Below are 57,405 nucleotides of genomic sequence, written 5' to 3' on the forward strand. Positions count from 1 at the left end.
CCACCGGTCCCGCCGGTGCCGCCCTGCCCGCCGACGCCGCCCTGGCCCCCGTCACCGCCGCCCACGCCGCCGATACCCGCACCGCCGACGCCACCGGTGCCGCCGGCGCCCCCTTTCCCGCCCTGGTCGCCCGTGGTGGGGGCCAGCGAGCTGGTGCCTGATGCGCCTTGCCCGCCTTGTCCGCCCTGCCCGCCGACACCGCCCTGCCCGCCGATGCCGTTGCTGGCCCCCGCGCCGCCGGCGAGACCGGCCTGTCCCCCGGCGCCGCCCTGTCCGCCTTTGCCTCCGTCGCCGCTGCCGAGGAGGCCTGCGGCGTCAGCGCCACCTCCACCGGCACCACCAGCACCACCGGCACCACCGTTGCCGCCGCTACCGCCGAACCCGCCGCCGCTGCCGCCGGTACCACCGGCACCACCCTGATAGCCATTAACGCCCGCGAGCCCGGTGCCTGGCGCGGCATTGGGAGCGGCCGAGGCCGCGCCACCCTGTCCACCGGTTCCGCCGTTTCCGGCAAGGCCGGCGTTGCCCGCGTGACCACCGAAACCGCCCGCAATACCGGCGAGACCGGGCGCACCGCCGGTACCACCGGTACCACCGGCACCGCCGTTTCCGCCGCCGACCACGCCGGAACCGCCGTTCCCACCGGTCCCTCCGGTGCCGCCGTTACCGCCGTTACCGCCACTTCCGCCGAATCCACCGGGCAGAGCGGCCCCGCCGGCACCGCCCTGGCCGCCCTGGCCCCCGGTGACACCGATGCCTCCGGCTCCGCCCGTTCCGGCACCGGCGGAGGTGCCCTGGGTGCCGTTGCCTCCGTTACCACCGAGGCCGCCAGTGCCGCCGGTCCCCTCGCCTCCGGCCTGGCCGCCGGAGGTGAAGAACCCTCCAGCGCCCCCGGCACCGCCGTGGCCCGCCGCCCCACCGGTGCCGCCGGTACCGCCGGAGCCCGGGGTCGCACCGTCGCCGCCGACGCCACCGGTGCCGCCGACGCCACCGACCCCTCCGTGGCCGCCGGCCCCGCCGTGGCCGAGCAGCAATCCGGCGTGGCCGCCCGAACCGCCGGCGCCGCCGGCGCCACCGCTGAAGCCGATACCACCTTGCGTGTTGGCGGCGCCGTTCACGCCGACCCCGCCCTGGCCTCCCATGCCGCCGGCTCCACCGGCACCGCCGCTGGTGAACCATCCGCCGACGCCGCCGGCGCCGCCGGTCCCGCCGGCAAAACCGACGCCGGCCGGGTTATTGGCGCCCAGACCGCCACTACCACCGGTCCCACCGCGACCCCATAACAAACCGGCCGCACCACCGGCGCCGCCAGGTGCACCAGCCAGGCCGACACCGGGTCCACCGGCGCCACCGTTTCCGCCGATCCCTATCAGGCCCGCGTTCCCACCTGCTCCGCCAGCCTGACCCGCCGCACCAGCGGCGCCGTTACCGCCGTTGCCGATCAACAACCCGCCGGCCCCGCCGGCGCCGCCCGGTATGGTCGCGTTGGCGCCATCGCCGATCAGCGGGCGGCCCAGCAACGCCAAGGTGGGCGCGTTGACCACCGCAAGCACGCCTTCTTCCAATGCCTGTAGCGGTGCCACACTCGCCGCTTCCGCACCGAAATATGCGCCCCCCGCGCCGCTCAAGGTCCGCACAAAGTGGTCGCGGACCGACTCAGCCTGCGCGGCCAGTACCTGATACTCGTTCGCGTGCTGGCCGAACAACGCTGCCATAGCGATCGACACTTCGTCCTGGGCCGCCGCCATCACGCCCGTCATTGCAGGTGCCGCCGCGGCGGTGCCCGCGCTCAACGCCGCTCCGATACCGTCGAGGTCAGCCGCCGCCGCCGACAGCGTGTCCGGTGTGACAACTAGAAACGACATAGTTTCCCTCTCGCAGAGTGCGTGCCGTACGGATCGCTCAACGTGTCATTTGGAGCTCAAGGGCTGTGGGGTCTGCGGATGGTATCAGGCCGCATTTGTCACGTGTGCAATCTGTCGTCAGCAAGATTCTCAACGGCCGCAGCCGGATTCAGGTGAGACAAGACGCCTTGCCACAGGTGAGACGACGGCGGCACACCGACCGATTCGACCGCGAGCCGCCCCCGCGCCCGGACGAAAATGCTCGAATGCTTCAATTCGTCTCGAAATCTGCCGGGGTGCCATAGCGTCTGGCACCTCGCCAGCGATGTCCTTTCCCGGCGGAAGCGGCACAGGCCCGCGATGAACACCCAGGAGCTTGCGCGATGAACATCCAGATACTGGCGCCTGAGATCACCTCGATGCAGATGTTCAGCGGCATGGGGTCGGCACCGTTGTTGTCGGCCGCGGCGGGTTGGAACGACCTGGCCGGCGAATTGGGTTCGGCGGCATCATCATTCGAATCGGTGACCACCGAGCTGGTGGCCGGAGCCTGGCAGGGTGCGGCCGCTTCGGCGATGACGGCCGCGGCCGCGCCGTACCTCACGTGGCTGAGCGCGGCCCAGACACAAGCCGAGAGCGCGGCGACCCTGGCCCGGGCGGCGGCTACCGCCTTCGAGACAGCGCAGGCGGCGATCGTTCACCCACTGGCGATCGCCGCCAACCGCAACCAAGTGGTCGCACTCGTGATGTCGAACCTGTTCGGGTTCAACGCCCCCGCCATCGCCGCCGCCGAGTCCGAATACGAGTCGATGTGGGCTCAGGATATCGCCGCGATGGTGGGCTACCACGGTGAGGCTTCGGCAATCGCATCGGCGTTGGCGCCGTTCACCCAGCCGCTGGCCAACCTCGCCAGTGTGCCGGCTCAGGCGGCCGGTGCGTTGGCGGCCGCGGTGAGTCCCGCGCCGGTCGGGCCGCTACCGGCGTTCGCCGTCGCCCTGCCAGAGGTGACCATACCGCCGTTCACCATTCCCCGATTCCTGCTGCCGACGTTCGACATTCTCGGTTTGACGGTCGGAAACTTCACGTTGCCCGCGATCAACATCCCGCAGATTTCCACCGGCAACTTCACCATGCCACCGATATCCATTTCCGCTACCGCCAGTTCGTTGACGATTCCGTCGTTCACCTTTCCTGGGATCTCGATACCGGGGGTAACCCTGGGCGGATTCACCACCCCACAGCTGGCCACCGCGCCACTGGTGCTGCCTTCGCTGCAAATTCCCGCCAGCGGATTCTGGATTCCCTTCGGCGGCGCCAACATAGCCAGCAATCCGGCCCAGCTGACGAGCCATCTCCCGTCGCTGAACTACGCCAGCGTCGTGCTGTCCGGTGTGCCGAACCTGCTGGTCAATTCGGGAATTTTGGGCATCACAATCGATCTCGGAATTCCGTCCACCATCTACATCAACTGGGCGGTTCAGGTGTTGGGGCCCACCGCCACCCCCGGTCTCTACATCGGCGACTTCAATCTGAGCACCGGAAGTTTCACCTCGAGCACCGGATTCGTCCTACCGCCCATCGGTGTCTCCGGCTTCACCATCCCCGATATCTCGATCCCCGCGTGGCAGACTCCGGAGATCACCCTGACCAATCCGGGTCTGACCGTGGACATCGGGTCGATCGATGTGTCGGGATTCAGTGTCGGGCCGGTGACCATTCCCCCGATCGGCATCACCGACTTCCAGATACCCAGCATCGGTGTCGGCGGCATCGACGTCGGCGCGTTCACCACCCCCGGGCCGATCACCGGCACCGGTTCCCTGGACATCGGCCTACTCAACCTGATCCCCCGCATCGGGATCGACTGGACCAACCCGTTCGAGGGCCTGATCAACCCCGGCCCCGCCGGCCCCTACCTCGGCCCGCTGGAGACGCCGCAGCTCACCGTCTCCATCGACACGCCGGAGATCACCATCCCCCCGATCGGCGTCCCCCCGTTCAACCTCAACGCCTTATCCGTGCCACCGATCAGCGTGGCCCCGTTCAGCCTCGGTCAAATATCTGTACCCAACATCCAGATCAACGGTGTCAACATCGGAGCGGTCAGCATCCCGGAGGTCACCATCACTCCGCAACTGCCCAACATCTCGGTGGGCCAGTTCACCACTCCGACGATCACGACCGGCGCGTTCGCCCTACCCACCGTCAGCATCCCGACGATCACCACACCGGCGATATCGCTCTACAATCCGGCCAACCCGGTGAACACGTTCGGGCTGGACCTCAGCACCTGGGCATACATCGACCTGACCGGGTCGAAGATCACCATCGTTCCCAATCCCTTCAATACCCAGGTGCACATCGGAATACCCCCGCTTCAGATCCCGCCCATGACACTGGTCAATGGTGCCAACCCGCTGAACCCGCTCAGCTTCGTGTTCAACGGAAACCTGGGCGCATTGAGCTTGCCGCCCATCTCAATCGACGCTTTCAACCTCGCGCTGAACGGGCCGGCGGTGCAGCTGACCGATATCCTGACCAACCCCATCAATCTGGGCGCGATCACCCTGCCAGCACTGACCGTGCCACCCACCGCCGTGGGCGGGCTGGGTGGCTTCGACCTGCCGCAGCTGGACATCAGCGGCATCCAGATCGGCGGCTTCGGCACCCCGGGCCCCGTGGTCATCCCACCGATCACCCTCACGCAAACCATCCTGCCGAGTTTCACATTGGTCCCCGCCATTCCACTGTGAACTGTCGGCCACGACCTGTCAGAGCACAATCAGCCCTCAACAAGGGGCTGGGTCGACGGCGTCGGTCGATGGGACGAGCCCTTGTCGCTCAAGCAACCAGGAAGCGGGGCACCACATTTCACGGCGCCGTGACCGGCTCGCCCACCGCATGAGACGCGCCGCCGGATATCACCGCCGGTAGCAACGCGTCACGCACCGCCGCCAACTTCTCCGATTCCGACCGACGGCGCCCGCACTCCTCGCCCAGTGTCGCCATCGAGCGCGCGGACTCGGCGCTCAACCTGCGCACGTCTCGCACCGCAGCACCGAGCAACTCGTGCGGCCGGATCCGTTGGCGGCTGCCCGTCACTCCCTCGACCATCTGCTGCATCCTGGCCAGGACCCCCCGCTGTCGCAACGCTGCCCACAACACCGACGTGTGGACGCCGATCGGCCGCAGCACCACGAATTCGGTACTCGCTAAGGCGGTGTCGGCGGGAAGACACGCCACGTTCCAGATCCTCGGGATTCTCGGATTCAGCCGCGAGAACAATACGCACGGTTCGGTCAGCAGAAACTTGGCGCTCTTGATCATCAGGGCATCGACGAGTACGGGCCGCACACCGGCATCGAATGCAGGGAGGCTGTAATGGGCGACAGCCCCCCGGACGCCACGCGGATCAATAGATGTCGTCGACCGCTCGGCCAGATCCGACAGCGCTGTGTCGTGATCCACCTGCTCGACCAGCGCCGTCATCAGGGCTTCGGCGGCCGCGACGACGCGGGCGTTGGCGGCGATCTTGTCGTCGAATGCACCGAGCAGGTCGCCGATCGGTCGGCGCCGCGAGGCGGATGCGGCTTTGAACCGCACGCTTTGCAGGGTGCTCTGGCTGAGCGACGGTTGGCCGGATCCGGCGCGAAAACGATTGAGCCCGCAACTTTTCAGTGCGTAGAACCAATACCGGGTTTCGTCAGGGTTTTTGGCCCGCCCGATGAGTGCGTTGTCCGTTACCCATACGTCGCCGGCGCAGTAATGCACACTGCCGCAGTAAGAGCCGACCCGTCCGATCACAATGAGCGGCCCGCGGGCGTTGCGCTGCGTTGTGAAGCCGATAGGCCCGTTGGCGCCGTAAATGGGATGACATCCCTCCGTCGCTCGGATCGGCGGAGTGCTACCCGCGGCGAAGTCCACATGATCGCCCAGCTCCACCGTTTCAGTCACCAACCTGCCCGCCTGCCGATGCTGTGCAGTTCGTCGGCGAGGTCACCTCGCTTTGCGACGCTGACGCCACCCAACCCCAGCCATGACGCCATCTGCGACAGCTCGCCGGCCAGTGCCGCAGCAACCCTGGGTCGCGGCCGGTCGGGCTCTGCGAACGCGCCCACCACCTGCAGCGTGTCGGCAGCCCGATCGGCCTTCAGATCCACCCGGGCCACCAATTCGCCGTCCAGCAGAAACGGCCATACGTAGTAGCCGTACTGCCTTTTGGCGGCGGGAGTGTAGATCTCGATGCGGTAGTGGAAATCAAAGATCCGCTCCACCCGCGGCCGGAAGAAGATCAGCGGGTCGAAAGGGCAGAGCAGCGCCGTGCCGCGGTTCAGGCGCGGTACGGTCTGCCCGGCCCGCAGATAGGCCGGGGCCGACCAGCCGTCGACCTCGACGCGTTCGATCTCGCCGGCCGAAACCAGTTCGGCGATAGCCGGTTTCACCTGCTGCGCCGACAACCGGAAGTAGTCGCGGATGTCAGGCTCGGTGCCGACGCCCAGCGCGGTAGCGGCGCGTAGCGTCAACTCCCGGATCGCTTCGTCGTCACCGACTTCCCGCGCCAGCACCTCGGCGGGCAGCACCCTTTCCACCAGGTCATAGTGCCTCGCGAAGCCCACCCGGGTGGCGGTGGTGAGCACGCCGGAGGCGAACAGCGCCTCGCACACCCACTTGGTGTCGCTACGGTTCCACCAGGCGCCCTTGGCTCTTTGGGGTGCGGCCTCCAGGTGCGCCTCGATCTGCCCGGCGGTGCTTGCTCCGAGTTCGCCGACGGCGGCCACGATATCGTCGGCCAGTTGCGGGTTGGCCTTGACGATGTGGGTCCCCCAGCGGCCGTGCCGGTACTGGCGCATCCGCCAGCGCAGCAACGGCCAGTCGTCGATGGCGATCAGCGCGGCTTCGTGCACCCAGTACTCGGCCAGCAGGCGCGCTTTGGTCGGACCCCAAGCGGCTCGGTCCAGGATGTCGCGGTCGTAGGGCCCCAGCCGGCTGAACACCGGGGCGTAATGTGCGCGGACGGCAACCGATACGGAGTCCAGTTGCAGCACCTGGATGCGCGATATCAGCCGCCGCAGGTGCGCGCGGGTGACGCCGGTACCGGGTCGGGGGTCGCTAAATCCTTGCGCCGCAACGGCGATCCGCCGGGCCTGCGCGGCGGTCAACCTGGCGTTGCGGACGACCGGCACGGCGCCGAGAATACCGGCCCGTGCGGTCAGGCGCGGCATCGGCGCGGGTCAGCCGGCGCTGACTCTGCGGTCCGACGGCCCCGAACCGTTGGTTGCTGCGCCCGCCGCGTTCTTCAGCTCTTCGTATGCCGATTGCAGCGCCGCCGGCACCGGTTCGAGGTCACGGTAGACGGCCACCAGTTGTTCGAGCACGTTGATGCGTTGCTGGGTCGCCTCCTCGACCGCACGACGAGCCTGGTCGCGATAGTGGTCGGCTTCCTGCCGCGCATCGGCGAGGAGCTGGTCACGCTCCTGCTGCGCCTCTCGCCAGGCCTCGTCAATACGTGCCTGGCTGTCCGCGCGCATGTTGGACAGCTCGGACTCCTGCTTGGCCTTTGTTTCCTCGTACTCAGCCTGCAGGGCTTTCAGCTGTTCGGCCATCTCCGCGAGCTGCTCTTTGGACTTCTGCTGGTCCGCCTCGATATCGGCCTCGGCCGACGCGATCAGCGCCTCCGCCTCCGCGCGCGACTCGGCCTGCATTTGGGACACCTCGTCGACCGCACGTCTGAGCATCTTCGCCATCCGCTGCTGCATCGCGTGCGGCGACGGTGAGGTGTCGGTGAGTAGGGCCACCTCCTTGCGCAGCGCGGCCACTTCGTCGCCCGAGTTCTGCAGGCGTGCCCGCAGGCTCTCGACGTCGTCGCGCAGCAACCGCTGCTTGGTGGTCAACACCTCGATGTGCGCATCCACCGCGGCTTGGTCGTAGCCCAGGAACTTGCGCGAAAACGTCTTCACGGGTTCGGTTACCACTGTCAATTCCCCCTTCTGAACATGCTTGATACCCGGTGAGACCGCCCCCAAGCCGAGTATGTCGGGTCAAATGGAAAGCGGTTCGGCGACCGCTCAAGCGCGAACGTAGCTGTGAAACCGGTAACGCAGTCCCGCACGGCTGACCTGCCACTCCCCCGTTTCACCATGCCACGTCTCGTCGAGCACCGGCGCCAGCGCGTCCTCGTCGTCGCGCGGCAGGTCGATATCGACTTCGGTAACCTCGCACCTGCTGGCCTGCGGTAATGCCAGAGCATAGATCTGGCCGCCCCCGATGACCCAGGTCTGCGGCCGGTCCAGAGCTTTTTCCAGCGAGTCGAGCACCTCAGCGCCCTCAGCGGTGAATCCGCTCTGGCTCAGCACCACGTTTCGCCGGCCGGGCAACGGCCGGAAATTTTCCGGAAGCGACTCCCAGGTCCGGCGGCCCATCACCACGGTGTGCCCCATGGTGATCTTCTTGAAGTGGGCCAGATCCTCCGGCACCCGCCACGGTATGTCCCCGCCGCGCCCGATCACGCCAGAAGTCGACTGAGCCCATACCAGGCCCACGTCGTTTCTCCGTGTCATACGGCTACGGGAGCCTTGATCGCCGGATGCGGGTCGTAGTTTTCCACGACGACGTCTTCGTACCGATAGTCGAAGATCGAATCCCTTTGTGCTAGATGCAATTTGGGATACGGGCGCGGATCCCGGGTGAGTTGCAGTTCCACCTGGTCGACGTGGTTGTCATAGATGTGGCAGTCGCCGCCGGTCCAGACGAACTCGCCGACATCCAGCCCGGCCTGGGCGGCCATCATGTGGGTGAGCAACGCGTAACTGGCGATGTTGAACGGAACCCCGAGGAATAGGTCGGCGCTGCGCTGATACAGCTGGCAGCTCAGCCGGCCGCCGGCGACGTAGAACTGGAAGAAGGCGTGGCACGGGGGCAACGCCATCTGAGGGATCTCGCCGACGTTCCAGGCCGAGACGATGATGCGCCGCGAGTCCGGGTCGGTACGCAGCAAATGCAACGCAGCGCTGATCTGGTCGATGTGCTCACCGGTCGGGGTGGGCCAGGATCGCCACTGCACGCCGTATACCGGCCCGAGGTCCCCAGTGTCACTTGCCCATTCGTCCCAGATGGTGACGCCGTGCTCCTGCAGCCAGCTGACGTTGGAATCGCCGCGCAAGAACCACAGCAATTCGTAGACCACGGACTTCAGGTGCACTTTCTTGGTGGTGAGCAGCGGAAAACCGGCCGACAGGTCGTAGCGGATCTGCCGGCCGAACAGGCTGCGGGTGCCGGTGCCGGTGCGGTCGGATTTGGCTGTGCCCGTTTCGAGCACCTGACGCAGAAGGTCTTCGTACGGCGTCGCAATCGGCACGGGGGTAGCTTAGCGCGATCGCAAGCCCGGCGAAGCCGGGCGCAGCGGGTCGCGCCATCAGACCAGCGCGATCGCACGCCCGGCCGTGGCGATCGCAAGCGCGGCCGCGTCGATCGCAAGCGCGGCCGTGGCGATCGCAAGCGCGGCGCAGCCGGGCGCGGCGGGTCGCCACCATGGTGCAGCCGGGCGCAGCGGGTCGCCACCATGAGGCAGCCGGGCGCAGCGGGTCGCGCCATCAGACCAGCGCGATCGCAAGCCCGGCCGTGGCGATCGAAAGCGCGGCCGTGTCGATCGCGAGCGCGGCCGTGTCGATCGCAAGCGCGGCCGTGGCGATCGCAAGCGCGGCCGTGGCGATCGCAAGCGCGGCGCAGCCGGGCGCAGCGGGTCGCCACCATGAGGCAGCCGGGCGCGGCGGGTCGCCACCATGGTGCAGCCGAGCGAAGCGGGTCGCCACCATGAGGCAGCCGGGCGCGGCGGGTCGCGCCATCACACCCCGGGGTGAGTTGCCCCGACGCCGATGGACTCGCTGCGCAGGCTGCGGAGTAAAACAGGGAATATGCCGAAGATCACTGACGCCGTCACCACCCCCGACGGCACGTGCCCAGTCAGTTTGTTCACCCCCGACGGCACCGGCCCATGGCCGGGCGTGGTGATGTTTCCTGACGCCGGCGGCGTTCGGGACACCTTCGACCAGATGGCGGCCAAGCTAGCGGGGCTCGGTTACGCCGTGCTGCTTCCCGACGTGTACTACCGCGAGGGCGACTGGGCCCCGTTCGATATGGCCAGTGCGTTCAGCGACCCGAAGGAACGCGCCCGCATCATGTTCATGCTCGGCACCGTGACGCCGGACCGGATCACCCGCGACGCCACTGCGCTGTTCGACTATCTGGCCGGTCGCCCCGAGGTGCGCGGTGAGCGCTTCGGCGTATGCGGCTATTGCATGGGCGGACGGATCTCGGTGCTCCTGGCGGGCCGCCTTCCGGAGCGGGTCGCCGCGGCGGCGTCCTTCCATGGCGGTGGCCTGGTGGCCGACAACGAGCACAGCCCACACTTGTTAGCTGACAAGATGAAGGCCCTGGTGTATGTGGGTGGCGCCGAGAACGATCCGTCGTTCACCTCCGATCAAGCCGAGCAGCTCGAAAAGGCCCTGACCGCTGCGGGCGTCCGGCACACCATCGAGTGGTACCAGGCCGGACACGGGTTCGCCGTCCCGGACAACCCGCCGTACGATGCTGCCGCCGACGAGCGGCACTGGGCCGCCATGGCAGAGACCTTCGCCGAGGCGCTCGCGTAGGCCCGCCGAGCAGACGCAAAAGCACCCAAAATTGCCAATTTTGGGGCGCTTTTGCGTCTGCTCGCGCCGACAAAAGCACGCTACGACGTGAGATTCAGCAGTTCGCCGAGCCGGGAGCGGTGCCGATAGGCGGTGCCGAACGCCAGCTGGTCACTCTTGGCGCGCTTGAGGAACAGGTGCGCCGGATACTCCCACGTCATTCCGATGCCGCCGTGCAATTGGACGCACTCTTCGGCGGCATGCACCGCCGCGCCGCTGCAGTAGGCCTGCGCGAGCGACGCCGCGACCGCCGCATCGTCATCACCGCGGGCGCCGGTGTCCGCGGCATAGCGCGCCGCCGACGTCGCCGAGCTGACCTCGAACCACAGGTCGGACAGCCGATGTTTGATCGCCTGATAAGAGCCAATCGCCCGGCCGAACTGCTTGCGCTCCTTGACATACGCCAGGGTGGTGTCGAAACACCACTGCGCCACCCCCAGTTGTTCGGAGGCCAGTAACGCCGCGCCAGTGTGCAGCGCCGCGGCAACAGCCTCCGCTCCGGCACCGACCACCGTCGACGCGGCACCCGAAAACTGCACGTCCGCAAGAGGTCTCGTCATATCCAAGGCCAGCTTCGGCGACACTTGCACGCCGGCGGCGTCGCGCGAAACCGTATGCAACTCAAGCCCGCTGGAGCCCGCGACGGGCACCACCAGCACGTCGGCCTCGGCGGCGCCCGCCACGCTGGTCACCTGCCCGCTCAGGCCGTCGGCACCTACGGCCACCCCGGCGATGGCATCCCAGGGCGCGGTCGACAGCGGCACCACCAACGCCGCGGTGCTCGCGCCGGAGGCCAAGGCCGGCACCGTCTCGGTGTCACCGGCACGCAGCAGGGCGACGGTGGCGAGCACGGCACTGGACAGGAACGGCACCGGCGCAACGGCCCGCCCGATCTCCTCCAGCACGACAGCGGCCTCGCGGGCGCCCGCGCCCGCTCCACCGAGTGACTCCGGCACCAGCAGACCCGCGACGCCCAGTTCCGCGGCCAGAGTGCGCCAAAGCCCGGAAAAGCCTTGTGGCGCTGCGTCATAGCACTTCGTCACCGAATCCAGTGGACACCGGTCAGCGAACAGCGTCCGGACACTGTCGCGCAGCGCATCCTCAGTATCGGAGTACAGCAGGTCACTCACCGGGGCAGGTCCTTCCATGCGACGGCCTTGTCCACCCGATGCTCGCCGGGCAGGCCCAGCACCCGTTCGGAGACGGTGTTGCGCAAAATTTCCGAGGTGCCCCCCTCGATCGAGTTGCCCCTGGCACGTAGGTAGCGGTAACCGGGCTCGCGGCCGATCAGGTCGACGGTTTCCGGCCGGCGCATCGTCCAGTCGTCGTAGCCGAGTCCCTGCTCACCGTGCAGCTCGATCTCGAATCCCGAAATCGCTTGCGCTATCCGGGCGAACGCGATCTTCATGCCCGCGCCCTCCGGTCCGGGCTGACCGCTCGCGGCCTGCTGGCGCAGCCGTTCACCGGTGAGACGCAGAACCTCCGCGTCGACCCACAGGCGCATCAACTCGTCGTGCATGGCCGGGTTGCGCAGTGCCGGATCGCTACGCCAGGCCTTGGCCACCTTGCCGATATGGCCGCTCTCGCGCGGAGTGCCGGCGCGTGAACCGATCGCCACCCGCTCGTTGTTCAGTGTGGTGGTCGCCACCCGCCATCCGCCGCCCTCGGGGCCGAGCCGGTTGGCGTCGGGCACCCGGACGTCGGTCAGGAATACCTCGTTGAACTCCGCTTCACCGGTGATCTGGCGCAATGGCCGCACCTCGACGCCCGGTTGCGTCATGTCGCACAAGAAGTAGGTCAGGCCGCCATGTTTGGGCACGTCGGGATTGGTGCGTGCCACCAGGATCGCCATCTGCGCGTGCTGGGCCTGCGACGTCCACACCTTCTGCCCGTTGACGATCCAGTCGTCTCCGTGGCGAACGGCGCGGGTGGCGGCGGCGGCCAGGTCTGATCCGGCGCCCGGCTCGCTGAACAACTGGCAGTAGATCTGTTCGCCAGTGAACAACGGGCGCAGGAACTTTCGTTTCTGCTCATCGGTTCCGAACGAAATGATCGTCGGCGCCGCCATGCCCATGCCGATGTAGTTCTTCACCGTGCCGCCCATGGGCGCACCTGCGGCAGCCAACTGCGCATCCACCCGCTGCTGCGCCGTGCGCGGCAAACCCAACCCCCCGAAACCGACGGGCAGGTGCACCCACGCCAGCCCCGCGTCGTACTGTGCGCCCAGGAACTCCCGCGGCTCGATGGCGGCCGGATCGTGCTCGTCCAGCAGCGCCTGGACCCGCGCGTCCAACTCGGCTTCGGTGGTCACTACGCGCCGCCGGACTGGAAGCCCTGCGCCGCTCCCAGCAGCAGGCCGCCATCGATCACCATCGTCTCGCCGGTGATCCAGCTCGCAGCATCGGAAACCAGAAACGCCACCGCCCCGGCGACATCGTCGGGCTCACCGATCCTGCCCAGTGCGATCGATGCCGCCAGGGGATCCTCTTGGCCCTTCCACAGCGCCTCGGCGAGCCGGGTGCGCACCACGCCGGGGGCGATCGCGTTGACCCGGATGCGGGGTGAGAGTTCCAGCGCCAGTTGCTTGGTGACGTGGATCAGCGCCGCCTTGGTGGCGTTGTACAGGCCCATGGCCGGGGACTGGTGCAGGCCACCGATCGAGGCGGTGTTGACGATAGCACCGCCGTGCTCGCCCATCCCCGACTTGACCACCAGCGATGTCCACAGCAGCGGTGCCCACAAGTTGACGTCGAAGATCTTGTTGAAACGGGCGTGGTCCTGGTCGATCAGCGGGCCGTAAGCCGGATTGGTGCCGGCATTGTTGATCAGAATGTCCACCCGCCCGAACCGCTCGAGGGTGAGGTCGACGCAACGCCGCGCGGCGTCCTCGTCGACCGCATGCGCGCCCACGCCCACCGCGCGGTCGCCTACCTGGGCCGCGGCCGCATCCGCGGCCTCCTGCTTACGTGCGGTCAACACCACGTTCGCGCCGGCATCCGAAAGCTTCTGTGAGATCGCCAATCCGATGCCGCGCGAGGCCCCGGTGACGATGGCGGTGCGGCCGGTCAAATCCAAAGAGCTCATGTGTATCCGCCTTCTGTCGCGAGACCCGCGAATTATTTTTCGTACCGGTTTGAAGATGAGCGCACGTGGTATGCGAATGGAATGTTAGCGAAACTCAATTTCCTCAAACCACTGGTGGTGGCCGGGGCTGTCGCTACAGCGATTACCGCGGCGCCAACGGCCGCGGCTGATGTCGTCGCGACCGGGCCGGGCACTACCAGCACCGCGATCACCCACTTCATCCCGCTTGACCCGGGCGGCGGCGGCTGCGACGCCAACGGCAATTGCGGCTCCGGTGGCACCGACCAGGGTCCTAACGGCGGTCCCGGCGGTCAAGGCTGCATTCCGGGCGTCGGATGCGGCAATGGTGGCCAATTCTGGGGGCCGGGCGGTGTTCCCGGCGGTGAGGGCTGTCTGCCCGGCGTCGGCTGCGGCTCCGGCCACGCCTGAGACAGGCCACGCCTGATACGGCTCAGACGTCCCGGAGCCTGGTGATCCAGGCCCGGGAGTCGGCCGGGTCTATCACGTCGTCGAGTTCGAAAGTGGTGCCGGCGCGCAGCGCCTTGCCGTGCTCATAGGCGGCCGCGACGAGCTTGTCGAACAGCGCCTGGCGCTGCGTCTCGTCCGGGGCTGCGGCCAGCTCCTTGCTGAAGCCAAGGCGCACAGCACCTTCCAGGCCCATACCACCGATTTCTCCGGTGGGCCAGGCGACGGTGAACTGCGGCGCGCGGAACGAGCCGCCGGCCATGGCCATCGCCCCCAGGCCATATCCCTTGCGCAGGATGATCATTCCGAACGGCACCGTCAGTTGCGCTCCCACGATGAACATCCGACCGAATCGGCGTACCGCGGCGTCCTGCTCCGCATCAGGTCCCACCATGAATCCGGGCGTATCGCACAGGGATATCACGGGCAGCCGAAACGCTTCGCACATTGTCAGAAAGTCCCCGACTTTGTCGGCAGCCTCTGCGTCGATCGCGCCGCCGAGGTGGTGGCTACTGTTAGCGATCAAGCCGTACGCCACACCTTCTACCCGGACCAGCGCGGTGACAACGCCGACGCCATAGTCGGGACGCAGTTCCAGCACCGAACCGACATCCACGATGCTCTCGACCGCCCGGTGCACGTCGTAGGCACGTAACCGATTCTGCGGCACCACATGCCGGGCCAAACGTGGATCGGGAGCCTGCCAATCGGCCACGGCGCCTTGGAAATAGGCCAGATACCGTTTGGCCAACGACACCGCGTGCGCCTCGTCGCGGGCCACCAGGTTCACTACGCCGTTACGACGCTGCACCTCGATCGGCCCGATCGCCTCCGGCGGATAGACGCCCAGTCCCCCGCCCTCGATCATCGCGGGGCCACCCATACCGATATTGGCGTCCGGCGTCGCGATGATCACGTCGCAGACACCGGCCAGGGCGGCGTTTCCCGCGAAGCACCGGCCGGAGACGATCGAAATGAGCGGGACTTGCCCGGACAGACCGGCGAGCATGCGGAAGGTCGGCACATCCAGGCCCGCCATGCCCCCGACGTCGGTGTCCCCCGGCCGCCCGCCGCCGCCCTCTGCGAAAAGCACTATGGGCAGCCGCTTTCGGGCGGCCAGTTCGAAGACCCGGTCGGTCTTGGCGTGGTTGCGCATGCCTTGCGTCCCGGCCAGCACGGTGTAGTCGTAGGACACCACGACCGCGGCCGCGGCCTGGGATCCGAAACGATCCGCGCCGATCGTCGCCAAGCCGGCGACCAAGCCGTCGGCCGGGGTGTTGGCGATCAGGTCTTCTTCGGAGCGCCTGCTGCGCTGAGCGGCGATCGCCAGGGCACCGTATTCGACGAAACTGTCGGGGTCGACGAGATCGGCGATGTTCTCCCGTGCGGTGCGGCGATCCCGCTTGTGCCGCTTGGCAACTGCGTCAGGCCGGCCTTCATCGAGGGTCATCCGGTGCCGTTGCACCACCTCCTCGAGATCCTCGCGCGGACGGTCAAGGTCGAGCGCGGCCGAGATGGATTCGCCATGTGCCCCCAACCCGCTGCGGGCGAACACCACCAGCGGATCCCCGGTCCCGACCACCTGGCCGGGGGCGACCAGGATGCGGACGGTGCGCAGCGCATCCGGCGCGGCCAGGACGTGCTGCATCTTCATCGCCTCCAGCACCACCACCTGCCCGCCGGCCGCGACCTCCGCGCCGTCGGACGCCACCTCCACCACCGTCCCGGCCAGTTGCGCGCGCAGCACCTCCTCGCCCGGATAGAGCTCGACGGCCATGACGGCCGGGTGCAGGCGCTGGTGGGTCATCGCCGCGGCGGCCAGCTGCGGAAGTTTGTCGTCGAGGAAGGCCGTGGACACCGCGCCATCCTGAAACTCACTGTCGGACAACAGCTCCCGCAGCACAGAAATATTTGTCGCGATCCCCTCGACATCGAACTCGCCCAGCGCCGTGCGCGCTTTGCGGATCGCAGCGGCGTATGACGTGCTGCGAACGTGGGTGATCACCTTGGCCAGCAGTGAATCGTATCTCGGGCTCGGCGCCAGGCCAGGTCGTCCGTAGGTGTCGACGCGCACTCCCGGACCGGTCGGTGGGGTGAAGGCGGTCAGGGTGCCGGTGCTGGGCAGCACCGAGCCGTCGGGTCCGAACGTCTCCATGTTGACCCGCGTCTGGATCGCGATGCCAGCCCGGGCGGCGGGCTCCCCGCGGACTTCGGTGCCATCCGAGACAATTCCGTCGGGCACCGGCAGTTCGTCATACGACGCACCATCGGCGATGGCCAGTTGAATGGCAACCAGGTCGACGCCGGTGACTTCCTCGGTGACGGTGTGCTCCACCTGGATCCGCGGATTGATCTCGAGGAAGACGAACGTCTCACCGCTGACCAGAAATTCGACGGTAGCCAGTCCGTTCAGCCGCACCTTGGCGCACAGCCGCGCCGCCGCCTGGTGCAACGCGCGCCGCAGATCATCGGAAAGGTGCTGGGCGGGCGCAATTTCCACCATCTTCTGGTACCGCCGCTGGATGCTGCAATCCCGGTCACCCAGTGCAAGGGCACGGGTGCGGCGTCCCGCGGGTGCGGCGATGACCTGTACCTCGATGTGCCGCGCGTCGCAGAGCAAGGCTTCGGCGAACAACGTCGGATTGCCGAAGCCGAGTTCCGCTTCCGCGGCACATTGGCGGTACGCCTCATCGATCTGGTCGGCGCGCTCGACTTTGCGCATGCCACGCCCACCGCCCCCGGCCAACGCCTTGAGCATGATGGCGCCGTCTTGGCCGGCGAAAAACGCGCGTACTTCCTCGACACTGCTCGGCCCGTCGGTGGCGGCCAGCACCGGCACACCGGCGGCGACCGCCGCTGCGCGGGCCGAAGACTTATTGCCGACCAGCTCGAGGACTTCGGCGGGCGGGCCCACGAACACATAGCCGGCGCCGGTGCATGCCCGGGCGAATTCGGGGTTTTCGCTGAGGAACCCGTAGCCGGGGTGAATCATCGTCGCGCTTGCCGTCTTGGCGGCGGCCAGAATGGCCGCCTGGTCGAGATAGGCGGCGACGCCGTTGCCGGACAAGGCAATTGCTTCGTCGGCGGCATGCACGTGCGGGCTCTCGGCGTCGTCCTCGGCGTAGACGGCAACGGTCCGCGAGCCGAGATCGGTTGCGGTGCGGATGATGCGGAGAGCGATTTCGCCCCGATTGGCGATCAACACATCGCGCGGTGGTGGCCGCATAGGGCACAGCGTACGGGCCGGTTCAGAACACGCGTTGCCTGGGCATCACGACCGGCTTGACTCCGTAGCGAGGCCCTGGGACGGTACGACCGCTGAAGATGGCCGCGACGCTTCCCGGTGCCAGCGGCAGTTCTTCGGCTGCTTCTTCGTTCGCGGGCACCGCCCAGTATGTGCCGTCCACCGCCGGCGCCGCAGGCGTCGCGGGTACCGAGTCCGACCACGTCAGAGGCACGGACAACTCACCCACCAGGTGCGCATTGCCCAGCCCGGCGACGACCGGTGTTGGCCCGGCGACCCCCGACCTTGCCGAGTGCGCCGCGCCACCATGGTGGGCGGCCGCGTGGACGATCTCCTTGGGTGCGTCGTCATCGTCGCCGCCGCTGCCGATCTGGCCGACTGAGTAGTCCCAGTAGGTTGCCCTGTTGTGGTCGAACGTGCCGGCCCACCAGAGCTCGGACCGATCGAACGCGACGATCATGTCCAACAACGGCGAACCCGTGGCCGCCGACGCCTCGGCGGGGCCGGCGAGACTCAGCACCGCATCGGGGCCTTGACTGACGACGGTGCCCAGCGCCGCCTGCTGCGCCGAAGCGGAACCGGACGCGATGGCCTGAGCGACGGCGGCGGCCTGATTCGCGACGCCGGCCGGGTTGGTGATCTCCGAGGGGCCGATCAACGGATCCAGTTGTGCGGCTGCCGCCGAGGATGCCGCGTATCCGTACATGGCCGCAGCGTCTCGAGCCCACATTTCGCTGTACCGAGCCTCGGTCACCGCGATGGCCGGCGTGTTCTGTCCGAGGATGTTGGTTTCGGTCAGTAGGGCCAGCTGGGCCCTGTTAGCGGCCACGGCGGCCGGCGGGACCGTCATCGCGAACGCCGTCTCGTAGGCTGCCACCGATGACATGGCCTGCGCCGCGGCGCGCGCCGACGACTCGGCGGTGGCGGCCATCCAGGCCACGAAGGGCTGGGCCGCCGCGGCCATCGACAGTGACGCGGAACTGACCCACTCTTCAGTGCTCAGCCTCGCGATGACAGCTGCGAAAGAGAGAGCCGCGGTGCGCAATTCGCCGGCGACACCGTTCCAAGCAGCGGCGGCGGCCAGCATCGGGGCCGCGCCGGCGCCGGCGTACATGCACGCCGAGTTGACCTCGGGTGGTAACGCTCCAAAGTCCAACTGCGAATCCCGTTAGTTGTGGGGTTCATTGGGCAGGCGAGCACACTAGGGCGCCGACGACCCCCAACCACGTCGGCAACCGGTTCCAAGAATTTTAACCGCGGTGAATTTAAGGCCTCTCACCGACTCGGCATTCTCATAGAGACTTCCAATGATCAGACGACAACGTGCTTGGGCATGACGGTCGGCTTGAAGCCGTAGCGCGGCCCGGCAACACCGCCGCTCTTGCCCGCCAGCGCCATACCGGGCGCACCGGGAACACCCGCGAACCCAGCGGTTTCCTCGGGGACCACCCAGCCACTGCCGTCGGCGGCTGTCGCGCCGACGGTGATGGCCGGCACCGCGGAGGACCAACTTGCCGGAACGGAAAGCCCGCCGACCGAGGACGCCGCGCCCAGCATCGGGGCGGTCGCCGAAGCGATCGGCGTCACCGCGTTCGCGACCGCGGCGGCACCCGCCGAGCCGATCCCCGCAGCGGCCCCGGCGGCGGGGAGTGTGGACAGGGTGTGGTGCAAGAACACTGCGGTCGTGATACCGGCGGTGGTGAACCATCCCGCCGTGTTGACGGCACCGTTGATGGTGTTCTGCACGAATGGAACGGCCAGCAGATCGGTGATGTCCTGCACGACCGAGTCCAGGGCCGCCGCGTTCGCTGCCGCGGGAGACGCCAAGCCTCCGACGGCCTGGGGAATGTTGCCGATCAGGTTGTTCAGGCCCGATTGCTGAGCGGAGGCGACGGCCTGTCCGACCGCTGCGGCCTGGCTGGCGGTTCCGGTGGGGTTGGTGGCCTGCGCCGGCGGCGCCAACGGGTGCAGCTTCCCCGAGGACGCCGAAGAAGCCGCATATCCGTACATCGCAAGGGCGTCCTGAGCCCACATTTCGACGTACTGCGCCTCGGTCGCCGCAATGGCAGGGGTGTTCTGTCCCAGCACGTTGGTCGCAACCAGCATGGCCAGCAGGGTTCGGTTGGCGACGACCTCGCCCGGTGGCACGGTCATCGCATAGGCGGTCTCGAACGCGGCCGCGGAGGCGACCCCTTGGGAACCCGCCAGCGCGGCGGCTTCCGCGGTGTAGGTCAACCACGCCAGGAACGGCTGGGCCGCGGCGGCCATGGACAGCGAGGCGGGACCCAACCACTGCTCGGTGGTGAGCTCAGCGACCACCGACTCGAAGGAATCCGCTGTCGTACTGAGCTCGACCGCCAGTCCGTTCCACGCGGCCGCGGCCGCCATCATCGGTGCCGCGCCCGCACCGGTGTACATGCGCGCGGAGTTGATTTCCGGAGGCAATGCGCCGAAGTCCATCATTGTCAATCCTTTCCGACACTCAGCCGTGCGCCGGCCGGGCCATCACCATGGGCTTGACGCCGTAGCGCGGCGCGCCGAATCCAGTGCTATTTCGGCTCGTCGACACCATCCCCGGCATACCGGGCAACAGCGTCGTGCCCGGCGCAGCCGGTGGCGTAGCGGCCGCCCAGCTCAAAGATTTCGGCGTGGCGCTCGACACCAGGGTGGCCGGGCCGGCCCAGGGCGACGGGGCCGATAGCGCCCGGCCCGGGAACGCTCCGACCAACACTGCCGCGGCGGGCGCCTCCCCGGCGCCGACCGCCGCAGCCGCCTCCAGTCCCGCGGTATCAACTGTGCCCTCCACCGCACCCTCCTCGACCGGCAGCAATAGACCCCCGTTGGCCAGCCCGACCAGATTCGACGCCGCCGACGCCCAGTTACCCACCCCGATGTTGACGACGTTGGCGATATCGGCCACCGGAGAATCCGTCAACGCAGCGGGCAACGCTGCGGCGGCCGAATTGGCCGACTCGGTTGCGGAGTAGGTTTGGGCGCTGAGTCCCAAAGTGTTGACGAACGTGTCGTACATTGCTGCCGCTTCGGCGCTGACCTGCTGATAGAGGCTGCCGTAAGCGGCGAACAGGGAGGCTTGCAGCGCCGAAACCTCATCTGCGGCAGCGGGAATCACTCCCGAAGTGGTCGGAACCGCAGCGGCCGCGTTCTGCGCGGCCTGCTGGGCTCCGACGGTCTGCAGCTTCCCGGCTGCCGCGGCCAATTCTTCGGGCTGTGCGGTCAAGAAGGACATGTTGCTCCTCGTAGGTAGAGAGGGCTGGAATCGACGCGCGCCGATTCACGGCTCCGTAACATCGCCATATTCAGCGTGTCACCTAGATGTGGTAACGGGGCCGGAATTCACCCGCGCGGCGGGTGTTTCTTCCGGCACCTGCGGCGCGCGTCAGCGCAGCGCGGAACCCCACTGAACCTGTTCGCGGAGCTTGGCTTTGAGCAGCTTCCCACCGGCGTTGCGCGGCAGCGGCGTCGTCACCACCGAGATGTATTGCGGGACTTTGTAATCGGCGAGCTGCTCCCGGCAGGACTCGAGCACCGCCGGCACGTCGACCTGCTCCCCGACCAGCACCGCGCCTACCTTCTCCCCCATGACGTCGTCCGGCACCGCGAGCACGCAAGCATCGACGACATTCGGGGCGGCCAGTAACGCCGCCTCAACCTCGACGCTGGAGATGTTCTCGCCGCCCCGGTTGATGATGTCCTTGAGCCGATCGATGATGTGCACCCGTCCGGCGTCATCGACGCGGACCACGTCCCCGGTGTGCAGCCAGCCGTCCACGATGGTGTTCGCGGTGGCTTCGGGCCGATTCCAGTAGCCGGCCGTGATGTTGGCGCCTCTGCACACCAATTCGCCGACGAGCTGGCCGTGCCGGTCCGGGACGACGCCGAGATCCACCGAGGGCGCCGCGTATCCGACGGAGTCGGCGTGCTCGATGGCCTCGGCGTCGGGCAGCACGGTCATCAGCGACGCGGTCTCCGTCATCCCGTAGCCGTTGAACACCGTGGCTTGCGGGAACGCGTTCTTGACCGACCGCACCAGCGCCGGCGCGATGGGTGCGCCGCCGTAGCCGACCCAGCGGACCGCGGACACATCGGCAGAGGCAAAACCCTTGTGCCGCAGCAACAGCGCGTAAATCGCCGGCACGGTGACCATCACCGAGATGCGTTCTGCGCTCAGCGCGTCGACCAACCCGTCGAGGTTGAGGGCCGGCATGATCACCGCGGCCCCGCCCAGCCGGGTGGCCGCCAGAAGCTGCGAGTTGCACCCGGTCACGTGGAACAGCGGCACCGAGATGAGGGTGCGCAGGTCCGTGCCGATGTCGCGCGGCTGGTCGAGACACCGGATCCCGTTCTCGGTGTTGGTCACGAATGCTTCGTGAGTGGTCGGGACGCCCTTGGGATGCCCGGTGGTGCCAGATGTATAGAAAAGGGCGGCAACGTCTTTCGAACCGAGTTGTTCGGCGACGTAGGGCTTGCCGTCCGGGAGTGGTGTGTCCGCGTCCAAGTCGACGTGCGCCCCGGCGTCGGCCAGCACGAAGTCGACCTCCGGTTGCGCCGACCGCGTATTGACGGCGACCGCGATGCCTCCGGCCATCACCGTGCCCCAGAACGCGAGCACCCAGTTGATGCCCGCGGGATAACGGACCGCGACGCGGTCGCCGGGTCGCAGGCCGCCGGCCCGCAGGCCTCCGGCGACGCGCGACGCGCGGTCCCAGAGTTGACGGTAGGTCAGCCGGTCGCCGCCCAGTTCGACCACGGCTTCGCTGTCCGGGCCTGCGGTGACCTGCTCGGCGAGCATGTCGAGAAGGGTGGCCGGGATGCCGTCGTAATGTGGGACACCCCGGTTGTCCAGGTGAACGCCGGTACGCGGAAATGGGCTGTGACTGCGCGAAATCTCGACTACGTCAGGCATGTACGTCCCTTGCTACCGTCGGCTACTCACAACGGTAGGGGCTCCGGTCACGTCAGGCCAGGGCGAACTTGGCGTAGCTGTCGACGTCGAAGGCGTTGAATACCCGGCGCCGGGCAGCGGGCAGCAGCGACTCGACGGCGGACGCGTCGACGATGTTCGGGCGGACCACGTGGTAGGTCTGCCCCTTGCATTTGATGGTCGCAGAGCCGGCGGCACGCACATTGCGTAACCAGTCAACGTCCGAACCGTAGGGCAACGGTACGACGAAGCCGTCGGGAATCGGGACCGCGACAACCGGGGTGGTGTAATGCCTTCCGGATTTGCGGCCGACGTGTGCGATGGTCGACGCGTACCAATAGCGGCGACCGGCCACGACCATCATCGCGGGGTTGAGCAAGTGCTTGTTGAAGCTTCGGACCGCGTCTCGGACCCGCGGTTTCGTGTAGGTGGTCATACTCATCGAGCCTGCTCGGGTGGCGCGCCGTGGCACAGGGGCCTTGGTCCACTGCTGGTGAGGACTTCCGCCAGTGGGCGCCTGCGGCTGCCCTATCGTCGTAGCGGTGACCTTCGAGGAGCCCGCCGCGTTTTTCACTGCCGAGGGCGATTTTTACCTGCCGGGCCCGATGACCCAAGGACCGTGGGGCGCCACCATGGGCGGCCAGATCGTCGGCGGCCTGTTGGGTTGGGGCATCGAGCAATCCGGCTTCGACCCGGACTTTCAGCCCGCCCGCCTGACCGTGGACCTGTTGCGGCCGGCTCTGCTGGAGCCGCTACGGATAGAGACTGCGGTGCAGCGGGAAGGCCGGCGCATCAAGCTTGTCGACGGCGCACTGGTACAGAACGGGAAGACGGTCGCGCGGGCCAGCGCGCTGTTCCTACGGAGAGGCGAACATCCCGACGGCGAAGTGTGGTCGGGCTCCGTGCAGGCGCCGCCGCTTCCGTCGGATACGGCGGGCTTCCCCGCTGACATGCCTTTCCTCATCTGGGGTTACGGTGCGAGCGCCGCGGGCAGCCCCGGTATCGCGGCCGGCGAGTGGGAGCAGTCGCACTCGCAGAAGTTCGCCTGGACGCGGGTGTTCCGGCCGATGGTGTACGGCTACCCATTGACACCGTTCACCAGACTCGCCTTCGTGGGTGACGTGACGAGTTCGCTGACGCATTGGGGTACAAGCGGATTACGGTTCATCAACGCCGATTACACCGTCACCGCGAGCCGGATGCCGGACGGGGAATACGTGGGATTGGCGGCCGAGAGCCATTACGGCTCAGCGGGTGTCGCGACCGGCAGCGCAACGTTGTTCGATCGGCACGGCCCATTCGGCACCAGTTCGGCACTGGCATTGGGTCAGCCCGCCGGTTCGTTTCAGCCCCTGCGTACCTGACTGGCTGGGCACGGCCGGGCTACCCGGCTTTCGAAATCCGGGATTCATGGGAGTCGACGAGCCACCGCGCAACGTCGACCAATTTCGTATGGGACTCCTGCGACACCTTCAGCAGCATCCGGAACGCGTGCAGTCCGTCGACGCCGTTGCGCTGCATCAACAGACCTTTGGCCTGTCCGATGATGTCCCGGCTGTCCAACGCTTTCTGGAACCGGGCCTCGGAATTCAGCCGAGCGAGCGCGACTGACGCGTGCTGGGCCAACACCTCACCGATCAGGATCGACTCGTCGTCGAAAACGTTGGTTTCCCCACCGTAAAGATTGAGGGCTCCCAGGTTCCCGCGGCGGACGAACAATCGAAACGACAACAGGCTTCGGACACCGCGATCCACCGCCGCAGCGGCGAAATTCGGCCATCGGTCCTCGGTGGCCATGTCGTCGACCTTGACGGTGCGCTGTTCGCGCAGTGCGCTCAGGCAAGGACCTTCATCGAGCACGGACTGCATCTCGTCCAATTCCGCGACGACCGGATCGGTGGGAGCCCCGGACTGGACCCGGTCTTTCTCGAGGAGGGAAATTCCGGCCCAGCGGGCACCCGGTACAAGCCGCACGGAGCTTGCCACGATCTCATGGAGTACCGATTCGGGGTCGCTGTGACCCTCGAGTTCCACCGCCAAGCTGCCGAGCAGATGTACCAGGTCGTCCCCGGTGTGATGTGTGTCCATGCGCTGCCCCTTTTCCCGCCCTTTCTTGCGGCAACTCAGTCCATCAACGTCGCCGCGACCGTCGCGCCGAGGTTCCAGCAGGCCTCGAGGTCCGCCTTCGCGGGTTTGCCCGAGACCACCACGTGTTCTGCGGCCCTGACCCAGCCGAGCCCGGCGGTGATGCCCTCCACGGCGCGCTGCGCCCCTTCGCTGCCCTCGTTGCCGTGGATATAGACACCAAATGGCCTGCCGCGGCTGGTGTCAAGCAGCTGGTAATAGGACTCGTCGAAGGCGTGCTTGAGCGCACCGCTGAGGTATCCGAGGTTGGCCGGAGTTCCCAGCAGGTATCCGTCGGCCTCCAGCATCTCCACCGGTGAGACGGTGAGGGCCGGCCGGCGCACCACCTTGACGCCCTCGATCTCGGGGGCGGTCGCCCCGGCCAACACCGCCTCGAACATCTCCTGACAGTGCGGCGACGGGGTGTGATGAACGATCAGCAGCGTGTTCACCCTTGGGCCTCCAATTGAACCGCCGTCTTCATCGCCTCCCGGGCCCGACGGCGATCCCCCGCGTAGTCGTACGCACGCGCCAGCCGATACCAGCGGCGCCAGTTGTCGGGGTCGCCTTCCAATTCGCTACGCACGCTGTCAAACAACGCGTCGGCGGCGCCACGTTCGATGCGGCCCGAAGCGCGCCGCGGCAGCGCGCTGACGTCCAGTTCCAGTCCGTCCTGGGCGATCAGGCGGGCGAGCTTCTGGTGCGCAGATCCGGCCCTTAGCGTCGCGATCATCGCCCACAGTCCCAGGAACGGCATGATCAACAGCGCCAGGCCCAAGCCCACCGCGGCAGGCCGGCCGGATCCGATCATCACCAGCGCGATGCGGCCGAGCAGGACGAAATACACCAGCATGGCCGCGCACAGGAATGCGATCAGCAGCTGGATCCGCAGGGTTCTGGTCATTGCAGGTCGAGCAGCGGCTCTATCCCGATGGTCAGCCCCGGCCGCTCGGTGATGCGACGCACCGCCAGCAGCACGCCCGGCACAAAGGAGGTGCGGTCGAGGCTGTCGTGACGGATGGTCAGGGTTTCTCCCTCGGTGCCGAACAGCACTTCCTGGTGCGCGACCAGTCCGGCCAGCCGCACCGCGTGCACGGGAATGCCGTCGACGTCCGCGCCGCGTGCGCCGGGCAGGCTGGTGCTGGTGGCATCGGGGTTGGGCGGCAGGCCTTTTCGAGCCTCCGCGATCAGCTTGGCGGTCCGGGTGGCGGTGCCCGAAGGGGCGTCTGCCTTATTCGGGTGATGAAGTTCGATGACTTCGATCGAGTCGAAGAAGGGCGCGGCCTGCTTGGCGAAATGCATGGACAACACCGCGCCGATGGCGAAGTTGGGTGCGATCAGAACAGAGGTTCCGGGCTTGGCCGCGAGCCAGGACTCGACCTGCTCGATGCGTTCACCGGTGAAGCCCGTGGTGCCCACGACGGCGTGAATCCCGTTGTCGATCAAGAAGTTCAGGTTGTCCATCACCACGTCGGGGTGGGTGAAGTCGATGACCACCTCGGTGTCGCCGTCGGTCAGCAGGCTCAGCGCGTCGCCGGCGTCCACCTCCGCGGACAGGGTCATATCCTCGGCGGCTTCGACCGCGCGCACCATCGTCGCCCCGACTTTGCCTTTAGCTCCCAGCACGCCTACTCGCATGGGTTGCAGCCTACTTGGCTCATTCCGTCAGGCTGATGGCGTTGGGCCCGGGAGGGTACGCCCTGAGCAGCCATGTCCCGCGTGTTCAGACTCCCCAGGCTGACAACGGTAACGGGCGGCGGAGTTATCCACAATTGAACCTCTGTCCACAATCTGGGCTGCGGTGCGGCCGGGCCACCACTGTTGCGGCATAAAATTCGAACATGTGTGCGATAACAGCGCCGGCGGAAGTGGTCGCCGCTTTCGACGCACTCGACGCTGCTGTCGCCACGATCGCTGACCTGCGCGACCGGTTGTCGGACCCCGTGGTGCGTTGCCGCGCGCTGGAACGCCTGGAAACCTCGCGCCGCTGCCAAGCCGTGCTCAGCCACGACATCATCCACAGCCTCGCCGCCGAAGCCCCCGCCGACATCGGCGGCCCGGCCCACCAGGTCGTCGCCGACTGGTGCCGTATCAGCTACAGCGAAGCCCGCCGGCGCATCCGCGACGCCGCTCAACTCGCCCCTCGCACCACCCTCACCGGTCAGCAGTTGCCCCCCGAACTGCCCGCCACCGCCCAGCAATGGCGTCAGGGCATGTTGGATGCCCAGCACCTGCGAGTCATGCAAGGATTCATCCGCGACCTGCCCGCGGACACTCCCGCCGGCGTGCTCGAGCACGCCGAACACCTGCTGGCCCACCAAGCCACCCGACTTCGGCCCGACCAACTCGACAAAGCCGCCAAACGCGCCGCCGTCCTGATCAACCCCGACGGAAAGTTCTCCGACCACGACCGCGCCCGCCAGCGCAGCTTCACCTTCAAACCCCAACGTGCCGACGGCATGAGTGAAGCCACCCTGATCGCCACCCCCGAACTGCGCGCCCTGATCGAAGCCTGGCTGGCCCCCTTCGCCGCCCCGGGCATGTGCAACCCCAACGACCAAAACCCCCGCCTCACCGGCGAACCCCCGGAGGAGACCGCCGCCGCCGACACCCGCACCCCAGGCCAGCGTCAACACGACGCCCTCAACGCCCTGCTCCGTGCTCACCTCGGCGACCCCACCCTCGGGCAGCACAACGGCCTGCCCGTCACCGTCGTGGTCTCCACCACCCTGCAAGAACTCACCACGGCCACCGGCACCGCCGTCACGGCCAGCGGCAGTGTCATTCCGATGCGCGACCTCATCACCATGGCCTCCCGCGCCCACCACTACCTCGCTATATTCGACGGTCATTCCAACCGCCCCCTCTACCTCGGGCGCGCCCGCCGCATCGGCTCCTCCGACCAACGCCTGGCCCTGTTCGCCGCCGAGCGCGGCTGCACCTACCCCGGATGCGACGTACCCGCCGACAAGTGCGAAGTCCACCACGTCAACGAATGGGCCAGCGGCGGACCGACCGACATCACCAACCTCACGCTGGCCTGCCCGACCAATCACAAACTGGTCGGAAACGGCTGGACCACAACCAAACTCAGCAACCACCGCACCCCATGGATCCCACCAGCACGCTTCGACCGCGGCGGCCCCCGCACCAACAACTACCACCATCCCGAACGCCTCCTTGCCGACAACGACGACGAACGGGCCGGGCCCTAGGCATGCGGCAGCACGGGGCACACCGGCGCATCTCTAGGCTGAGATGGTCGAGACGTCGGTGCGAGAAAGCGGAGGTGCGCGCGTGAGATCCAGTGATATCCGGATCCGCGAGGCCAAGCCGAAGGATTACGCCAGGGTCGCGGCGATGCACTATCCGGTGTGGCGGCGATCCTGGAAAGGAATCGTGGCCACGCACGTGCTGGACATGATCGGCACGCCGAAGACCTGGGTCGACACGTTCTACCCGACGACGCTCAAGCGGGGCGGCTGGCAGATGTGGATGGCCGAAGCCCGCGGCAAGTTACTGGGAATGACGCTGTTCGGGCCGGACCTGTCCAACCCCAAGCACATTCAGATCGACGCGCTCTACATCCTCGACGACAACCAGCGGCACGGCATCGGCGGGATGTTGCTGACCAAGGTGCTGCGCACCTATCCGGACAACGACATCATCCTGTGGTGCGCGGACAAGAATCAGAAGGCCCGCAACTTCTACGAGAAACACGGCTTCGAACTCGATGACCGCACCTATGTGTGGAAGCCACTGCCCGGCGTGACGGTGCCGCATGTGGGCTACCGGCTGTACCGAACCGCCGCCGAAGAGACACCCGAACAGCAGCCAGCGGCCAGTGCCGCGCCGGGAAGCACCCCGCCCGTGGCGTCACTGATCAGGCCGGCCTCGCCGGTCCAGCCGTACCCCATCGACGTGCCCCAGGCCCAGCTCGACGACCTGCGCCACCGACTCAGCACGGCCCGGTGGCCCGCCGAAATAACCGGCGCGGACTGGGATTACGGCACCGAGCAGTCATTCCTGAAAGGCGTGATCGAGCACTGGCTGCACCGCTACGACTGGCGGGCCACCGAAGCCGAGGTCAACGCCGCCGGCTCATACGTCACCGAGGCCGCCGGGCAGCGGGTGCACTTCCTGCACGCCAGGTCTGAGCGCGCCGATGCCATTCCGCTGGTCATCACCCACGGGTGGCCCGGATCGGTGGTCGAGTTCCTGGACGTACTGCCGTTGCTGCGCAAGCGGTTTCACGTGGTCCTGGTGTCGATGCCGGGTTACGGCTTCTCCGGCCCGACCCGGGAGCGCGGGGTCGACGTGTCCAAAGTCGCCGCGGCCGTCGCCGACGTGATGGCCCAGCTCGGTTATCGCCGCTATCTCGCCCAAGGCGGCGACTGGGGCGCGCTGGTCACACGCCATCTCGGTGAGCACTACCCGCAGCACGCCGTCGCGATCCACACCAACATGCTCTTCGCCCCGCCGGACCAGACCAACGCCGAACTGCTGGCCGACGTCAGCGAAAACGAATGGGCGGCCATCGCGGCGGGCGTCGAACGGATCAAGGACGGCACCGCCTACATGGAAATCCAGTCCACCCGGCCACACTCACTGGGCTTCGGCTTGGACGACTCGCCGCTGGGACTGGCCGGCTGGATCCTCGAGAAGTTCCACGCCTGGTGCGACATCAGAGACGGCATGCCGATCAGCACCGACCGGCTGATCGACAACCTGATGTTCTACTGGCTCACCGGCACCGCCACCTCCGCGGCACGGCTGTACTGCGAATCCGCGCGGGCCGGTACCGGGCCGCTCAGCGACTGGACCGGCCGCGTCGATGTCCCGACCGGATACGCCGTCTACCCGGGCGAGATGCTGCAGACACCGCGCGCATGGGCGGCGGCGCGCTACAACCTGATTCATCACTCCGTTCAGGATCGCGGCGGCCATTTCGCCGCATTCGAGCAACCCGAGCTGTTCGCCGCCGACCTGACCACCTACGCCGAGGTGCTCATCGAGAAAGGAGTGTTCAGCGGTCGATGACCAACCGGCCGCCATCGGAGCGGGAGACGCAGACCAGCATCTCATCGTCCCCCTCGGCGGTGCGGCCACGCCGGTCCACCTGGCCGGCAAGCACTTTGACCTTGCAGGTGCCGCAGAAACCCTGCTGGCACGAGTAGGCCGTGGTCGGGTCGCGGTCAAGCATCACCTCGAGGGCCGACCGGTTCGCCGGGACGCTGAGCACCTGCCGCGACCGGGCCAACTCCAACTCGAACGGAGTTCCGTCGACGATCGGCGCCGGGCTGAACCGCTCGTAATGCAGCGGCGCGTCGGCATGCTGGTTGCGGGCCACCCGAACCGCTTCCAGCATGGCGGCCGGCCCGCAGACATACACCGCGGTCCTGGGCCCGGCGCCGGCCAGCAGGTCGGCCACCGACGCGAACCCGCCCCGTTCGTCATCAGCCCAGACGGTGACCCGGTCGGGCGCGACCGCCAGCACTTCGTCCAACAGCGGCATGTACTCCCGGCTGCGGCCGGCATAAACCGCACGCCAATTGACGCCACGCTGTGCCGCCACCCGGATCATCGGCAGGATGGGCGTCACCCCGATGCCGCCGATCACGAACAACACCTCGCGCTCGGAGGCTCCTAGATAGAACGCGTTGCGGGGACCCTCGAACAGCAATGTGTCGCCAACATCGAACGCGTCGTGCATCTCGATCGACCCGCCGCCCCCGTCGGCGATGCGGCGCACCGCGATGCGGTAGTCGGTCCGGCGCCCGGGCGGTCCGCACAGCGAGTACTGCCGCCGACGGCCCGAGGGCAGCTGCACGTCGATGTGTCCGCCCGGTGTCCAGGAGGGAAGCAATCCGCCGTCCGGGTCGGCCAAAGTCAGTGCGACCACATCGGGTGCGACAAGCTCCCGTTCGATGACCCTGGCGCGGTGCGTGCGCGGCACGGGCGTCACCCGAGAAGGATGCCACCGCGATGCCGCGGCGAGTCCACCCATCACGGTGCGAATGCCCCACAGCACGGTGAAGAAGCGGTCGTGGTCGCGGCGGCCGTAGAGGTCTGCGGGCCTGCTCGTCCAAATGTCGTCCGGCACAGTCATTCCCTACTGCTGGCGGATGTCCAGACGGGCCAGCAGTCGGATGGCGGTCGGGCTGATGCGCCGCATGGCATAACCGAGCCGGGACTCGGCAGCAACGGGCAGCACCGGGGGCCCGGTCCTGATGGACTTGACGATCGCTTTCGCGGTCGCCTCCGGGGTGTAGTTGCGCCGCCGGTAGGTCGCGTCCGCCTTCGCGCGGGCCCGCTCCTGCTGCTCCGCAGACATGCCGGCATACACAGTGCTCTTGGCGATATTGGTGTTGACGAAACCGGGACATACGGCCGTGACGGTGATGCCTTCGTCGGCGAGGTCGGCACGCAGGGCTTCGCTGAACCCGAGCACCGCCGCCTTCGTCGTGCTGTAGGCCACCATCGCTTTCGACGGGAGGAACGCCGCAGCCGACGACAGGTTGATGATGGTTCCACCCTCGCCGCGCTTCACCATCTGGGCGCCGAAGGCCCGGCTGCCGGTGATGACGGCACGCACGTTGACGGCCATGATGTCGTCCCAGTTCCGCGAGCTGGTTTCCAGGAACCGGCCGGCCATCCCGATGCCCGCGTTGTTGACCAGGATGTCCACCACGCCGTGTTCGTTGAACACTTGTGCCGCAAGGTCATTCATCATGTCCTCGTCGGTGACGTCGACCTGGTAGACGGCCGCTTGCGCACCGGCCGCCCGCACGGCAACCGCTGTCTCGTCGGCCGCGTCGAGGTCGCGGTCCACGACTACCACCTTGGCCGCGCCGTTGCGGGCCAACTCCACCGCGGTCGCCCGGCCGATGCCCGAACCCGCCCCGGTCACCAGCGCCAGCTTGCCGCTCACCTCACGCGGGCCGGGGCGCAACTCCGATTTCCTCGGCAAATCCCCGACCACCCGGTCGATCCACTCGCCGGTCAGCCGCGCGATGACGTCGGGACGTGACGTCACCACCCAGTGCCCACCCTGAATCGGGACGACCCTGCCGGTCGGAGGAATCGCACCGACATAACGCTGCAGCGCCGGAGTGATGAAAAGGTCCTTGCCGGGGATCAGCACCTGGACGGGAACGGTGGTCTGCGGGACCTCAGTGCCCGGCGAAACCAATGGTGCGGGCAGGTTTTCCCGGTACAGGTTCAGACCGTTGACGTAGTCAGCGATGGTGCGTGGCGACTCTACGCGCCGGCTCAGCGTGCTCGACCGGCCGTAGCGTTCGAGGCCCTCAACGACTTTCACCCCGAGCCTGGACCGGAAGAACAGCTCCGGCAGCCCGGGACTCAGGAAGAATCCGACGTACACCGACGAACTCGCCTGCCGGGCCACATAACCGACTTCACGCGGGCTGCGGGCCGAGCGCACGAACTGGCCGATATGCCGCACGTGCGGGCCCGAAATCGAGGTGAAGGAAGCGACTTTCGCCATCACCTTGTCGTCGGTGACCGCCGACCACGCCTGCACCGAGCCCCAGTCGTGCCCCACCAGATGTACCTGCTCGACGCCCAGGCTGTCGATTACGGTATCGATGTCAGCGACCAACTGGTCCAGGCGGTATCCGGATCTGCTCGCCGGCGTAGACGATTCACCGGCCCCGCGCACGTCGTAGGCGACGACGTTGTAGCGCCCGCAGAGCAGTTCGGCCACACCGTCCCAGACGTGGTGGTTGTCCGGATAGCCGTGGATGGCCAGCACTGTCGGGCGCGCCGGATCGATGTCGGTGTAGCGGTGAACAGCCAGCGTGACACCGTCGGAAGCGTTGATAACAGCCATGTTTCAGTGCGAAGCCCGGGCGGCGGGCGACAGGGCCAGATAGTCGACGGCCCGCTCCAGGCCGCCCAACTGCGACGGGTGGAAGCCCGGCCGGTAGTAGGACCCGACGACGCCGACCAGCCGCCGCGGCCCGGGGACCAGCCCGCGCCGCGCGGCCCGCAGGAAGTCGCGCCAGCGTGGCTTGGTTCCCGGCGGCAGGCACGGGTCGACCGAGTACATGAACCGCACCCCGCGGATCCACAACAAGGTCAGCACCGGCGTCACAGCCAGCTGGGCCCGCACCTGACGCCAGTACCCGGCCCGCAGGTGTCTCATGGTGTCGAATGCCACGGCCTTGTGCTCGACCTCTTCGGCCCCGTGCCAGCGCAGCATGTCGAGCATCACCGGATCGGTGCCGACTGCGTCCAGCGCCGGCGAATCCAGGATCCACTCGCCCAGCACGGCGGTGTAGTGCTCGATCGCCGAGATAAAGGCAACCTGCTCCAGCAGCCAGCTCTGCTGCCGGCGCGCGCTGAAATGCGGCCTCTCCCCGAGCAGTTTTCCGAACAGCCAGCGCATCTGGTCGGTGAACGGTGTCAGGTCGATACCCTGGGAATCGAAGTGGGCCAGCACTCCGGAGTGCGCCTGGGAGTGCATCGCCTCCTGACCGATAAATCCCTGCACGTCGAGGCGCAGTTGGTCGTCCTTGATCAGCGGCAGTGTCTTCTTGAAGACCTCGACGAAGAACTCCTCACCCGCGGGCAGCATCAGGTGCAGCACATTGAGGACGTGGGTGGCCATCGGCTCGCCGGGCACGTAGTGGAACGGCAGCTCGGCCCAGTCGAACGAGACGTTGCGCGCCTCGAGTACCAGCCGCTCATGGTCGGCGGCCACCGCCTGTCCGGAGTGCGGCCCCACCGCTCGGTCGTCAACTGTGCTCATCACGGCCCCCTTGCCTCAAGTGGCAAGTCTACTGAAGCCCGCCAGGTATGCGATACCCGCGGTACTACCTTTTCTCGGCCCGCTGCTTGAGGCGCTGCAACGTCAGCTCGATGTGCTTGGCGTTTGCCGCCGTCCGGTCGGCGACACCGGTGGCCCTACCGGCGACTTTGGCGAACCAGCCGGGCCGCCGGTCCCAGGTGCTCTCGGTGACCTGGCAGCCACCGTCGGTGGCGACGATGTCGTACTGCCAGCGTGCGATAGGGAAGATCGTGTGCCGCACGTCGAAGGCGAACACCCGGCCGGGCTCGGCGTCGGTGACGGTGCATTTCGTCGTCCAGCGTTTGCTGCCGTTCTCGTTGTGGCCGACGAACACCGCCCCCTGGGCCACGGCGTCGCCCTTGCGCAGCTCCATCGACACGGCCTCCTCGGCCAACGCGGCCAGCGTCGGGAGGTCGGTGATCAGGCCGTACACCGCCTCGGGACTCGCATCGATCTGAACGGTCGCTGTCGCGGATGGCTCACTCATGGGCTGATCATAGCCAGCGGGCCTCCGCTCGCTCGGTGCTGCTTGAGACGGCCGTCAAGAGTGCGGGCGTGCCGAAGTTTCTTCACACTAGAGGGCATGCGCATCGGCATTCCGACCGAAACCAAGAACAACGAGTTCCGGGTGGCCATCACCCCGGCCGGAGTCGCCGAATTCACCCGGCACGGTCACGACGTGCTGGTCCAGGCGGGCGCGGGCGAGGGGTCGGCGATCACCGATGCCGAGTTCAAGGCGGCCGGCGCGGTCCTGGCCGACACTGCCGCGCAGGTGTGGGGCGATGCCGAGTTGGTGCTGAAGGTCAAGGAACCGATGCCGACCGAATACGGCTATTTGCGTTCCGGGTTAACGCTATTCACCTACCTGCACCTGGCCGCGTCCCGATCGTGCACCGACGCGCTGCTCGCCTCGGGGACCACCTCGATCGCCTATGAGACGGTCCAGACCACCGACGGAGCGTTGCCGTTGCTGGCTCCGATGAGCGAGGTGGCCGGGCGGCTCTCCGCTCAGGTCGGGGCGTACCACCTGATGCGGACCCAGGGCGGCCGCGGCGCGCTGATGGGCGGGGTGCCCGGGGTGAAGCCCGCTGACGTCGTGGTGATCGGCGGCGGCACCGCCGGCTACAACGCCGCCCGAGTGGCCAGCGGCATGGGGGCATCGGTCATGGTGCTCGACGTCAACCTCAACAAGCTGCGGATGCTCGACGCGGAATTCGCCGGCCGCATCGGCACCCGTTACTCCTCGGCCTATGAACTCGAAGGCGCCGTCACACGTGCCGACCTCGTGGTCGGCGCGGTGCTCGTCCCGGGCGCCAAGGCGCCCTCGTTGATCTCCAATTCCCTTGTGGCGCAGATGAAACCCGGAGCGGTGCTGGTGGATATCTCCATCGACCAGGGTGGCTGCTTTGCGGATTCCCAGCCGACCACCCACGACGAACCGACCTTCGCGGTGCACGACACGCTGTTCTACTGCGTGGCCAACATGCCCGCCGCGGTGCCCAAGACGTCCACGTATGCGCTGACCATCGCCACCATGCCCTATGCGCTCAAGCTGGCCGACCAGGGCTGGCGCGCCGCCTGCCGCTCGGATCCGGCTCTTGCCAAAGGGCTTTCGACACATGCCGGAGCCCTGTTGGCCGACCATGTGGCCGAGGACCTGGGCCTGCCCTTCACCGATCCGGCCGCCGTGCTCGCCGGTTAGCGAATGTAGGGGGCAAGTGCTGTGACGATGTCGGCCGCCGGCCCACTGCGGGCTTCCCGGTAGGCCTCGCCCGCCCACAGATTCGTCCCGTGCGGGTCCTCCATCTCGATGGCGGCCGCCCGGATCGGCTTGGTCATCTGGTGGACCTCCGGATAACCAAGTGGCGCAACGTGATCCAGCAAACGGGTGAAGTTGTTGGCCAGGCCGCGCGCGTAGCGGCCGGAGAACGCCCGGGTGACCACGGTCGAGTCGAACTCGGGATTCTTCAGCGCGACCCGGTAGGCCGGGTGGGTGCCCGCCTCGTCGGCCAGCAGCAGCGCGGTCCCGACTTGGGCGGCCACTGCCCCCCTGCGCAGCACCGCCGCGATCTGCTCGACGGTGCCGAGCCCGCCGGCCGCGATCAGCGGCACGTCGTGCGCATGGCCGATCCGGTCCAACAACTGGTGCAGCGACTCCGCGCCCGGCTCCATGTCCGGCGCGAAGGTACCGCGGTGCCCCCCGGCGGCCGGCCCCTGGACCACCAGGTTGTCCGCGCCGGCCGCGATGGCCACCCCGGCCTCGTAGGCCGAAGTCACCGTGACCGACACCAGCAGCCCCTGCGCGCTCAACATCCGGACCACATCCGGTGGCGGCGCCCCGAAGGTGAACGACACCATCTCGGGGCGTACATCGGCGACCACCTCGACTTTGCGTTGCCAGTCGTCGTCGTCGCCGTGCATCGGGTGGCCCACTTCGACGCGGTAGTGGTCGGCAACTTCTTCGAGGTCTTCGGCGTAGTACTCCAGTTGCACCCAGTCAGCGACGCTGGGTTGCGGCACGAACAGGTTGACCCCGATCGGCCCGGTCGTGGCCTTGCGCGCGGCCGCGATGTCGTCGGCGAATTGTTCCGCGGTCAGGTAGCCACCCGCGACGACGCCGAGCCCGCCGGCGTTGGACACCGCCGCCGCCAGCGCGGGGGTGCCGGGGCCACCGGCCATCGGCGCACCCACGATGGGCGCGGCAATGTCCCAGAAACCCAAAACCATCGGGTTAACTTACCATCGCTCGAAGTTGTTGGGGCAGCGATCGTTTCGCCGTATATGGACCGAGGACGGCGGCCCCGTAGCGCTTGGTCAGCAGGCGCCGGGCCACCGCGTTGACCTCGTCCACGGTGACCTGCTCGATCTGTCGCAAGGTGTGTTCGATGCTGCGGTGGGCCCCGTAGTTCAGCTCGCTGCGACCGATCCGGCTCATCCGGGAGCCGGAATCCTCCAGGCCCAGCACCAGCCCGCCGCGCAGCGATCCTTTGGCGATCCGGCATTCGTCCTCGGTGATGCCGTCCCGGGCCACCGATTCCAGCACCTCGGTGGTGACCTTCATGACGTCGGCGAAGCGTTCGGGCAGGCAGGCGGCGTAAACCGACAGCGCGCCGCTGTCGGCGAAGATGTCCAGCGACGAATACACCGAGTACGCCAGCCCGCGCGCCTCCCGGATCTCCTGGAACAAGCGGGAACTCAGGCCACCGCCCAGCGCGGTGTGCAATACCGACAACGCCCAGCGGTGCTCCCAGCCTCGCCCGGGCGTGCGCACGCCCAGCGAGACATGCGTCTGCTCGGCGTCGCGTTTGCCCAGCACCAGACCGGGGTCACCGGTCACCCGGCCCGCTCCCTTGCGCGGCGCCACGGGTCGTCGGCCGCGGACCAGGCGGGCCGCGAAATGCCCGCGGGCCAGCGCGACGACCTCGTCATGGTCGACGTTGCCGGCGACCGCCACCACCATCCGCTCCGGGGTGTACCGGCGCTGATGAAACGAGTGCAGCTGGGAGCGCGACATCGCCGACACCGACCGCACGCTGCCGATCACTGGCCGGCCGACCGGGTGGTCCCCGAACAACGCCGTCATGAACATGTCGGCGAGCGCGTCCTCGGGGTCGTCGTCGCGCATCGCGATCTCCTCGAGGACCACGTCGCGCTCCAGTTCCACGTCCTCGACGGCGCACCGGCCGTTGAGTACCACGTCGGCGACCAGATCGACGGCCAGCGCCAGGTCGGTGTCCAGCACGTGCGCGTAGTAGCAGGTGTGTTCCTTGGCGGTGAAGGCGTTGAGCTCGCCGCCGACGGCGTCCATCGACTGGGCGATGTCTACCGCCGTGCGGGTCGGCGTCGACTTGAACAGCAGATGCTCAAGGAAGTGCGCGGCGCCGGCCACCGTGGTGCCCTCGTCGCGCGATCCCACCCCGACCCAGACACCGACCGATGCCGAGCGCACCGCGGGCAGGTACTCAGTGACGACCCGAAGACCGCCAGGCAGCGTGGTGCGACGCACGCCTACCTTTTCCGGGGGCAGGGCGCCCCCGCTGTCAGCTGCTGACCGTCGCGGCATCGGCTGCTGGCGCTGCTCCGGGGTCGGCGGGGGCGGCACCCGAGCTGTCGTCGTCCGTCAGGACCAGCGAGATCTTGCCCCGCTTGTCGATGTCGGCGATCTCCACGCGCAGCTTGTCGCCGACGTTGACCACGTCCTCGACCTTCGCGATGCGCTTGCCCTTGCCGAGCTTGGAGATGTGGACCAGGCCGTCCCGTCCGGGCAGCAGCGACACGAACGCGCCGAAATCGGTTGTCTTGACCACGGTTCCGAGGAACCGCTCGCCGACCGTCGGCAGCTGCGGGTTGGCGATGGCGTTGATCCGGTCGATCGCGGCCTGCGCGGACGGACCGTCGGTGGCGCCGACGAACACCGTGCCGTCGTCCTCGATGGAGATCTGCGCGCCGGTTTCCTCGGTGATCGCGTTGATGACCTTGCCCTTGGGCCCGATCACCTCGCCGATCTTGTCCACCGGCACCTTGATGGTGGTGACCCGGGGCGCGTACGGGCTCATCTCGTCGGGCCGGTCGATGGCCTCGGCCATGACCTCCAGGATGGTCAGCCGGGCGTCCTTGGCTTGCGCGAGTGCGCCCGCCAGCACCTGGGAGGGAATCCCGTCCAGCTTGGTGTCCAGCTGCAGGGCGGTGACGAAGTCCTTGGTGCCGGCGCACTTGAAGTCCATGTCGCCGAAGGCGTCCTCGGCACCGAGGATGTCGGTCAGGGTGACGTAGCGGGTCTCACCCTCGACATCGTCGGAGACGAGGCCCATCGCGATGCCGGCCACCGGCGCCTTGAGCGGCACCCCGGCGTTGAGCAGCGCCAGCGTGGACGCACACACCGAGCCCATCGATGTCGACCCGTTGGAACCCAGGGCTTCCGACACCTGACGGATGGCGTAGGGGAACTCCTCGACGGGGGGCAGCACCGGGATCAGGGCCCGCTCGGCCAGGGCGCCGTGCCCGATCTCACGCCGCTTGGGCGAGCCAACCCGGCCGGTCTCGCCGGTCGAGAACGGCGGGAAGTTGTAGTGGTGCATGTAGCGCTTGGACGTCTCGGGTCCCAGTGAGTCGATCTGCTGGGCCATCTTCACCATGTCCAGGGTGGTCACGCCCAGGATTTGGGTCTCGCCGCGCTCAAACAGGGCGCTGCCGTGCGCCCGGGGCACGACGGCCACCTCGGCCGACAACGCGCGGATGTCGGTGATCCCGCGGCCGTCAATGCGGAAGTGGTCGGTCAGGATGCGCTGGCGCACCAGCTTCTTCGTCAGCGAGCGGAACGCGGCGCCGATCTCCTTCTCCCGGCCCTCATAAGTGCCCGCCAGCCGCTCGACGACCTGAGTCTTGAGCTCGTCGGTGCGCTTGTCGCGCTCGGCCTTGCCGCCGATCGACAACGCCGCGGTCAGCTCGTCGGTGGCTACCGAGGCCACCGAGTAGTAGACGTCGTCCTCGTAGTCGGGGAACGTCGGGTAGTCGCGCGTATCTTTCGCGGCTGCATCGGCCAGCTCCTGCTGGGCGGTGCACAGCGCGGCGATGAACGGCTTGGCGGCTTCCAGCCCCTCGGCGACCACGGTTTCGGTTGGCGCCTGCGCGCCGCCCTCGACCAGTTCGATGACCTTTTCGGTGGCTTCGGCCTCGACCATCATGATCGCGACGTCATCGTCAACCTTCCTGCCGGCGACGACCATGTCGAACACCGCCCGCTCGAGCTGCTCGACGGTCGGGAAGGCGACCCAGGTGCCGTCGATCAGCGCCACCCGGACGCCGCCGACCGGTCCCGAGAACGGCAGGCCGGAAATCTGGGTGGACGCCGACGCGGCATTGATCGCCACCACGTCATAGAGGTCATTGGGGTCCAGGCTCAGGACCGTCACCACGACCTGGATCTCGTTGCGCAGGCCGTCGACGAAGGACGGGCGCAGCGGCCGGTCGATCAGCCGGCAGGTCAGGATCGCGTCTGTGGAGGGCCGGCCCTCACGGCGGAAGAACGAGCCCGGGATGCGCCCGGCGGCGTACATCCGCTCCTCGACATCGATGGTCAACGGGAAGAAGTCGAAATGTTCTTTGGGGTTCTTGCTGGCGGTGGTCGCCGACAGCAGCATGTTCTCGTCGTCGAGGTAAGCGACTACCGAGCCGGCGGCCTGCAAGGCCAGCCGTCCGGTCTCGAATCGGATGGTGCGGGTGCCGAAGCTCCCGTTGTCAATGGTGGCGGTGGACTCGAAGACGCCTTCTTCGATTTCAGTCGCAGACATAACGTCAGTGCGGCCTCTCTGGTTATTCAGCTGTTTCGCGGGTGCATGCGCGAGCAAACCAGGGAGCAGTGTCTGAATGCGGCTACGGCCATCGATCGAAGCTGCCGACCTGCCCCAGATCCTGGGAGCCCGGCAGCCACTACCGAAGACCGCCCGATACAGGGCTGCTTCCCGTGACTCGCATGGCGACTCGCTGGAACGGTGCGCGCGGATCTGCGCGAACCGCACCAAGGTGCTCGGACCGAACTGGCCCAGAACGCCCTCACTCTACACCGAGCTAACTCATGGGATGAGAAAGATGGGGGCGGAACCCGCCTTTGAGTGCGTCCGACCTCTAGTTCCGGGGTGCACTACTGATGTCCTCCACGCACACGGCGAACCGCCGCTGGGAGTACGTGTAACCCAGGCCGCTGGCGCACTGGTCCACCGAGACCGGTGGATCGAGATCTTTGAGGATCTGGGTGGCCCGCTGACGGTTGGGCACCGTGGCGTCATTGCAGTCGACGCGGAACGGGTCGGCGATGTGGTGCGGATCCACACTCATACAGCCCCCGATCACCCAGTCGATGTCCAGGCAGACGGTGTTGTTGGCGCCGCTGATCGAGTTGTGGGTCGAATACGACGAATCGACGTCAGCGGGGCACTGGCCCCGGTCCTGTACGACTGCGACAACCTTGAAGTTGGACGCCGGGCTTCCGCACGGTGCCTTGGCAGCCTGCGGCTGGGCGGCCGTGCCACCGAGTTCCAGGCAGTCCCCCACTGTGAATTCGCTGAGGTCGGAGCCGCTTTTCCCCGACGAACACCCGGTCACCGCACCGATGAAGCCCGCCGCGATGGCGGCTAATACGGCGCCTGACGCGCCACGGGTCAGCGGCGCAGACCCAGCCGCTCGATCAGCGAACGGTAACGCTCCACGTCGACCTGGGTCAGGTACTTGACCAGCCGCTTGCGGCGGCCGACGAGCAGCAGCAGGCCGCGGCGCGAGTGGTGGTCGTGCTTGTGCACCTTGAGGTGCTCGGTGAGGTCGGCGATGCGCTTGGTCAGCAGCGCGATCTGCGCCTCCGGCGATCCGGTGTCGGTCTCGTGCAGACCGTAGGACTTCAGAATTTCTTTTTTCTGCTCGGCAGTAAGCGCCACGAAAACATCTCCATCAATAGGTCCGCGATCAGGATTTAACGGCGCGGCCACCGCGAACCGCAGCACGCGCCGATGTCGTCGGGCAGTCTAGCAGGGCGTTGCGCTAAGTCAGCAGGCCGCGGGTCCGCTCGGTGTCCCTGCCGATCTCCTCGACCAGGTCGTCGATCGAGTCGTACTTCTGCTGGCCGCGGATGCGCGCGACGAAGTCCAGCGCCACGTGCTGGCCGTACAGGTCGGCGGCGGTGTCCAGGACGAAGGCCTCCACGGTGCGGGTGCGCCCGGAGAACGTCGGATTGGTGCCGACGGACACCGCGGCCTGATAGCGCTCGCCGGGAGTGACGGTGCCGGTGACCGGTCCGTGCCCGAGCACGGTGAACCAGGCCGCGTATACGCCGTCAGCGGGAATGGCCGAATACATCGGCGGCGCGACGTTCGCGGTGGGAAAGCCCAGCTCGGCTCCGCGGCCGTAGCCGCGCACCACGACACCCTCGACCCGGTGCGGCCGGCCCAGCGCCTCGGTGGCCGCCAGCACGTCGCCGGCGTCCACGCAGGACCTGATGTAGGTGGAGGAGAAGGTCACGGTCTCGTTGCTGTGGTGTTCGGAGAGCAGGGACATCGCCTCCACCGCGAACCCGAACCGGTCGCCGGCCTTACGCAGGGTGTCGACGTTGCCGGCCGCCTTCTTGCCGAAGGTGAAGTTCTCCCCCACCACCACCTCCACCACGTGCAGGTGCTCCACCAGCAGTTCGTGGATGTAGCGGTCGGGGGTGAGCTTCATGAAGTCGGTGGTGAACGGCATCACCAGGAACACGTCGATGCCCAGGTCCTCGACCAGTTCGGCGCGGCGGGTGAGTGTGGTCAGCTGCGCCGGGTGGCTGCCCGGGTACACGACCTCCATCGGGTGCGGGTCGAAGGTCATCAGCACCGACGGCACGCCACGGGCCCGGCCCGCCTTCACCGCATGCGCGATCAACTCGGCGTGCCCACGGTGCACGCCGTCGAAGACCCCTATGGTCAGCACACATCTGCCCCAGTCCGTGGGGATCTCGTCCTGACCGCGCCACCGCTGCACGACCGCAAGCCTAATCGTCGACGCAACCGGCCCGCCCAGCCGCCGCTTTAGGCGCGGGTTGCCTAAGATTTGTGGTTGTGAGGGCTGACGACGAGCCTGGTGGGCTCACCCAGGTTGCCCAGGACTACTTGAAAGTCATTTGGACGGCGCAGGAGTGGTCTCCGGACGGGGCTCCGCAGAAGGTGAGCACCAAGATGCTGGCCGAGAAGATCGGGGTGTCGGCCAGCACCGCATCGGAATCGATCCGCAAACTGGCCGAGCAGGGACTCGTCGACCACGAGAAGTACGGCGCGGTGACGTTGACCGAGTCCGGTCGGCGGGCGGCGCTGGGAATGGTGCGCCGTCACCGTCTGCTGGAGACGTTCCTGGTCAACGAACTCGGTTATGGCTGGGACGAGGTGCATGACGAGGCCGAGGTGCTCGAGCACGCGGTGTCGGACCGACTGGTCGCCCGTATCGACGCCAAGCTGGGTTTCCCGCGCCGCGACCCGCACGGCGACCCGATCCCGGCCACCGACGGCCAGGTTCCGACGCCCCCCGCCCGCCAGCTGTGGGCCTGCCGCGACGGCGACACCGGGAAAGTGGCCCGCATCTCCGACGCCGACCCGGAGATGCTGCGGTACTTCGACAGCGTCGGGATCAACCTGGACTCGCAATTGCGGGTGCTGACCCGGCGCGAGTTCGCCGGGATGATCTCGGTGGCGGTGTCGTCGGGGGACGGCGCGGCAACGACCGTGGAGTTGGGCAGCCCGGCCGCGCGGGCAATCTGGGTCGTCGGCTGAGGACGGGGGTCTTGGATTCGCCGACTCTGAAAATTGGCAGACAAAGTTCGAGTGGGGCCATCCGATTTTTCAGGGTCGGTGCGGCGTTACGGCGGTTCAGCTCGAGAGCAACCCCTTGGCGATGTGCGTCACCTGGACCTCGTTGCTACCGGCGTAGATCATCAGCGACTTCGCATCGCGCGCAAGCTGTTCCACCCGGTACTCCGCCATATAGCCGTTGCCACCGAACAGTTGCACGGCATCCATGGCGACATCGGTGGCCGCCTCCGAGGAGTACAACTTGATCGCCGACGCCTCGGCCAGGGTCAGCGGTTTGCCGGCCCGCTGGCGCTCGATGGTGTGAAAGACCATGTTCTGGACGTTCATTCGGGCGATCTCCATTCGGGCCAGCTTGAGCTGGATCAACTGGAACTGGCCGATGTTCTTGCCCCACAACGTGCGGCTCCTCGCATAGTCCACGCACAGTCGGTGGCATTCGTTGATGATGCCCAGCGCCATCATCGCGATGCCGATGCGTTCGGCGGCGAAGTTGGCGCGGGCGCTCTCCCGCCCGTCGCCGTCGCTGGGGTTTTCGCTCTCGCCCAGCAGCCGGTCCGGGCTCAGCCGTACGTTGTCGAAGAACAACTCACCCGTCGGCGAGGACATCATGCCCATCTTCTTGAACGGCTTGCCCTGGGTGAGGCCGGGCATGCCGGAGTCAAGCACGAAGACCAGCACCGGGCGGTTGCGTTTGTCCCGCGTTGAACCGTCGTCCAGCTTGGCGTAGACCACCAGCACGTCGGCGTACGGCCCGTTGGTGATGAACGTCTTCTGACCGTTGAGGATGTAGTCCTGCCCGTCGCGCTTGACGTAGGTCTTCATGCCGCCGAACGCATCCGAACCCGAGTCGGGTTCGGTGATGGCCCACGCCGCGATCTTGTTGAGCGTCATCAGGTCCGGCAGCCAGCGTTCCTTCTGCGCCAGTGTGCCGCGACTCATGATGGTCGCCGCACCCAGGCCCAGGCTGACCGACGCGGTGCTCAGCAGCCCGATGCTCACGCGGGCGATCTCGGACACCAGCACGGCCATCATCGAAGCTTGGGCGGCCATGCCGCCGGATTCGTCTGCGCCGTCCTGCTTTTCGTCTGTGCCCGCGCGTTCGCGATCGAGCATCTTCTTCACCGATTCCGCGGCCAGCGCGTCCAGGCCGAACTGGCTGAAAAGTTTGCGCGCGATCGGATACGGCGCCATCTCGCCGGTTTCCAGGGCATCCAGATTAGGGCGGATCTCCTTGTCGACGAACTGACGGACGGTGTCGCGCACCATCAGATCGGTGTCGGACCAGTCGATCACGTGTCAGCGCTCGGCGCGCTGGTAGGCCGTGACGACGGCGGCCCCGCCCAGGCCGATGTTGTGTTGCAGTGCGGCGCTGACGTTGTCCACCTGACGCTTGTCGGCGGTGCCCCGCAGTTGCCAGGTGAGCTCGGAGCACTGCGCCAAACCGGTCGCGCCGAGTGGGTGGCCCTTGGAGATCAGCCCGCCGGACGGGTTGACCACCCAGCGTCCGCCGTAGGTGGTCTGGTTGTCATCGATCAGCTTGGGCGCCTCCCCCTCGCCGCACAGGCCCAGCGCCTCATACAGCAGCAGCTCGTTGGCGGAGAAGCAGTCGTGCAGTTCGATCACCTGGAAGTCGTCGGGGCCGAGCCCGGACTGCTGGTACACCTGTTGGGCTGCTTGGACATTCATGTCGTAGCCGATGATGTTGCGGGCGCTGCCGTCGAAGGTGGAGGCGAAGTCGGTGGTCATGGATTGCCCCACTATCTCCACCGCCTGTCCGGCCAGGTCGTGCCTGGAGACGTAGTCCTCACTGGCCAGCACCACCGCCGCGGATCCGTCGGAGGTGGGCGAGCACTGCAGTTTGGTCAGCGGGTCGGAGATCATCTTCGCGGCCAGGATGTCGTCGAGGGTGTACTCGTCCTGGAACTGGGCGTACGGGTTGTTGACCGAGTGCTTGTGGTTCTTGAAGCCGATCTTGGCGAAGTGCTCCGCGGTCGTGCCGTATTTCTTCATGTGCTCGCGCCCAGCCGCGCCGAACATCCACGGCGCCACCGGGAAGGCGAACTCGTCGATCTCGGCCAGCGCCTTGACGTGCCTGCCCAGCGGAGACTCCCGGTCGTTGGCGCCACCTTGCAGCGCTCCCGGTTGCATCTTCTCGAAACCCAGCGCCAGCACGCAGTCGGCCAGGCCACCCCGGATGGCTTGCGCGCCCAGGTACAGCGCGGTGGAGCCGGTCGAGCAGTTGTTGTTGACGTTGACGATCGGGATCCCGGTCATGCCCAGTTCGTAAAGCGCCCGCTGCCCGCAGGTGGAGTCGCCGGCCACGTACCCGACGTAGCCGTGCTCGATCTCGGTGTAGTCGACCCCGGCGTCCTGCAGGGCCTTGGTGCCGGACTCCCTGGCCATCTGCGGGTAGTCCCAGCCCTCGCGGCGACCGGGCTTTTCGAACTTCGTCATGCCTACGCCGACGACGAAGACCTTGTTACGACTTTTAGCAGGCATCTTTGCCCCTTCCACGCGGCTCACCTCTCAGTGTGCAACTCGGCTTGGCGACGCCGCAGACCGGGGGCGTACCGGCGCCGAGGCTGAAGAATTGCAGACCCGCACTCGCGTTTTGGCTGCAGATTTTCAGCCTCGGCGAAGATAGGTCACTGCATCGTCGCCGGGCGGGAGCCCGATTGCCCGCCTCCTCCTCAGTCCATACCGGACTGCATCGTCGCCGGGCGGAGCCCGATTGCCCGCCTCCTCCTCAGTCCGTACCGGACTGCATCGTCGCCGGGCGGATCACCACCACCGATCTGGTGCGGCGGCCCTCGTCGCGCAACAAAGCGATCACCCGGCCCTCGGCGTCCGCGGCGGCATAGACACCGTCGACGCCCGCGGGCGGCAGGGCACGGCCGTTGCCGGCGGCGTCGGCCTCCTCGGCGGTCAGGTCGCGGCGCGCGAACATCAGCAGGCAGGCCTCGTCCAAGCTCAGCGACAGACGCGGGTGCTCCGTCAACTCGTCGAGCGACACCGCGTGGCTCAAGTCGAAGCGGCCGACCCGGGTCCGCCGCAACGCGGTCAAGTGGCCGCCAACCCCCAGCGCAGCACCGAGATCGCGGGCCAGCGCGCGGATGTAGGTGCCTGAGGAGCAGTCGACCTCCACGTCGAGATCGGTGACGCCCCCCGCGCGCCGCGTCGCCAGCACCTCGAACCGGTCGATGCGCACCGGCCGGGCGGCCAGCTCGACGGTCTGACCCTCGCGGGCCAGTTGGTAGGAGCGACGCCCGCCGATCTTGATCGCGCTTACCGTCGACGGCACCTGCTTGATGTCACCCCGCAGTCCGGCCAACGCCGCCCCGATCTCCTGATCGGTCACATGGTCGGCCGAAATGGACTGCAGCAGTTCGCCTTCGGCGTCGTCAGTGGAGGTGGACTGGCCCAGCCGGATGGTCGCCGCATAGGACTTCGACGTCGCGGTCAACAAGCCGAGGATCTTGGTGGCGCGCTCGATGCCGAGCACCAGCACCCCGGTCGCCATCGGGTCCAGCGTTCCGGCGTGACCCACCCGGCGGGTGGCGAAGATCCGCCGACAACGCCCGACCACGTCATGGCTGGTCATCCCGGCCGGTTTGTCGACGACGACGAGCCCGGCACCGGTCATAGCACGATCGCGGTGAGCACCAGACCGCGCTCCACCGACCAGCGCCCGGCCAGCGACGTCAACGGCGGACCCGACAGGGCGGCCGGATCGATCAGGATGCGGGAGACGAACCGACCGTCGGCCGTGAACGTGATGTGCGCGTCCTCGAACCCCAGCCAGCGCTTGGTCAGCGGAAACCACGCCTTGTACGTTGCTTCTTTGGCGCAGAACAGGATTCGGTCCCAGTGCAGCCTGGACGGCAGCGCCGCGGGGATCTCGGCGCGCTCGGCCGGCAGGCTGATCGCGTCCAGCACGCCGTTGGGCAGGACGTCGTGTGGTTCGGCGTCGATACCCACCGAGCGCACCGGTCCGTCGCGTCCCACCACGGCGCCGCGGTAGCCGGTGCAATGGGTGAGGCTGCCTACGACCCCGTCGGGCCAGCACGGTTCGCCCTTGTCTCCCTTGAGGATCGGCACCGGCGACACACCGATCTCGCCGAGCGCCACGCGGGCGCAGTGCCGCACGGTGACGAATTCGTTGCGGCGCTTGGCCACTGACCGGGCGATCAGCGGCTCCTCCTCGGGCAGCGGTTGCAGGTCCGGCGGGTCGGCGTACAGCTCGGCATGGCCCAACTCATCGACCAGGGTGCCGGGCAGCAGCGACGACACCAGCGTGCGCGGGGTCACCGGGACTGCCGCTGCCGCAAGCGTTCCTGAAACTGGGCGTGCTGCGCCCTCATCTCAGGGGTGATGGTGAAGTGGCCGCCGAAGTCGTTGAGGTAGCCGGGAGCGTACTGCGGGTCGGGCAGCACCTGGCGCAGCCAGCTGTACGGCTTGCGCCGGCGCCACTCGCGCGGGTAACCCACCGACACCTCTTCGAACCGCACGTCGTCGTACCACGTGGTCCGCGGAATGTGCAGATGGCCGTAGACCGAGCAGATCGCGTTGTAGCGGGTGTGCCAGTCGGCGGTCTTGGTGGTGCCGCACCACAGCGCGAACTCCGGGTAGAACAACGCGTCGCAAGGGTCGCGCACCAGCGGGAAGTGGTTGACCAGCACCGTCGGCTGCATCCAGTCGAGCTGTTCGAGTCGAGCTTTCGTCTTGGTGACCCGCTCCCGGCACCAGGCGTCGCGGGTGGCGTACGGCTCGCAGGAGAGCAGGAACTCGTCGGTGCAGACCACATTGCGTTCCTTGGCGATGGCCAGGCCTTCGGCCTTGGTGGCTGCGCCGTTGGGCAGGAACGAGTAGTCGTACAGCAGAAACATCGGGACGATGGTGGCCGGGCCGCCCCGTTCGGTCCATACCGGGAACGGGTGCTCGGGGGTGATGACGCCCATCTCGTCGCACATGTTGACCAGGTAGTCGTAGCGGGAGCGGCCGAAGACCTGCAGCGGGTCTTTGTTGGTGGTCCACAGTTCGTGGTTGCCCGGCACCCAGATCACCTTGGCAAACCGCCGCCGCAGCAGATCCAGCGCCCAGCGGATCTCGTCGGTACGTTCGGCGACGTCCCCGCAGACGATCAGCCAGTCGTCCGGCGACGACGGATGTAGCGACTCGGTGACGGGCTTGTTTCCCAGGTGACCGGTGTGCAGGTCGGAGACAGCCCACAGCGTCGGCTGTCCCCCGCCCGTCGGCTCATGTCCTGCCACGACTAACCACCCTAGCGATCCGCAGTCGATTGCCCCGTTTCGCTTCCGGGTGTGCTGGAGCGACTTGTACACTCCCGGCAAGAGGATCGCCAGGAGCAGGGGGTGTCGTGTTCGGCAAAGTGCGTCTGGCTGCAGCGCTGAGTGCGCTGGTCACAGCGGTGATTATCGGCTTCCAATACGCTCCTTCGGTTCCCTCGGCGCACGGGCCGGTCGAGTTGCGGTCGACCGCCCAGCCGATGGAAACCACCATGAAGAGCCCGATCGTGGCGACTTCCGACCCGAGCCCGTTCGACCCCTGCACACAGATTCCGTTCGACGCGGTGCAGCGGCTGGGTCTGGCTTTCTCGCCGCCCGAGCCGCAGGAGGGCCTGCGTTGCCAGTTCGACGCCGGCAACTACCAGCTGGCCGTGGAGCCCATCGTCTGGCGGACCTACGCGCAGACGCTGCCCGCCGACGCCGTCGAAACCACGATCCAGGGGCACCGCGCTGCCCAGTACTGGACCTTGAAGCCGACCTACCACAACAGCTTCTGGTACATCTCCTGCATGGTGACGTTCAAGACCAGCTACGGCGTGATCCAGCAGTCGCTGTTCTACTCGACCGTCTACTCCGAGCCCGACGTCGACTGCCCGTCTACCAACTTGCAGCGGGCCAACGACCTCGCCCCGTTCTACAAGTTCTGATCCTGCCTACTCTGGCTGTGTGAGCATCACATCCCTTCGGCGTGAGCGACTCAAGCAGCGGAAGCTGACCAGCGGACTCGGACGCAGGGCCGCGCTCGGCGCGATCGGCGCGGCGTTCGGTCTGCCGCGAGCCACCACGCGCTACACCGTCGACCACGTCAAGATCCCGATGCGCGACGGGGTCCAACTGGTGGCCGACCACTATGCGCCCCAGACGTCCAAGCCGGCCGGCACCGTGCTGGTTCGGGGTCCGTACGGGCGCAAGCTGCCCTTCTCCCTGGCCTTCGCCAAGCTGTATGCCGCGCGCGGTTATCACGTAGTGCTGCAGAGCGTTCGGGGCACCTTCGGATCGGCCGGTGAGTTCGAACCGATGGCCAACGAGGCCCAGGACGGCGCCGACACGGTGCAGTGGCTGCGTGAGCAGCCCTGGTTCACCGGTCGCTTCGCCACCATGGGCCTGTCTTATCTCGGATTCACTCAGTGGGCACTCCTCAACGATCCGCCACCGGAACTGGCCGCCGCGGTGATCGCGGCGGGGCCGCACGACTTCAGGGAATCGACCTGGGGCACCGGCACATTCGCGGTCAACGACTTCCTGGGCTGGAGCGACATGGTGAGCCGCCAGGAAGATCCACGCCGCATCCGGCACGGTATACGGCACGTGCGGGCGCCGCGGAAAGTGGCGCGGGCCGTCGGAGCCGTCCCGTTCGGGGCGGCCGCGCGCGACCTACTCGGCTCGGGCGCCCCCTGGTTCGAATCGTGGGCCACCGAACCCGCGCCCGACGACCCGTTCTGGGATCGGTTGCGCTTTCCCGACGCGCTGGACCGGGCGCAGGTTCCGGTGCTACTGCTCGGCGGCTGGCAGGACCTCTTCATCGGGCAGACGACGGCGCAGTACCGCCACCTCTCCCAGCGGGGCGTGAACGTGGCGATGACGGTCGGTCCGTGGACGCACGTCGAGATGATCACCAAGGCGCTGCCCCTCTCGACACGCGAGACGCTGGACTGGCTGGACGCCCACCTCGCGGGCGCACCGGCCCTGCGCCGGCCGAGCCCGGTGCACGTCTTCGTCACCGGCGAGGGATGGCGTCACCTGCCCGACTGGCCGCCCGCAACCAGCGAGCATGCGCTGTACCTGCAGCCCTACGGGCACCTGGGCGACAACCCGCCGGAGATCAACACCCGCCCGGCCAACTTCCACTACGACCCAGCGGACCCGACGCCGACGACCGGCGGTCCGCTGCTTTCGGCGAAGGGCGGCTACCTGGACGACACCGACCTGGCCCAGCGCGACGAGGTGCTCAGCTTCACCGGAGCCACCCTCACCCAGGATCTGTTCGTTTACGGCAACCCGGTCCTGGAATTGGCGCACAGTTCCGACAACCCACACGTCGACCTGTTCGTCCGGGTCAGCGAAGTCGACGTCAAGGGCCGGTCGCGAAATGTGAGCGATGGCTACCGGCGACTCGGGGACGGCTCGCGCAGTGTCAGGATCGAACTCGATCCGATCGCGCACCGGTTCGCCGCCGGAGCGCGCATCCGGGTGCTGATCTCGGGAAGCTGGTCGCCGCGTTATGCGCGCAACCTTGGCACCGGAGAACCGGTGCTGAGCGGACGTCAGCTCAAGCCGGCGACGCATTCGGTGCACTTCGGCGAATCCCGGCTGCTGCTGCCGGCCGCGAGCTCAGGCGACGGCGGCGCGGACCCGGGTGACGATCGCGGCTAACTGTTCGTCGTCGTGCACCGGCTCGGCGAGCCGCGGCGTGGTGGGCAGTTGCACCCAGCTGGTGCAGCCGGCGTAGTCGGGGGTGCGGGGCAACCGCACCGGCTCGGCGAGCGGTAGCGCCGAGACCACGAGCACCGCGAGCTGATGTCTGGGCCGGAAGTCCAGCCGGTCAGCCCGCACCGATTCGGCGGTCCAGATGTGCAGGTCTTCGATTTCAGGCAACCGCTCCGGTCGGTTAACCGCCAGCGCGGCAACCACTTTGGCCGCTGCCCGGACCGTCACGTGGTCTTCGGTGCTGTCATCGGCCGCGGCCGCGAGCAGGTCCCGATGCTCGGGGCGGACGCGCTGGGAGTGGCTGTGCGCCACCGTCGGGAACAATAGGAATTCGCGCGCGGCCACCTCGAAGCGCTTCTCCCCGATGCCGCCCTTGCGCAGCAGGACGGTCTGGCGCCCGTCGAGCAGCGCCCGCACCGCGGCACTCCACTCCTTGAGCGCCGTCGTCTGCGCGCCCGTCACTGCCGCCCCGCGAGCCGGGCCACCACCTCGGGCCGGCGCAGCGGCGGGACCGTCTTGGGCGGCTGGCGCCGGGCCGGCAGCGCGTCGAGCAGCCGGGCCGTCGAGGCGGTGACCTCGGCGACCGCGGTTTCGAACGCGTCGGCGTTGGCGGCGGACGGATGGGTGATCCCGCTGACCTTGCGCACGTACTGGCGCGCCGCGGCCGCGATCTCGTGGGCCGTTGCGGGCGGCTCGAGTCCGCGCAGTTCGGTGATATTGCGGCACATGGTCTCCACGATAGGCGCGGCACCGGCTTGGCTACCTGCGCTGAGCCTGCATCCGCGGCGGGTCCTCCCGGCGTGTCGCCACCCTCGGCGCAGAATCGCTGCGCTTCACGCAGCGTCATTACCGGCCGCGGGCTTGGCTACGGTAAAAGCCATGACCGACGAGATCCTGCTGATCGACACCGACGAGCGGGTGCGCACCCTGACCCTCAACCGCCCGCAGTCGCGCAACGCGCTGTCTTCCGCGCTGCGCGACCAGTTCTTCGGCGCCCTGGCCGACGCCGAGACCGACGACGGGGTCGACGTCGTCATCGTCACCGGCGCCGACCCGGTGTTCTGCGCCGGGCTGGACCTCAAGGAGCTGGGCGGGCAGACCGCCCTCCCCGACATATCACCGCGCTGGCCGGCGCTGACCAAGCCGGTGATCGGCGCCATCAACGGTGCCGCGGTCACTGGTGGGCTCGAACTGGCGCTGTACTGCGACATCCTGATCGCCTCCGAGCACGCCCGATTCGCCGACACTCACGCCCGGGTCGGGCTGCTGCCGACCTGGGGCCTGAGCGTGCGGCTCCCTCAGAAGGTGGGAGTAGGCCTGGCCCGACGGATGAGCATGACCGGCGACTACCTTTCGGCCGCCGACGCGCTGCGCGCCGGGCTGGTCACCGAGGTGGTGGCCCATGACCAACTGCTGCCCGCCGCCCGGGCAGTCGCGGCCTCGATCGTCGGCAACAACCAGGACGCGGTGCGGGCGCTGCTGGCCTCCTACCACCACATCGACGACGCGCAGATCGGCGGCGGTCTGTGGCTGGAAGCCGCCGCGGCACGACAGTTCCACACCAGCGGCGACGACATCGCCGCCAATCGGGAGGCCGTGCTGCAGCGCGGGCGTTCACAGGTGCGTTGACCGCCCGGTGACGCAGCAGCCGGTTGTTCCGCGCGCCGTATGGCGGCGGTCGAGCACGGACGTCGTGTTCACCGTCGTGCTGTTCGTGACGCAATTCGTGGCCAGTGCGCTGTCCTTCGTCGGCGCGCTGGGACCGGCGATGTGGCTGATGCTGCCCGGGTGCAGTGACAACTGCGACAGCGCGGCAGTCGATCACTTCTACGGTGACGTCACCACCGGCGTGGCCGTCGTGGCGGGCGGCATCGTGGCCGGACTCCTGGTAGCTGTCATCGGATCGGTGGTCGCCGGGATACGCCGATCGGTGATGTGGATCTGGCCGGGACTCGGCGTGGCCGTGGTTGTACTGACCTTTGTTGTGGCACTATCGCTTTGGTTGGATGCGGTACCGAGCGGAATGCCGGCGTGAACGGTCAGCCGTGGTGGAATCCGGAGAGCTTGCGTTTGATCTGCCGGTTGTAGATGACCTGCAGCTGTTGCTGGATGTTGCCGAACGTCGCGCCGACGTCGGCGCCCTTCAGTCCGATCGATTCCAGGCCGGCCGAGATGATCCGGTCACCACCGGGAAGGAAGACGCGGGCGTAGTCCTGGGGTCGGGTGTGCGGCAGCTGGTCGAACGCCACCCGGGCCCGCGGATTGTCGGCCAGATACCGCTGCTGAGTCGGATCGTCGACGGCCGACTTGCGCACCGCGAGATAGCCGGTGTGCTGGCTGAAGTAGGCCGTGTTGCGCGGACTGGTGATGTAGGCGATGAACTTGAGCGCGTTGAGCTTTCGCTCGTCGGACAGCTTCATGGGGATGGCCAGGCCGGCGCCGCCGGTCGGGCATGCCGGTGCTCCGCCCGCGGCGGTGGGCAACGCCGCCACCCCGAAATCGAACCGGGCCGCGGCCGTGATCCCGACCAGCGCGCCCGTCGACGCGACCGTGGATGCCAGGATGCCGGTGGCGAACTCGTTGGCGACGTTGTTGGCGATCGCCGCATACCGCTTGCCGTGGATCGAGTCGCGCAGAAAGGTTCCCGCCGCGATGGTCGCCGGGTCGGTGAACTTCAGCGCCCACTGGTCGGAATAGGCGCCGCCGAACGCCCAATTGGGTCCTTCAAAGGTCCATGAAATCGCTTCGGAATTCGCCCAGCCATGGGCCAGCTTCCCGGCGCCGACGACGCTCTGCAGCCGCAGACCCCACTCGTCGAACTCCGGCCAGGAGGCGGGCCCGCGGTCCGGAAGCCCGGCGCGCTCCCACACCGCCTTGTTGTAATAGAACAGCGGCGTCGACCGCGAATACGGCAGCGCGTAGTGGTGACCACCGAACTCGTAGTCGGCCAGCAGCGAGTCCACGTAGTCCCCGGTGTCCACGCCGACTTCCCGGAACAGGTCGTCGAGCGGGGCGAGGACCCCACTGAGCGCGAAGTGGAACCACCAAATGTCGTCCAGCACAACGACATCAGGGACATCGGCGCCGATGAGCGCGGCGTTGAACTTCTGCGCAACCTCGTCGTAGTTCTTGCCGGCGTCGATCAGCTTGACCTGCAGGCCCGGGAATTCTTGCTGGAAACGGCTGATCAGCTCGCGTTCCACCGTTGTGGACAGGCCAGGGTGATTGGACCAGAACGTGATCGGGCCATCCCCGGACTTGATCGGCCCGCCGCCGCCCATGCCGGCGCACCCGGCCGTCAGGCCGGCCGCCGCCAGTGTCAGGAGACCTCTGCGGTTCAGCACCGTTAACCCTTTACCGCGCCCGAGGTCAGGCCCTTGATCATCTGCCGCTGCAACACGACGAAGATGAGCAGGATCGGCAGCATCGCCAACAGCGTCACCGCCATTACCGGTCCCCAGTTGGTGACACCTTCGGCCTGTTGCAGGAAGGTCAGGCCCACCGGCAGCGGCGCCACCGACTCATCGTCGGACATCAGGAACGGCCATAGGTATTCGTTCCATTCGTTGACGACGGTGATGATTCCGAACGCCACCATGGTGGGCCCCGACATCGGCAGCACCACCTGCAGCAGCAGTTGCCACCATCGCGCGCCGTCCATCCGGGCCGCTTCGATCACCTCGGCGGGTAGTGAAAGAAAGTGGTTGCGCATCAGGAAGGTTCCGAACGCGACACCGGCCAGCGGCAAGATGATGCCGGGAAAGGTGTTGCGCAGTCCCAGTTGGGAGATCAGCGCGTAATTGGAGATCACGGTGATCTGGTTGGGCACCATCAGTGCGGCGATGATCGACAGGAACACCACGTTGCGGCCCGGGAACCGCACGAACACCAATCCGAACGCGCTCAGGACGCCCAAGACGAACTTCAGCGCCGCCAGGGCGGTGGTGATGATCGCCGAGTTGCGCACATAGGTCCAGAACGGGATCTGTTGCGTGGCAGTCCGGTAATTCTGCGGATGCCAGTGCGGCGGCCACCAGGTGGTCGGCTGCGAGTAGACGTCGGGCTGGTCTTTGAGCGAGGTGAAGAACACGAATGTCAACGGTCCGGCGATCAGCGCGACCACCACCAGCATCGCCGCGTAGCCGAGCAGCCGGGCCGGCCGCGCCCGGTCGAAACTCATTGGCGTTGCTCCTTATCCATCACGCGCACCTGGTAGTAGGTGATGGCCAGCAGCACCAAGAACATGAGCGTGGCGACGGCAGCTCCGTAGCCGGCGCGGAAGTTGCGGAACGTCTCCACGTACACCTGGTACACCATGGTGGTGGTGCCGGTGCCTTCCGGACCGCCGCGGGTCATGACGTTGATCACATCGAAAACCTGCAGCGAGCTGATCAGCACGGTAATCGACAGGAAGAACGTGGTGGGCCTCAGCTGCGGCAACGTCACCATCCGGAATGTGGTCCACCGGCCGGCGCCGTCGATCTGGGCCGCTTCCAACAGGTCTCGCCGCACCCCCTGCAGCGCCGCCAGGTAGATGACGAAGGTGTAGCCCAGGTTCTTCCAGATGTAGGTGACGGTGATCATGAACATCGCCCAGTGCGCGTCCTGGTAGAAGTCGGGCACCCCGAACCCGAGGCGGCGCAACAGGTCCTGGATGAGACCGAAGTGCGGATCGAAGACGAACTGGGCGGCCAGCCCCACCGCCGCACCGGAGATCACGAACGGGGCGAAAACCGTGGAGCGCACGAAGTTTCGGCCGCGTAGCGGCTGATCGAGCAGCATGGCCAGGGCCAGCCCCAATACCATCGAACCAACCACCGCTGCCAGGGTGAACACCGTCGTGTTGAGCACGATCCGGGCGGTGTCGGAACGGGTGAACCACTCGGCGTAGTTGGACAGGCCAACGAACTCGGCGTGCGGGTCGGAGATGTTCCAGTCGAAGAACGACAGTCGGATATTGTCGGCCAGAGGCCGGTAGATGAACAACGCCAGCAGCGCCACATTGGGCCCCACCAGCACGACGAACAGGCCGTAATCGCTCCACGGGCGGCGCCGGGTCCGTTGCGTCGTCCTCACCGGCGTGAGTGTAGCCGCGGCTGTCGTCCCCGACATTGCGGTCACGGCTGTGGTTATCGGCTCAATCACGACCACCGGGGCCACCCCGGCGCTCCCGGGTCAGCCGGCCCCGGGAACCGCCCACCGCCCGGACAGTGCCCGCCATCCGCCGAACGCCAGCCGCAGCGCCATGAATGTGCTCAATCCGGACCAGATGCCGGCCAGCCCCCATCCGAAGGCCAGTGACAACCAGATCAACGGCAGAAATCCCAGCAGGGCACTGACCACCGTGGCGGTGCGCATGAATGCGGCGTCACCGGCCCCCAGCAGCACCCCGTCCAACGCGAAAACGATTCCCGCGACCGGTAATTGAACCACCATGAACCACCAGGGCACGCCGATCGCGGCGAGCACCGGCCGGTCGTCGGTGAACAGATCCGGCAACACCGTCGAGCCCAACCCGAACCCAACCGCCAACACACTGGCCGCCAGCAACGAAAACCACGTCACCCGCCAGGCGACCCACTTGGCGTGGGCGGCGTCACCGGCCCCCAGCGCCGCGCCCACCAGCGACTGCGCGGCGATGGCCAGCGAATCGAGCACCAGGGCCAGAAACGTCCACAGCTGCAACACAATCTGGTGAGCGGCCAGCGCCGCGGCGCCGAACCGGGCGGCGACCGCCGCGGCGGAGACATAACACACCTGAAAAGCCATGCTGCGCAGGATCAGATCCCGTCCCATCACCAACTGCGCCCGCAACGCCGCGCGGTCGAGTCGCAGCGGCACCCGCTCGGCCAGCAGCGCGCCGCCGAACAGCAGCGCCGCCAGCCACTGCCCGATCAGGTTGGCCACCGCCGAGCCGGCCAGACCCAGCAGCGGCAGACCCAGCCAGCCGTACACCAGCACCGGGCACAGTAGCGCCGAGACGCCGAAGCCGGCGAGCACATAGCGCAGCGGCCGCACCGTGTCCTGCACGCCGCGCATCCAGCCGTTGCCGGCCAGTGAGACCAGGATCGCCGGCGCCCCCAGGATGGCGATCCGCAGCCACGGCAGAGCGGCGGCGGCGATGCGGTCATTCGATCCGATCACCGACACCACCGGCACCGCCGTGGCCTGCACCACGACGACAATCGCCGCGCCCAGCCCCAGACCCAGCCACGTCGCCTGAACACCCTCGTTGACGGCCGCCGCCCGGTCGGCCGCGCCGAAGTAGCGCGCCGCACGGGCGGTCGTGCCGTAGGACAGAAACGTCAGCTGCGTGCTGACCAGACCGAGCACCAGGCTGCCGACCGCCAGGCCGGCCAGCGCCACCGCCCCCAGCCGGCCGACCACCGCGGTGTCGAAGAGCAGGTAAAGCGGCTCTGCGGCCAGCACACCCAGCGCCGGCAGGGCCAGTGCCGCGATCTGCCGGCCACCGGCGGCCGGTCGGCCGGAATCCGGCCCGCCCCGCTGCAAGGCGGCTATTCGAGTGCCGCGCGCAGCGCCGCGACGACGTCGTCGATCGAGCCGGTGGCGGAATAGCCGGCCGCCAGCCGGTGCCCGCCGCCGCCGAAGCCCATCGCCACGGTGGCCAGGTCGATCGACTTGGCGCGCATCGACACCGACCACCGCTGCGGTTCGACTTCCTTGAACACCGCCGCCACTTCGGCCTGCTGCGTGGTGCGCACGATGTCGACGACGCTTTCCACTTCCTCCGAGCGGGCGTTGCGCCACTCGTGGTGATCGATCACCGCGTAGACCAGGCCCTGGCCATCGGCGGCCTCGGGCAGCAGTTGAGCGGTGCCCAGCACCCGCGACAGCATCGGCAGCCAGGCATAGGGGTGGCTGTCCATCAGCGACCGGCTGACGGCGGCGTTATCCACCCCGATGTCCACCAGCCGGGCGGCCAGCCGCAGCGCACGCGCGCTGGCCCAGCGGAACGATCCGGTGTCGGTGGTCAGACCGGCGTAGATGCAGTGCGCCACACCACGGTCGATCGGCTTGCCCCACACGTCGAGGATCTCGGCGATCATCATGGTGGTCGAGTCCGCGGAGGTGTCCACGAAGTTTGCGGTGCCGAACAACCCGTTGGAGGCGTGATGGTCGATGACCAGCA

General features: G+C 67.6%; 54 protein-coding genes (1 of these 54 only partly in view). 12 read left to right on the forward strand and 42 right to left on the reverse strand.

Annotation, left to right across the window (positions count from 1 at the left end; translation table 11 throughout):
* On the reverse strand, nt 1-1,865 hold a 1,865-nt coding region (locus AWC08_RS33430), incomplete at its 3' end, for a PE family protein (RefSeq protein WP_142283962.1).
* 362 nt (nt 1,866-2,227) lie between these two features.
* Here AWC08_RS33430 and AWC08_RS33435 point away from each other — a divergent pair.
* Nucleotides 2,228-4,597, forward strand: coding sequence for a PPE family protein (locus AWC08_RS33435; RefSeq protein WP_069435341.1), 2,370 nt, complete (start codon nt 2,228-2,230; stop codon nt 4,595-4,597).
* 118 nt (nt 4,598-4,715) lie between these two features.
* Here the strand turns inward: AWC08_RS33435 and AWC08_RS33440 are convergent, their stop codons facing one another.
* From AWC08_RS33440 to AWC08_RS36920, 6 genes are all read right to left on the reverse strand, one after another.
* Entirely contained in the window at nt 4,716-5,798 is a 1,083-nt protein-coding gene (locus AWC08_RS33440) for a restriction endonuclease subunit S (RefSeq protein WP_232008132.1), read from the reverse strand.
* Nucleotides 5,795-7,066 carry a winged helix-turn-helix domain-containing protein gene (locus tag AWC08_RS33445; RefSeq protein WP_065131744.1) on the reverse strand — a complete coding sequence of 424 codons (1,272 nt, stop codon included), beginning with the start codon at nt 7,064-7,066 and terminating at the stop codon, nt 5,795-5,797. The genes AWC08_RS33440 and AWC08_RS33445 overlap by 4 nt, the downstream gene beginning before the upstream one ends.
* Before the next feature lie 9 nt (nt 7,067-7,075).
* Nucleotides 7,076-7,816, reverse strand: a complete 741-nt coding sequence (locus AWC08_RS33450) for a coiled-coil domain-containing protein (protein ID WP_065131743.1) — start codon at nt 7,814-7,816, stop codon at nt 7,076-7,078.
* A gap of 93 nt (nt 7,817-7,909) precedes the next feature.
* Nucleotides 7,910-8,401 carry a dihydrofolate reductase gene (locus tag AWC08_RS33455; protein ID WP_065131742.1) on the reverse strand — a complete coding sequence of 164 codons (492 nt, stop codon included), beginning with the start codon at nt 8,399-8,401 and terminating at the stop codon, nt 7,910-7,912.
* The gene (locus tag AWC08_RS33460) at nt 8,398-9,198 is read right to left on the reverse strand and encodes a thymidylate synthase (protein WP_065131741.1); all 801 of its coding nucleotides are present in this window, start codon (nt 9,196-9,198) and stop codon (nt 8,398-8,400) included. Before AWC08_RS33460 ends, AWC08_RS33455 begins: the two co-directional genes overlap by 4 nt.
* Nucleotides 9,199-9,433: 235 nt before the next feature.
* Nucleotides 9,434-9,685: a hypothetical protein gene (locus AWC08_RS36920; protein ID WP_065131739.1), complete on the reverse strand. Its 252-nt coding sequence runs from the start codon at nt 9,683-9,685 to the stop codon at nt 9,434-9,436.
* 69 nt (nt 9,686-9,754) lie between these two features.
* Here AWC08_RS36920 and AWC08_RS33465 point away from each other — a divergent pair, with 69 nt between their 5' ends.
* Complete coding sequence (locus tag AWC08_RS33465) at nt 9,755-10,492, forward strand: dienelactone hydrolase family protein (protein ID WP_065131738.1); 738 nt, start codon at nt 9,755-9,757, stop codon at nt 10,490-10,492.
* An 80-nt stretch (nt 10,493-10,572) separates the two neighbouring features.
* Here AWC08_RS33465 and AWC08_RS33470 read toward each other — a convergent pair whose 3' ends face one another.
* Genes AWC08_RS33470 through AWC08_RS33480 form a run of 3 tightly spaced genes read right to left on the reverse strand, consistent with a single transcriptional unit; the run spans nt 10,573 to nt 13,615 of the window.
* Nucleotides 10,573-11,679 carry an acyl-CoA dehydrogenase family protein gene (locus AWC08_RS33470; RefSeq protein ID WP_065131737.1) on the reverse strand — a complete coding sequence of 369 codons (1,107 nt, stop codon included), beginning with the start codon at nt 11,677-11,679 and terminating at the stop codon, nt 10,573-10,575.
* Nucleotides 11,658-12,842, reverse strand: a complete 1,185-nt coding sequence (locus tag AWC08_RS33475; protein ID WP_069435436.1) for an acyl-CoA dehydrogenase family protein — start codon at nt 12,840-12,842, stop codon at nt 11,658-11,660. Before AWC08_RS33475 ends, AWC08_RS33470 begins: the two co-directional genes overlap by 22 nt.
* Nucleotides 12,842-13,615, reverse strand: coding sequence for an SDR family oxidoreductase (locus tag AWC08_RS33480; RefSeq protein WP_065131735.1), 774 nt, complete (start codon nt 13,613-13,615; stop codon nt 12,842-12,844). Before AWC08_RS33480 ends, AWC08_RS33475 begins: the two co-directional genes overlap by 1 nt.
* Nucleotides 13,616-13,696: 81 nt before the next feature.
* Here AWC08_RS33480 and AWC08_RS33485 point away from each other — a divergent pair, with 81 nt between their 5' ends.
* Nucleotides 13,697-14,044, forward strand: coding sequence for a PE-PGRS family protein (locus AWC08_RS33485; protein WP_065131734.1), 348 nt, complete (start codon nt 13,697-13,699; stop codon nt 14,042-14,044).
* A 22-nt stretch (nt 14,045-14,066) separates the two neighbouring features.
* Here AWC08_RS33485 and AWC08_RS33490 read toward each other — a convergent pair whose 3' ends face one another.
* The 6 genes from AWC08_RS33490 to AWC08_RS33515 all read right to left on the reverse strand — a co-directional run bounded on the left by AWC08_RS33490 (nt 14,067) and on the right by AWC08_RS33515 (nt 22,702).
* The gene (locus AWC08_RS33490) at nt 14,067-17,306 is read right to left on the reverse strand and encodes an acetyl-CoA carboxylase family protein (protein WP_069435437.1); all 3,240 of its coding nucleotides are present in this window, start codon (nt 17,304-17,306) and stop codon (nt 14,067-14,069) included.
* A gap of 22 nt (nt 17,307-17,328) precedes the next feature.
* On the reverse strand, nt 17,329-18,480 hold the full coding sequence (locus AWC08_RS33495; RefSeq protein WP_082986032.1) for a PPE family protein: 1,152 nt from the start codon (nt 18,478-18,480) through the stop codon (nt 17,329-17,331).
* Between the two features lie 155 nt (nt 18,481-18,635).
* Nucleotides 18,636-19,784: a PPE family protein gene (locus AWC08_RS33500; protein WP_065131754.1), complete on the reverse strand. Its 1,149-nt coding sequence runs from the start codon at nt 19,782-19,784 to the stop codon at nt 18,636-18,638.
* A gap of 22 nt (nt 19,785-19,806) precedes the next feature.
* Complete coding sequence (locus AWC08_RS33505) at nt 19,807-20,571, reverse strand: PPE family protein, SVP subgroup (protein WP_085088784.1); 765 nt, start codon at nt 20,569-20,571, stop codon at nt 19,807-19,809.
* 150 nt (nt 20,572-20,721) lie between these two features.
* Complete coding sequence (locus AWC08_RS33510; protein ID WP_069435207.1) at nt 20,722-22,248, reverse strand: class I adenylate-forming enzyme family protein; 1,527 nt, start codon at nt 22,246-22,248, stop codon at nt 20,722-20,724.
* Between the two features lie 52 nt (nt 22,249-22,300).
* Entirely contained in the window at nt 22,301-22,702 is a 402-nt protein-coding gene (locus AWC08_RS33515; RefSeq protein WP_065131729.1) for a nitroreductase family deazaflavin-dependent oxidoreductase, read from the reverse strand.
* A gap of 106 nt (nt 22,703-22,808) precedes the next feature.
* On the opposite strand from AWC08_RS33515, the gene AWC08_RS33520 reads away from it, so the two are divergent.
* Complete coding sequence (locus AWC08_RS33520) at nt 22,809-23,630, forward strand: acyl-CoA thioesterase domain-containing protein (protein WP_069435206.1); 822 nt, start codon at nt 22,809-22,811, stop codon at nt 23,628-23,630.
* 19 nt (nt 23,631-23,649) lie between these two features.
* Here AWC08_RS33520 and AWC08_RS33525 read toward each other — a convergent pair whose 3' ends face one another.
* The 4 genes from AWC08_RS33525 to dapB are packed head-to-tail and all read right to left on the reverse strand — an operon-like array spanning nt 23,650 to nt 26,028.
* Complete coding sequence (locus AWC08_RS33525; RefSeq protein WP_065131727.1) at nt 23,650-24,354, reverse strand: GAF and ANTAR domain-containing protein; 705 nt, start codon at nt 24,352-24,354, stop codon at nt 23,650-23,652.
* A 35-nt stretch (nt 24,355-24,389) separates the two neighbouring features.
* A complete protein-coding gene (locus AWC08_RS33530) occupies nt 24,390-24,842 on the reverse strand; it encodes a flavodoxin family protein (protein ID WP_167545016.1) in 453 nt (150 codons plus the stop codon).
* Entirely contained in the window at nt 24,839-25,294 is a 456-nt protein-coding gene (locus AWC08_RS33535; RefSeq protein WP_069435205.1) for a hypothetical protein, read from the reverse strand. Before AWC08_RS33535 ends, AWC08_RS33530 begins: the two co-directional genes overlap by 4 nt.
* The gene (dapB, locus tag AWC08_RS33540; protein ID WP_069435204.1) at nt 25,291-26,028 is read right to left on the reverse strand and encodes a 4-hydroxy-tetrahydrodipicolinate reductase; all 738 of its coding nucleotides are present in this window, start codon (nt 26,026-26,028) and stop codon (nt 25,291-25,293) included. Before dapB ends, AWC08_RS33535 begins: the two co-directional genes overlap by 4 nt.
* A gap of 203 nt (nt 26,029-26,231) precedes the next feature.
* Between dapB and AWC08_RS33545 the strand changes: the two genes are divergently transcribed.
* On the forward strand, nt 26,232-27,605 hold the full coding sequence (locus tag AWC08_RS33545; protein WP_069435203.1) for an HNH endonuclease signature motif containing protein: 1,374 nt from the start codon (nt 26,232-26,234) through the stop codon (nt 27,603-27,605).
* 82 nt (nt 27,606-27,687) lie between these two features.
* Nucleotides 27,688-29,430 (forward strand): alpha/beta fold hydrolase, encoded by a 1,743-nt coding sequence (locus AWC08_RS33550; protein ID WP_159460047.1) that lies wholly within the window; start codon nt 27,688-27,690, stop codon nt 29,428-29,430.
* Here AWC08_RS33550 and AWC08_RS33555 read toward each other — a convergent pair.
* The 4 genes from AWC08_RS33555 to AWC08_RS33570 form a co-directional block, all read right to left on the reverse strand.
* Entirely contained in the window at nt 29,417-30,499 is a 1,083-nt protein-coding gene (locus AWC08_RS33555) for a PDR/VanB family oxidoreductase (RefSeq protein WP_065131723.1), read from the reverse strand. The genes AWC08_RS33550 and AWC08_RS33555 overlap by 14 nt on opposite strands.
* A gap of 3 nt (nt 30,500-30,502) precedes the next feature.
* A complete protein-coding gene (locus tag AWC08_RS33560; RefSeq protein WP_085088787.1) occupies nt 30,503-32,242 on the reverse strand; it encodes an SDR family oxidoreductase in 1,740 nt (579 codons plus the stop codon).
* A 3-nt stretch (nt 32,243-32,245) separates the two neighbouring features.
* Entirely contained in the window at nt 32,246-33,163 is a 918-nt protein-coding gene (locus tag AWC08_RS33565; protein ID WP_065131721.1) for a metal-dependent hydrolase, read from the reverse strand.
* A gap of 64 nt (nt 33,164-33,227) precedes the next feature.
* A complete protein-coding gene (locus AWC08_RS33570) occupies nt 33,228-33,689 on the reverse strand; it encodes an SRPBCC family protein (protein WP_065131720.1) in 462 nt (153 codons plus the stop codon).
* A 96-nt stretch (nt 33,690-33,785) separates the two neighbouring features.
* On the opposite strand from AWC08_RS33570, the gene ald reads away from it, so the two are divergent.
* On the forward strand, nt 33,786-34,904 hold the full coding sequence (gene ald, locus AWC08_RS33575; RefSeq protein WP_069435490.1) for an alanine dehydrogenase: 1,119 nt from the start codon (nt 33,786-33,788) through the stop codon (nt 34,902-34,904).
* Here ald and AWC08_RS33580 read toward each other — a convergent pair.
* The 6 genes from AWC08_RS33580 to AWC08_RS33605 form a co-directional block, all read right to left on the reverse strand.
* Nucleotides 34,901-35,929: a nitronate monooxygenase gene (locus tag AWC08_RS33580; protein ID WP_065131718.1), complete on the reverse strand. Its 1,029-nt coding sequence runs from the start codon at nt 35,927-35,929 to the stop codon at nt 34,901-34,903. The genes ald and AWC08_RS33580 overlap by 4 nt on opposite strands.
* A gap of 4 nt (nt 35,930-35,933) precedes the next feature.
* On the reverse strand, nt 35,934-37,265 hold the full coding sequence (locus tag AWC08_RS33585) for a M16 family metallopeptidase (RefSeq protein WP_065131751.1): 1,332 nt from the start codon (nt 37,263-37,265) through the stop codon (nt 35,934-35,936).
* Complete coding sequence (locus AWC08_RS33590; RefSeq protein ID WP_065131717.1) at nt 37,243-39,492, reverse strand: polyribonucleotide nucleotidyltransferase; 2,250 nt, start codon at nt 39,490-39,492, stop codon at nt 37,243-37,245. Before AWC08_RS33590 ends, AWC08_RS33585 begins: the two co-directional genes overlap by 23 nt.
* A 334-nt stretch (nt 39,493-39,826) precedes the next feature.
* Nucleotides 39,827-40,363 (reverse strand): LppU family putative lipoprotein, encoded by a 537-nt coding sequence (gene lppU, locus AWC08_RS33595; RefSeq protein ID WP_263861607.1) that lies wholly within the window; start codon nt 40,361-40,363, stop codon nt 39,827-39,829.
* Nucleotides 40,360-40,629 (reverse strand): 30S ribosomal protein S15, encoded by a 270-nt coding sequence (rpsO, locus tag AWC08_RS33600; RefSeq protein ID WP_036354818.1) that lies wholly within the window; start codon nt 40,627-40,629, stop codon nt 40,360-40,362. The genes lppU and rpsO overlap by 4 nt, the downstream gene beginning before the upstream one ends.
* A 103-nt stretch (nt 40,630-40,732) precedes the next feature.
* Nucleotides 40,733-41,701, reverse strand: a complete 969-nt coding sequence (locus AWC08_RS33605) for a bifunctional riboflavin kinase/FAD synthetase (protein WP_065131715.1) — start codon at nt 41,699-41,701, stop codon at nt 40,733-40,735.
* A gap of 77 nt (nt 41,702-41,778) precedes the next feature.
* Here AWC08_RS33605 and mntR point away from each other — a divergent pair, with 77 nt between their 5' ends.
* Nucleotides 41,779-42,483, forward strand: a complete 705-nt coding sequence (mntR, locus tag AWC08_RS33610) for a manganese-binding transcriptional regulator MntR (protein WP_065131714.1) — start codon at nt 41,779-41,781, stop codon at nt 42,481-42,483.
* 96 nt (nt 42,484-42,579) lie between these two features.
* Here the strand turns inward: mntR and AWC08_RS33615 are convergent, their stop codons facing one another.
* The 5 genes from AWC08_RS33615 to AWC08_RS33635 form a co-directional block, all read right to left on the reverse strand.
* Nucleotides 42,580-43,815 (reverse strand): acyl-CoA dehydrogenase family protein, encoded by a 1,236-nt coding sequence (locus tag AWC08_RS33615; protein WP_069434538.1) that lies wholly within the window; start codon nt 43,813-43,815, stop codon nt 42,580-42,582.
* Nucleotides 43,816-43,818: 3 nt separating this feature from the next.
* Nucleotides 43,819-45,021: a lipid-transfer protein gene (locus AWC08_RS33620; protein WP_065131750.1), complete on the reverse strand. Its 1,203-nt coding sequence runs from the start codon at nt 45,019-45,021 to the stop codon at nt 43,819-43,821.
* 247 nt (nt 45,022-45,268) lie between these two features.
* Nucleotides 45,269-46,165: a tRNA pseudouridine(55) synthase TruB gene (gene truB, locus AWC08_RS33625; RefSeq protein WP_069434539.1), complete on the reverse strand. Its 897-nt coding sequence runs from the start codon at nt 46,163-46,165 to the stop codon at nt 45,269-45,271.
* Nucleotides 46,162-46,830, reverse strand: coding sequence for a 4'-phosphopantetheinyl transferase PptT (gene pptT, locus AWC08_RS33630; protein WP_069434540.1), 669 nt, complete (start codon nt 46,828-46,830; stop codon nt 46,162-46,164). The genes truB and pptT overlap by 4 nt, the downstream gene beginning before the upstream one ends.
* A complete protein-coding gene (locus AWC08_RS33635) occupies nt 46,827-47,792 on the reverse strand; it encodes a metallophosphoesterase family protein (protein WP_069434541.1) in 966 nt (321 codons plus the stop codon). Before AWC08_RS33635 ends, pptT begins: the two co-directional genes overlap by 4 nt.
* Before the next feature lie 107 nt (nt 47,793-47,899).
* Between AWC08_RS33635 and AWC08_RS33640 the strand changes: the two genes are divergently transcribed.
* A complete protein-coding gene (locus tag AWC08_RS33640; RefSeq protein WP_065131709.1) occupies nt 47,900-48,475 on the forward strand; it encodes a DUF3558 domain-containing protein in 576 nt (191 codons plus the stop codon).
* A gap of 19 nt (nt 48,476-48,494) precedes the next feature.
* A complete protein-coding gene (locus AWC08_RS33645; RefSeq protein ID WP_069434542.1) occupies nt 48,495-50,201 on the forward strand; it encodes a CocE/NonD family hydrolase in 1,707 nt (568 codons plus the stop codon).
* Here AWC08_RS33645 and AWC08_RS33650 read toward each other — a convergent pair.
* The gene (locus tag AWC08_RS33650) at nt 50,160-50,717 is read right to left on the reverse strand and encodes a DUF1802 family protein (protein ID WP_069434543.1); all 558 of its coding nucleotides are present in this window, start codon (nt 50,715-50,717) and stop codon (nt 50,160-50,162) included. The genes AWC08_RS33645 and AWC08_RS33650 overlap by 42 nt on opposite strands.
* Entirely contained in the window at nt 50,714-50,983 is a 270-nt protein-coding gene (locus AWC08_RS33655) for a DUF2277 domain-containing protein (RefSeq protein WP_069434544.1), read from the reverse strand. The genes AWC08_RS33650 and AWC08_RS33655 overlap by 4 nt, the downstream gene beginning before the upstream one ends.
* A gap of 151 nt (nt 50,984-51,134) precedes the next feature.
* Here AWC08_RS33655 and AWC08_RS33660 point away from each other — a divergent pair, with 151 nt between their 5' ends.
* Both AWC08_RS33660 and AWC08_RS33665 read left to right on the forward strand, forming a co-directional pair.
* Nucleotides 51,135-51,884, forward strand: a complete 750-nt coding sequence (locus AWC08_RS33660) for an enoyl-CoA hydratase (protein ID WP_065131706.1) — start codon at nt 51,135-51,137, stop codon at nt 51,882-51,884.
* Nucleotides 51,885-51,891: 7 nt separating this feature from the next.
* Nucleotides 51,892-52,290, forward strand: a complete 399-nt coding sequence (locus AWC08_RS33665; protein ID WP_069434545.1) for a hypothetical protein — start codon at nt 51,892-51,894, stop codon at nt 52,288-52,290.
* Nucleotides 52,291-52,294: 4 nt separating this feature from the next.
* Here AWC08_RS33665 and AWC08_RS33670 read toward each other — a convergent pair whose 3' ends face one another.
* The 5 genes from AWC08_RS33670 to AWC08_RS33690 form a co-directional block, all read right to left on the reverse strand.
* Nucleotides 52,295-53,599, reverse strand: coding sequence for an ABC transporter substrate-binding protein (locus AWC08_RS33670; protein WP_069434546.1), 1,305 nt, complete (start codon nt 53,597-53,599; stop codon nt 52,295-52,297).
* Nucleotides 53,600-53,601: 2 nt separating this feature from the next.
* Nucleotides 53,602-54,435, reverse strand: a complete 834-nt coding sequence (locus AWC08_RS33675; RefSeq protein WP_065131703.1) for a carbohydrate ABC transporter permease — start codon at nt 54,433-54,435, stop codon at nt 53,602-53,604.
* Nucleotides 54,432-55,367: a carbohydrate ABC transporter permease gene (locus AWC08_RS33680; RefSeq protein WP_082986030.1), complete on the reverse strand. Its 936-nt coding sequence runs from the start codon at nt 55,365-55,367 to the stop codon at nt 54,432-54,434. The genes AWC08_RS33675 and AWC08_RS33680 overlap by 4 nt, the downstream gene beginning before the upstream one ends.
* A gap of 63 nt (nt 55,368-55,430) precedes the next feature.
* Nucleotides 55,431-56,765, reverse strand: coding sequence for an MATE family efflux transporter (locus tag AWC08_RS33685; RefSeq protein ID WP_069434547.1), 1,335 nt, complete (start codon nt 56,763-56,765; stop codon nt 55,431-55,433).
* Nucleotides 56,766-56,770: 5 nt separating this feature from the next.
* A protein-coding gene (locus AWC08_RS33690; protein ID WP_069434548.1) for a DHH family phosphoesterase crosses the window boundary here: on the reverse strand, nt 56,771-57,405 show its 3' portion. Its footprint extends 388 nt past the window's final position; 635 of the gene's 1,023 nt are visible here — the last part of the coding sequence; its start codon lies beyond the right edge, outside the window; the stop codon is at nt 56,771-56,773.

Source organism: Mycobacterium gordonae (assembly GCF_002101675.1).
Classification (GTDB): domain Bacteria; phylum Actinomycetota; class Actinomycetes; order Mycobacteriales; family Mycobacteriaceae; genus Mycobacterium; species Mycobacterium gordonae.

Excerpts from the sequence above, each read along its gene's own strand:
- dapB (WP_069435204.1), bottom strand. The coding sequence starts at position 26,028 with ATGCGAGTAGGCGTGCTGGGAGCTAAAGGCAAAGTCGGGGCGACGATG.
- AWC08_RS33580 (WP_065131718.1), bottom strand. The coding sequence starts at position 35,929 with ATGGTTTTGGGTTTCTGGGACATTGCCGCGCCCATCGTGGGTGCGCCG.
- AWC08_RS33515 (WP_065131729.1), bottom strand. The coding sequence starts at position 22,702 with ATGACCACCTACACGAAACCGCGGGTCCGAGACGCGGTCCGAAGCTTC.
- AWC08_RS33535 (WP_069435205.1), bottom strand. The coding sequence starts at position 25,294 with ATGACCAGAACCCTGCGGATCCAGCTGCTGATCGCATTCCTGTGCGCG.
- AWC08_RS33570 (WP_065131720.1), bottom strand. The coding sequence starts at position 33,689 with ATGAGTGAGCCATCCGCGACAGCGACCGTTCAGATCGATGCGAGTCCC.
- AWC08_RS33565 (WP_065131721.1), bottom strand. The coding sequence starts at position 33,163 with ATGAGCACAGTTGACGACCGAGCGGTGGGGCCGCACTCCGGACAGGCG.
- AWC08_RS33545 (WP_069435203.1), top strand. The coding sequence starts at position 26,232 with ATGTGTGCGATAACAGCGCCGGCGGAAGTGGTCGCCGCTTTCGACGCA.
- AWC08_RS33455 (WP_065131742.1), bottom strand. The coding sequence starts at position 8,401 with ATGACACGGAGAAACGACGTGGGCCTGGTATGGGCTCAGTCGACTTCT.
- AWC08_RS33465 (WP_065131738.1), top strand. The coding sequence starts at position 9,755 with ATGCCGAAGATCACTGACGCCGTCACCACCCCCGACGGCACGTGCCCA.
- AWC08_RS33555 (WP_065131723.1), bottom strand. The coding sequence starts at position 30,499 with ATGACTGTGCCGGACGACATTTGGACGAGCAGGCCCGCAGACCTCTAC.
- AWC08_RS33590 (WP_065131717.1), bottom strand. The coding sequence starts at position 39,492 with ATGTCTGCGACTGAAATCGAAGAAGGCGTCTTCGAGTCCACCGCCACC.
- AWC08_RS33470 (WP_065131737.1), bottom strand. The coding sequence starts at position 11,679 with ATGGAAGGACCTGCCCCGGTGAGTGACCTGCTGTACTCCGATACTGAG.
- AWC08_RS33655 (WP_069434544.1), bottom strand. The coding sequence starts at position 50,983 with ATGTGCCGCAATATCACCGAACTGCGCGGACTCGAGCCGCCCGCAACG.
- AWC08_RS36920 (WP_065131739.1), bottom strand. The coding sequence starts at position 9,685 with ATGGCGCGACCCGCCGCGCCCGGCTGCCTCATGGTGGCGACCCGCTTC.
- AWC08_RS33525 (WP_065131727.1), bottom strand. The coding sequence starts at position 24,354 with ATGGACACACATCACACCGGGGACGACCTGGTACATCTGCTCGGCAGC.
- AWC08_RS33585 (WP_065131751.1), bottom strand. The coding sequence starts at position 37,265 with ATGCCGCGACGGTCAGCAGCTGACAGCGGGGGCGCCCTGCCCCCGGAA.
- AWC08_RS33490 (WP_069435437.1), bottom strand. The coding sequence starts at position 17,306 with ATGCGGCCACCACCGCGCGATGTGTTGATCGCCAATCGGGGCGAAATC.
- AWC08_RS33505 (WP_085088784.1), bottom strand. The coding sequence starts at position 20,571 with ATGTCCTTCTTGACCGCACAGCCCGAAGAATTGGCCGCGGCAGCCGGG.
- ald (WP_069435490.1), top strand. The coding sequence starts at position 33,786 with ATGCGCATCGGCATTCCGACCGAAACCAAGAACAACGAGTTCCGGGTG.
- AWC08_RS33660 (WP_065131706.1), top strand. The coding sequence starts at position 51,135 with ATGACCGACGAGATCCTGCTGATCGACACCGACGAGCGGGTGCGCACC.
- AWC08_RS33445 (WP_065131744.1), bottom strand. The coding sequence starts at position 7,066 with ATGCCGCGCCTGACCGCACGGGCCGGTATTCTCGGCGCCGTGCCGGTC.
- AWC08_RS33675 (WP_065131703.1), bottom strand. The coding sequence starts at position 54,435 with ATGAGTTTCGACCGGGCGCGGCCGGCCCGGCTGCTCGGCTACGCGGCG.
- AWC08_RS33680 (WP_082986030.1), bottom strand. The coding sequence starts at position 55,367 with ATGTCGGGGACGACAGCCGCGGCTACACTCACGCCGGTGAGGACGACG.
- truB (WP_069434539.1), bottom strand. The coding sequence starts at position 46,165 with ATGACCGGTGCCGGGCTCGTCGTCGTCGACAAACCGGCCGGGATGACC.
- AWC08_RS33560 (WP_085088787.1), bottom strand. The coding sequence starts at position 32,242 with ATGGCTGTTATCAACGCTTCCGACGGTGTCACGCTGGCTGTTCACCGC.
- AWC08_RS33485 (WP_065131734.1), top strand. The coding sequence starts at position 13,697 with ATGTTAGCGAAACTCAATTTCCTCAAACCACTGGTGGTGGCCGGGGCT.
- AWC08_RS33510 (WP_069435207.1), bottom strand. The coding sequence starts at position 22,248 with ATGCCTGACGTAGTCGAGATTTCGCGCAGTCACAGCCCATTTCCGCGT.
- AWC08_RS33500 (WP_065131754.1), bottom strand. The coding sequence starts at position 19,784 with ATGGACTTCGGCGCATTGCCTCCGGAAATCAACTCCGCGCGCATGTAC.
- AWC08_RS33480 (WP_065131735.1), bottom strand. The coding sequence starts at position 13,615 with ATGAGCTCTTTGGATTTGACCGGCCGCACCGCCATCGTCACCGGGGCC.
- AWC08_RS33435 (WP_069435341.1), top strand. The coding sequence starts at position 2,228 with ATGAACATCCAGATACTGGCGCCTGAGATCACCTCGATGCAGATGTTC.
- AWC08_RS33620 (WP_065131750.1), bottom strand. The coding sequence starts at position 45,021 with ATGCCTGCTAAAAGTCGTAACAAGGTCTTCGTCGTCGGCGTAGGCATG.